This is a genomic window from Cryobacterium mannosilyticum (assembly GCF_004402705.1).
Classification (GTDB): domain Bacteria; phylum Actinomycetota; class Actinomycetes; order Actinomycetales; family Microbacteriaceae; genus Cryobacterium; species Cryobacterium mannosilyticum.
The window spans coordinates 1-41,562 of the sequence record NZ_SOFM01000036.1; the positions used below are offsets into that span (position 1 = coordinate 1).

General features: G+C 70.2%; 40 protein-coding genes. 20 read left to right on the forward strand and 20 right to left on the reverse strand.

The features are described 5' to 3' along the window. The first annotated feature begins 266 nt into the window (after positions 1 to 266). The 4 genes from E3O32_RS12020 to E3O32_RS12035 all read left to right on the forward strand — a co-directional run bounded on the left by E3O32_RS12020 (position 267) and on the right by E3O32_RS12035 (position 3,000). Positions 267 to 1,271 carry a TerC family protein gene (locus tag E3O32_RS12020; protein WP_134509819.1) on the forward strand — a complete coding sequence of 335 codons (1,005 nt, stop codon included), beginning with the start codon at positions 267 to 269 and terminating at the stop codon, positions 1,269 to 1,271. Between the two features lie 78 nt (positions 1,272 to 1,349). After that, the gene (locus E3O32_RS12025; protein WP_134509821.1) at positions 1,350 to 1,724 is read left to right on the forward strand and encodes a Fe-S oxidoreductase; all 375 of its coding nucleotides are present in this window, start codon (positions 1,350 to 1,352) and stop codon (positions 1,722 to 1,724) included. Continuing rightward, positions 1,721 to 2,563 carry an SDR family NAD(P)-dependent oxidoreductase gene (locus E3O32_RS12030; RefSeq protein WP_134509823.1) on the forward strand — a complete coding sequence of 281 codons (843 nt, stop codon included), beginning with the start codon at positions 1,721 to 1,723 and terminating at the stop codon, positions 2,561 to 2,563. The genes E3O32_RS12025 and E3O32_RS12030 overlap by 4 nt, the downstream gene beginning before the upstream one ends. A 23-nt stretch (positions 2,564 to 2,586) precedes the next feature. Next, positions 2,587 to 3,000 carry a DUF302 domain-containing protein gene (locus E3O32_RS12035; protein WP_134509825.1) on the forward strand — a complete coding sequence of 138 codons (414 nt, stop codon included), beginning with the start codon at positions 2,587 to 2,589 and terminating at the stop codon, positions 2,998 to 3,000. 101 nt (positions 3,001 to 3,101) lie between these two features. Here E3O32_RS12035 and E3O32_RS12040 read toward each other — a convergent pair whose 3' ends face one another. The 3 genes from E3O32_RS12040 to E3O32_RS12050 form a co-directional block, all read right to left on the reverse strand. After that, entirely contained in the window at positions 3,102 to 4,598 is a 1,497-nt protein-coding gene (locus E3O32_RS12040; RefSeq protein ID WP_134509827.1) for a catalase, read from the reverse strand. After that, the gene (locus E3O32_RS12045) at positions 4,595 to 5,137 is read right to left on the reverse strand and encodes a Fur family transcriptional regulator (protein ID WP_134509829.1); all 543 of its coding nucleotides are present in this window, start codon (positions 5,135 to 5,137) and stop codon (positions 4,595 to 4,597) included. Before E3O32_RS12045 ends, E3O32_RS12040 begins: the two co-directional genes overlap by 4 nt. A 104-nt stretch (positions 5,138 to 5,241) precedes the next feature. Continuing rightward, positions 5,242 to 5,811: a MarR family winged helix-turn-helix transcriptional regulator gene (locus tag E3O32_RS12050; RefSeq protein ID WP_241974879.1), complete on the reverse strand. Its 570-nt coding sequence runs from the start codon at positions 5,809 to 5,811 to the stop codon at positions 5,242 to 5,244. A 62-nt stretch (positions 5,812 to 5,873) separates the two neighbouring features. Here E3O32_RS12050 and E3O32_RS12055 point away from each other — a divergent pair, with 62 nt between their 5' ends. Further along, a complete protein-coding gene (locus E3O32_RS12055) occupies positions 5,874 to 7,937 on the forward strand; it encodes an MMPL family transporter (protein ID WP_134509831.1) in 2,064 nt (687 codons plus the stop codon). Between the two features lie 57 nt (positions 7,938 to 7,994). Here the strand turns inward: E3O32_RS12055 and E3O32_RS12060 are convergent, their stop codons facing one another. After that, a complete protein-coding gene (locus tag E3O32_RS12060) occupies positions 7,995 to 9,422 on the reverse strand; it encodes an amidase (RefSeq protein WP_134509833.1) in 1,428 nt (475 codons plus the stop codon). A gap of 5 nt (positions 9,423 to 9,427) precedes the next feature. Continuing rightward, positions 9,428 to 9,784, reverse strand: coding sequence for a hypothetical protein (locus E3O32_RS12065; RefSeq protein ID WP_134509835.1), 357 nt, complete (start codon positions 9,782 to 9,784; stop codon positions 9,428 to 9,430). A 39-nt stretch (positions 9,785 to 9,823) separates the two neighbouring features. Here E3O32_RS12065 and E3O32_RS12070 point away from each other — a divergent pair, with 39 nt between their 5' ends. Then, positions 9,824 to 10,648, forward strand: coding sequence for an SDR family NAD(P)-dependent oxidoreductase (locus E3O32_RS12070; RefSeq protein ID WP_134509837.1), 825 nt, complete (start codon positions 9,824 to 9,826; stop codon positions 10,646 to 10,648). A 12-nt stretch (positions 10,649 to 10,660) separates the two neighbouring features. Here the strand turns inward: E3O32_RS12070 and E3O32_RS12075 are convergent, their stop codons facing one another. The 8 genes from E3O32_RS12075 to E3O32_RS12110 are packed head-to-tail and all read right to left on the reverse strand — an operon-like array spanning position 10,661 to position 17,590. Beyond that, a complete protein-coding gene (locus E3O32_RS12075) occupies positions 10,661 to 11,239 on the reverse strand; it encodes a GNAT family N-acetyltransferase (RefSeq protein ID WP_174776511.1) in 579 nt (192 codons plus the stop codon). Positions 11,240 to 11,269: 30 nt separating this feature from the next. Then, positions 11,270 to 11,959: a uracil-DNA glycosylase gene (locus tag E3O32_RS12080; RefSeq protein WP_134509839.1), complete on the reverse strand. Its 690-nt coding sequence runs from the start codon at positions 11,957 to 11,959 to the stop codon at positions 11,270 to 11,272. An 11-nt stretch (positions 11,960 to 11,970) separates the two neighbouring features. Further along, positions 11,971 to 12,690: a Type 1 glutamine amidotransferase-like domain-containing protein gene (locus tag E3O32_RS12085; protein WP_134509841.1), complete on the reverse strand. Its 720-nt coding sequence runs from the start codon at positions 12,688 to 12,690 to the stop codon at positions 11,971 to 11,973. Then, a complete protein-coding gene (locus E3O32_RS12090; RefSeq protein ID WP_134509843.1) occupies positions 12,687 to 13,256 on the reverse strand; it encodes a phosphoribosyltransferase in 570 nt (189 codons plus the stop codon). The genes E3O32_RS12085 and E3O32_RS12090 overlap by 4 nt, the downstream gene beginning before the upstream one ends. 25 nt (positions 13,257 to 13,281) lie before the next feature. Beyond that, the gene (locus E3O32_RS12095; protein WP_134509845.1) at positions 13,282 to 14,412 is read right to left on the reverse strand and encodes a bifunctional 2-methylcitrate synthase/citrate synthase; all 1,131 of its coding nucleotides are present in this window, start codon (positions 14,410 to 14,412) and stop codon (positions 13,282 to 13,284) included. Between the two features lie 17 nt (positions 14,413 to 14,429). Continuing rightward, complete coding sequence (prpB, locus tag E3O32_RS12100; RefSeq protein ID WP_134509846.1) at positions 14,430 to 15,341, reverse strand: methylisocitrate lyase; 912 nt, start codon at positions 15,339 to 15,341, stop codon at positions 14,430 to 14,432. Next, a complete protein-coding gene (locus E3O32_RS12105; RefSeq protein WP_134509848.1) occupies positions 15,341 to 16,876 on the reverse strand; it encodes an MmgE/PrpD family protein in 1,536 nt (511 codons plus the stop codon). The genes prpB and E3O32_RS12105 overlap by 1 nt, the downstream gene beginning before the upstream one ends. 15 nt (positions 16,877 to 16,891) lie before the next feature. After that, the gene (locus tag E3O32_RS12110) at positions 16,892 to 17,590 is read right to left on the reverse strand and encodes a GntR family transcriptional regulator (protein ID WP_241974881.1); all 699 of its coding nucleotides are present in this window, start codon (positions 17,588 to 17,590) and stop codon (positions 16,892 to 16,894) included. A gap of 88 nt (positions 17,591 to 17,678) precedes the next feature. On the opposite strand from E3O32_RS12110, the gene E3O32_RS12115 reads away from it, so the two are divergent. The 4 genes from E3O32_RS12115 (at position 17,679) to E3O32_RS12130 (ending at position 22,854) form a co-directional block, all read left to right on the forward strand. Continuing rightward, positions 17,679 to 19,625, forward strand: coding sequence for an AMP-binding protein (locus E3O32_RS12115; protein ID WP_174776512.1), 1,947 nt, complete (start codon positions 17,679 to 17,681; stop codon positions 19,623 to 19,625). Between the two features lie 36 nt (positions 19,626 to 19,661). Next, the gene (locus E3O32_RS12120; RefSeq protein ID WP_134509854.1) at positions 19,662 to 20,021 is read left to right on the forward strand and encodes a DUF485 domain-containing protein; all 360 of its coding nucleotides are present in this window, start codon (positions 19,662 to 19,664) and stop codon (positions 20,019 to 20,021) included. Further along, complete coding sequence (locus tag E3O32_RS12125) at positions 20,018 to 21,661, forward strand: solute symporter family protein (RefSeq protein WP_134509856.1); 1,644 nt, start codon at positions 20,018 to 20,020, stop codon at positions 21,659 to 21,661. The genes E3O32_RS12120 and E3O32_RS12125 overlap by 4 nt, the downstream gene beginning before the upstream one ends. Positions 21,662 to 21,798: 137 nt before the next feature. After that, positions 21,799 to 22,854 carry a 2,3-butanediol dehydrogenase gene (locus tag E3O32_RS12130; RefSeq protein WP_134509858.1) on the forward strand — a complete coding sequence of 352 codons (1,056 nt, stop codon included), beginning with the start codon at positions 21,799 to 21,801 and terminating at the stop codon, positions 22,852 to 22,854. A gap of 62 nt (positions 22,855 to 22,916) precedes the next feature. Here E3O32_RS12130 and E3O32_RS12135 read toward each other — a convergent pair whose 3' ends face one another. Next, positions 22,917 to 23,696, reverse strand: a complete 780-nt coding sequence (locus tag E3O32_RS12135; RefSeq protein ID WP_134509860.1) for an SDR family NAD(P)-dependent oxidoreductase — start codon at positions 23,694 to 23,696, stop codon at positions 22,917 to 22,919. Between the two features lie 29 nt (positions 23,697 to 23,725). On the opposite strand from E3O32_RS12135, the gene E3O32_RS12140 reads away from it, so the two are divergent. The 8 genes from E3O32_RS12140 to E3O32_RS12175 all read left to right on the forward strand — a co-directional run bounded on the left by E3O32_RS12140 (position 23,726) and on the right by E3O32_RS12175 (position 33,274). Continuing rightward, positions 23,726 to 24,841 carry an acyltransferase family protein gene (locus E3O32_RS12140; RefSeq protein WP_241974883.1) on the forward strand — a complete coding sequence of 372 codons (1,116 nt, stop codon included), beginning with the start codon at positions 23,726 to 23,728 and terminating at the stop codon, positions 24,839 to 24,841. Between the two features lie 140 nt (positions 24,842 to 24,981). Continuing rightward, positions 24,982 to 26,313, forward strand: coding sequence for a bifunctional o-acetylhomoserine/o-acetylserine sulfhydrylase (locus tag E3O32_RS12145; protein ID WP_134509864.1), 1,332 nt, complete (start codon positions 24,982 to 24,984; stop codon positions 26,311 to 26,313). A 194-nt stretch (positions 26,314 to 26,507) separates the two neighbouring features. Beyond that, the gene (gene metX, locus E3O32_RS12150) at positions 26,508 to 27,710 is read left to right on the forward strand and encodes a homoserine O-acetyltransferase MetX (protein ID WP_134509866.1); all 1,203 of its coding nucleotides are present in this window, start codon (positions 26,508 to 26,510) and stop codon (positions 27,708 to 27,710) included. Between the two features lie 106 nt (positions 27,711 to 27,816). Beyond that, positions 27,817 to 29,289: a DUF4389 domain-containing protein gene (locus E3O32_RS12155; protein WP_134509868.1), complete on the forward strand. Its 1,473-nt coding sequence runs from the start codon at positions 27,817 to 27,819 to the stop codon at positions 29,287 to 29,289. After that, on the forward strand, positions 29,289 to 29,969 hold the full coding sequence (locus E3O32_RS12160; RefSeq protein ID WP_198417564.1) for a hypothetical protein: 681 nt from the start codon (positions 29,289 to 29,291) through the stop codon (positions 29,967 to 29,969). The genes E3O32_RS12155 and E3O32_RS12160 overlap by 1 nt, the downstream gene beginning before the upstream one ends. Positions 29,970 to 30,068: 99 nt before the next feature. After that, positions 30,069 to 31,238: a sensor histidine kinase gene (locus tag E3O32_RS12165; RefSeq protein WP_134509870.1), complete on the forward strand. Its 1,170-nt coding sequence runs from the start codon at positions 30,069 to 30,071 to the stop codon at positions 31,236 to 31,238. Beyond that, positions 31,235 to 32,527, forward strand: a complete 1,293-nt coding sequence (locus E3O32_RS12170; protein ID WP_134509872.1) for a hypothetical protein — start codon at positions 31,235 to 31,237, stop codon at positions 32,525 to 32,527. Before E3O32_RS12165 ends, E3O32_RS12170 begins: the two co-directional genes overlap by 4 nt. Positions 32,528 to 32,596: 69 nt before the next feature. After that, positions 32,597 to 33,274 (forward strand): response regulator transcription factor, encoded by a 678-nt coding sequence (locus tag E3O32_RS12175; protein WP_231383351.1) that lies wholly within the window; start codon positions 32,597 to 32,599, stop codon positions 33,272 to 33,274. A 123-nt stretch (positions 33,275 to 33,397) separates the two neighbouring features. On the opposite strand, the gene E3O32_RS12180 is transcribed toward E3O32_RS12175, so the two are convergent. Genes E3O32_RS12180 through E3O32_RS12190 form a run of 3 tightly spaced genes read right to left on the reverse strand, consistent with a single transcriptional unit; the run spans position 33,398 to position 35,992 of the window. Then, complete coding sequence (locus E3O32_RS12180) at positions 33,398 to 33,733, reverse strand: thiamine-binding protein (protein ID WP_134509874.1); 336 nt, start codon at positions 33,731 to 33,733, stop codon at positions 33,398 to 33,400. Positions 33,734 to 33,760: 27 nt separating this feature from the next. Next, positions 33,761 to 35,062: a glycosyltransferase 87 family protein gene (locus E3O32_RS12185; RefSeq protein ID WP_198417565.1), complete on the reverse strand. Its 1,302-nt coding sequence runs from the start codon at positions 35,060 to 35,062 to the stop codon at positions 33,761 to 33,763. Positions 35,063 to 35,113: 51 nt separating this feature from the next. Then, positions 35,114 to 35,992: an ADP-dependent NAD(P)H-hydrate dehydratase gene (locus E3O32_RS12190; protein ID WP_134509876.1), complete on the reverse strand. Its 879-nt coding sequence runs from the start codon at positions 35,990 to 35,992 to the stop codon at positions 35,114 to 35,116. Positions 35,993 to 36,065: 73 nt separating this feature from the next. On the opposite strand from E3O32_RS12190, the gene E3O32_RS12195 reads away from it, so the two are divergent. Further along, complete coding sequence (locus tag E3O32_RS12195) at positions 36,066 to 37,157, forward strand: NADH:flavin oxidoreductase/NADH oxidase (RefSeq protein ID WP_134509878.1); 1,092 nt, start codon at positions 36,066 to 36,068, stop codon at positions 37,155 to 37,157. 5 nt (positions 37,158 to 37,162) lie between these two features. Here E3O32_RS12195 and E3O32_RS12200 read toward each other — a convergent pair whose 3' ends face one another. The 3 genes from E3O32_RS12200 to guaB1 form a co-directional block, all read right to left on the reverse strand. Next, entirely contained in the window at positions 37,163 to 38,233 is a 1,071-nt protein-coding gene (locus E3O32_RS12200) for a hemolysin family protein (RefSeq protein WP_134509880.1), read from the reverse strand. After that, on the reverse strand, positions 38,226 to 39,551 hold the full coding sequence (locus E3O32_RS12205) for a hemolysin family protein (protein WP_134509896.1): 1,326 nt from the start codon (positions 39,549 to 39,551) through the stop codon (positions 38,226 to 38,228). Before E3O32_RS12205 ends, E3O32_RS12200 begins: the two co-directional genes overlap by 8 nt. A gap of 148 nt (positions 39,552 to 39,699) precedes the next feature. Continuing rightward, complete coding sequence (gene guaB1, locus E3O32_RS12210) at positions 39,700 to 41,139, reverse strand: GMP reductase (protein WP_134509882.1); 1,440 nt, start codon at positions 41,137 to 41,139, stop codon at positions 39,700 to 39,702. A 131-nt stretch (positions 41,140 to 41,270) separates the two neighbouring features. On the opposite strand from guaB1, the gene E3O32_RS12215 reads away from it, so the two are divergent. Further along, positions 41,271 to 41,562: 2-oxoglutarate dehydrogenase E1 subunit family protein (locus E3O32_RS12215; protein ID WP_134509884.1), on the forward strand; the 292-nt coding region annotated here is incomplete at its 3' end.

Consider the following 41,562-nt stretch of genomic DNA (forward strand, 5'->3'; position numbering starts at 1 on the left):
ACAGCGCCCGATCGCCCGCGCCGACACCAGCCCATCGACATCCGACATGGGACTGAGCGCTGGCCTCGGATCGCCAGCCTCCAATAATCAACAGGCTCTGTACCGCCCGCCCGCTTCTCAAACCTGCGCCACGAGGCGCAGGAAGAGTATCGGCACAGATCCGGACGGTGGACACGGGAGCGCGTGGTTGCCGTCCCAGCCCTATATTCTGGGTGGACGATTCCCGGTGGACGCCGGACTCGTCTCAATCAACGGGAAGGCCACCCATGCTCGAAGTGACCACGCTCCGCTGGGCGCTCACCATCGCCGTCATACTGGGGCTGCTCGCCCTGGACCTGGGTCTCGCTGCTGCACGGCCGCACGAGGTCAAGTTCCGCGAAGCAGTGATCTCGTCGATTCTCTACATTGCCGTGGCCATCGGCTTCGGCCTGGTCTTCGCCGCGCAGGTGGGGTGGGAATTCGGTGCGGAATACTTCGCCGGTTACATCGTGGAGAAAAGCCTCTCCATCGACAACCTTTTCGTCTTCGTAATCATCATGACGACCTTCGCCGTGCCGGCCAAGTACCAGCAGAAGGTACTCATCTTCGGCATCGCGCTGGCCCTGGTCATGCGAGCGATCTTCATCGCGCTCGGTGCCGCATTGCTCTCGCTCTTCTCCTTCATGTTCCTGATCTTCGGTCTGGTGCTGATCTTCACGGCCGTCCAGCTCTACCGGCACCGCGATGTGGACCCGGATGTGCAGGACAACGTACTGGTGCGCGTGGCCCGTCGCGGCCTGACGGTCACCGAAGAGTACGACGGCGGCCGCTTGTTCTCACGCCTGGACGGCCGCCGAGCGGTGACGCCGCTCTTCATCGTGCTGCTGGCCATCGGCAGCACGGACCTCCTGTTTGCGCTTGACTCGATCCCGGCGATCTTCGGGATCACCGACGAACCGTACATCGTCTTCACCGCGAACGCCTTCGCCCTTCTCGGGCTCCGCGCACTCTACTTCCTCGTCAAGGGGCTCCTGGACCGCCTCGTCTACCTCTCCACCGGTCTGGCAATCATCCTGGCCTTCATCGGCGTCAAGCTCGTGCTGCACTGGGGGCATGGCCTCGACGACCGAGTACCGGAGGTCAGCACCAACCTCAGCCTCATCGTCATCGGCGTCGTCCTGACCGTGACGACCGTTGCCAGCCTGGTCAAGGTGCGCCGAGACCCAACCGCACGCGCCCACGCCGGTTCGCTCACGGCGGAGGAACCGAACGATTCCGGCCACTCGAGATGACCGTCTGATCAGCTGGGTCGGGCCGGGCCGCGGGTGATCCCGCGGGCCTCGGTCGCCGATAGCGCCTACGCTGGGGAGGTGCGCAGCATCCTCTTCGATTCCCCCGTCAGCCGGGCCGGCTACCTGTACGCCACCCTGGTCGGCCTGGTCTGGGGCTCCGTCTGGAGCACCGGCCGGGTCGAACGCCGCGGCGGCCTCGTGGTCTTCCGCGGGATGCCGGCCTGGGCCTTCGGTCGCGGCGGTTCCTGCGTGGGCGGCTGCTACCTGACCGACCAGAACGTCACCGACCGGATCCTGAAACACGAGGCCGTGCACAAACGCCAGTGGCAGCGGTACGGGATGGTCTTCCCGCTGCTCTACCTGGTGGCCGGCCGCAATCCGCTCCGGAACCGGTTCGAAATCGAAGCCGGACTCGACAGGGGCGGCTACCTCGCCCAGGGGGAACACAGATGAGTAAGCGAACGATCATCATCACCGGCGCCAGCGACGGCATCGGGGCCGCCGCCGCCCGCAAACTCAGCGCGGACGGCGAGCACGTCGTGATCGTGGGGCGCTCCCCCGCCAAGACGGCGTCGATCGCCGATAACCTCGGCGTGGACTACTTCGTGGCCGACTTCGCCCGGCTGGACGAGGTGCGCACCCTCGCCGCCGAACTGCGGGAGCGCTACCCGCGGATCGATGTCCTGGCCAACAACGCCGGCGGCATCATGGGCACCCGCGAGCTCACCGTGGACGGCCATGAGAAGACCTTCCAGATCAATCACCTCGCCCCGTTCCTGTTGACGACGCTCCTGATCGACCGGCTCAGCGAGAGTTCGGCCACCGTGGTCAACACCTCCAGCGCCGCGAACAGCGTCTTCGGCAAGTTCGACCTCGACGACCTCGACGCGGAGCGTTCCTACTCGCCGAACCGGGCCTACGGGAACGCCAAGCTGGCCAACATCCTCTTCACCCGGGAGCTGCACCACCGCTACCACGACCAGGGCATCTCCGCCGCCGCGTTCCACCCCGGCGTGGTCGCGACCGGTTTCGCCGCCGGCTCGACGAGCGTCATGCGCCTGATCTACCGCACCCCGCTGAAGCGCTTCCTGATGCCGCCGGAGCAGGGCGCCGACACGCTGACCTGGCTGGCCACGGCGACGCCGGGCACCGACTGGATCTCGGGTGAGTACTACGAGAAGCGCGTGGTGCAGAAGGCGAACCCGCAGGCGTACGACCCGGCCCTGGCCGCCGCCCTCTGGGCTCGCAGCGAGGCCATGACCCACGAATCGGCCGCGCCGGTACCGGAGTAACCAACCAGCAGAGGAGAAGGACAATGAGCTACGCACACACCATCACCGTGGATGCTTCATTCGACGAGGCCGTTCGCCTGATCAGGGCCGCCCTGGCCGACCAGGGGTTCGGGGTGCTGTCCGAGATCGACGTGCACGCCACCTTCACCGCGAAACTCGGTGCGGAACAAGCGGATGCGGTGGGTGACTATTTCATCCTCGGCGCCTGCAACCCGCAGCTCGCCAGCCGGGCGATCGCCGCCGACCCGAGCATCGGGGCGCTGCTGCCCTGCAACGTGGTGGTGCGGCGCGCGCCGGGCGCCGCCCAGACCACGGTGCAGGCGATCAACCCGGCCATCATGGTGGAGCTGAGCCACGCGCCGGAGATCAAGGACGTCGCGGCCGAGGCCGACGCCCGCCTGCGGGCTGCGCTCACCACCCTGCTCCCGCCCGTGTGACGCTGGGGCCGCGGGCGTCGAGGCCCTTCGGCAGAACCGGGAACGCCCGGCCTCCGCGAGGAGGCCGGGCGTTCCCGTCAGTGCTACCCGGCGGCTTTGGACTACTCGGCGGCGTAGCCCGCTGATGCCTCGGCCAGCAGGTCTGCCTCGGCCCAGGCCGCGAGGTTCGCCCGGAGCTTCGCACCGAGGTCGGCGTCCACGCTGGTCCAGTAGCCGATGGCCCGCTCGGTGACCTCGGGGCGCTCGACGCCGCTGATGGCGCCGGTGATGGTGTCCAGGAACCGAGCCTTGGCCGCATCGTCGTAGACGTCGCGGTAGAGCGTGCCGGCCTGGCCGAAGTCGCTGTCCTCAGTGCGCAGCCGCGCGGCGGCACGGAGCAGTTCGCCGTCGTTCTCCCAGCCGCCTTCCGCCGCGAGGAGCGGGTCGGCGACGGGGCCGCCGAGCGAGTTCGGAGCGTAGTTCGGCGCCTCCGGGGCGTTGTAGTGGTGGCGCGCCGCGCCATCCTGCGAGTAGTTGTTCACCGGCGCCTTCGGCGCGTTCACCGGCAGCTCGGCGAAGTTGGTACCGACGCGGTAGCGCTGCGCGTCGGGGTAGGAGAAGATGCGCGCCATCAGCATCTTGTCGGGGCTCGCCGCGATGCCGGGCACGAAGTTGGCCGGCGAGAACGCGGCCTGCTCGATCTCGGCGAAGAAGTTCTGCGGGTTGCGGTTGAGGGTGTGCGTGCCGATCTTGACCAGCGGGTAGTCGGCGTGCGGCCACACCTTGGTGATGTCGAACGGGTTGAAGCGGTAGGTCTTGCCGTCTTCGTAGGGCATGATCTGCACCGAGACGTCCCAGGACGGGAAGTCGCCGGCCTCGATGGCGTCGTGCAGGTCGCGGCGGTAGTAGTCGGCGTCGGCGCCGGCGATGAGCTCGGCCTCCGAGCCCTCCATCTCGATGTTGCCCTGGTTGGAGGTGAAGTGGTACTTCACCCAGAAGCGCTCGCCCTCGGCGTTGATCCACTGGTAGGTGTGCGAGCCGAAGCCGGGCATCTCGCGCCAGGAACGCGGCAGGCCGCGGTCGCCCATCAGGTAGGTCACCTGGTGCGCGGACTCGGGAGAGAGGGTCCAGAAGTCCCACTGCATCGTGGCGTCGCGGAGACCGGAACCCGGCAGGCGCTTCTGGGAGTGGATGAAGTCGGGGAACTTGATGCCGTCGCGGATGAAGAAGACGGGGGTGTTGTTGCCGACGATGTCGTAGTTGCCCTCGGTCGTGTAGAACTTCACCGAGAAGCCGCGCACGTCGCGCCAGGTGTCGGGGCTGCCCTGCTCGCCGGCGACGCTGGAGAAGCGCTGGAGCGTGTCGGTGGTGGTGCCGGGCTGGAAGACCGCGGCGCGGGTGTATGCGGAGACGTCACCGGTGACCTCGAACGTGCCGTGCGCCCCGCCGCCCTTGGCGTGGACGATGCGCTCCGGGATGCGCTCGCGGTTGAACTGGGCGAGCTTCTCGACCAGGTAGCGGTCGTGCAGGGCTGTGACTCCGTCGGTTCCAACGGTCAGGGAGTGCTCGTCGCTGGCGACGGGCGTTCCCGTCTGGGTGGTGGTGGGCTTGATAGTCATCGTGCTCCTTTGTTCGACAGCAGTGGTGGTCCGGTAAGAGTGGTGGCCAGTTCGACCTGGCAGGCGGGGCACAGGCCCCAATAGGTCACCTCGGCGGCACGCACTGCGAAGCCGGCGGCGTCGTCGGGCGTCAGGCAGGGTGCCTCGCCGACGGCGCAGTCGACGTCGCGTACGGTGCCGCAGCGGGTGCAGACGATGTGGTGGTGGTTGTCGCCGACCCGGCGTTCGAACAGGGCCGCGGAGCCTGACGGTTCGATCTTGCGGGTGAGCCCGGCGTCGGTGAACGCGGCGAGCACCCCGTAGACGGCCTGGAGCGAGGTGCCCGGGAGTTCGGCGCGCACGACGGTGAACAACCGGTCGGCGCTCGAATGCGGCGCGTCGGCCAGCGCGCGCAGCACGGCCAGGCGCGGCGCGGTGACCTTGAGTCCGGCCGCGCGGATGCTCTCGACGAGCGCGTCCGCGGCGGGAACCGGCGCGGGGCCGGAGGCCTCGGCGCTCGGCTGCGTCACCTCGGTCTGCGTCACCTCGGTCGCCGTCATGTCCCCCACGCTAGCCGTTGTTTTGAATTGCTCAAAATAAGGGCACCCTGCATGAACCCGTGGCTGCATGAACCCATGACAGGGCTCGGAACTCCGGGCTCCGGTTACGCGGCGGAAGGCCCGCCGGCATCGAGCGCCCGGTCGGGGGCGAGCGCGGACTCGTAGACACCCACCACCCGGGTGAGGAAGGCCTCGATGACGACCCGCTCCTCGGGCGAGAGCTCCTGGGTGAGCGAGGCGACTCCGCCGATGACGGGCATCAGCTCGTCCACGGCCTTCGCCACGGAGGCCGCGGCGGGGACGACGACGACCTTCCGCCGGTCGGAGGCGTGCGGATGCCGCTGGGCGTGACCCAGCGTGACCAGGCGGTCCACGACCAGGGTCGTCGCCGCCGTGGAGATGTCCAGGCGCCGGGAGAGCTCGCTCGGGGTGAGCGACCCGGAGACCATCAGGTGCTCCATCGCGGACAGGTCGGTCTGGTTCACCGTGAGCGCGGCGCCGACGTGGCGCTCGAAGTCCCGGGAGAGCGTCACGATCTTGCGCAGTTGATTGCCGATCCCGCCGGAGCGGGGCAGGCCGATGTCATTGACGCCGGAGTCGTTGACGCCGGTCTCGCCTGTTGCGTCTCCGACGCCTCGCGCGGCGTCGGGAGCTGAGTTGCGGCGCTGATCCATAACGGTCATACTAGTGCAAACATAGCTAGGATGCTTAGCAATAAGGCTCATTGGAGGAAAAAGTGATCGCAATCCTGCGGTTCATCACCGGTCGACGCACGGCCTGGCTCGTTCTCGCCGGGACCGCGGTCGCCGTCGGGCTGCTGTTCAGCCTGCTGCCGCAGGACAAGTCAGAGGACTTCCCGACCTCCGGGCTGCCGAGTTCGAGCCAGGCCGCCCAGGTCGACAAGCTCCTCGCGGACTTCCCCTCGGCCAAGCAGACCTCCGCGATCGTGGTGTGGAGCCGGACGGGCGCCGACCTCTCCGCCGCCGACGTCACGGCGATCACCGACCGGGCTGCCGCGCTCGGCGAGCAGTCCACCGCCCCCCGGGCGACGACGCCGAGGTTCAGCGATGACAAGCGGGCCGCCATCAGCGTGGTGCCGCTCGAGGCGAAGAAGGCGACCGCCGACATCGGGAAGACCGCGACGGACATCCGCTCGGCGGCCTCGTCCGACCTCCCGACGGGGCTCACCGCCTACGTCACCGGTCCGGTCGGCTTCCAGTCCGACATCACCAACGCGTTCGCCGGCGCCGACCTCCGGCTCCTCCTCGTCACCGTGATCGTCGTCGCGGTGCTCCTGATCGTCACCTACCGCAGCCCCGTGCTCTGGATCGTGCCCCTAGTCGTGGTCGGCCTGGCCGACGGCCTGTCCACGGTCGTGGTCGGCGCCCTTGCCGGACCGTTCGGCATCGTGCTCGACCCGTCGGTGTCCGGCATCCAGTCCGTCCTGGTCTTCGGGGCCGGCACGAACTATGCCCTGCTGCTGGTCGCCCGCTACCGGGAGGAACTGCTCCGGGCGGAGAACCGCAACGCGGCCATGCTCACCGCCGTGCGCAGCGCCGGACCGGCGATCGCCGCCAGCGGCGGCACGGTGGCGCTCAGCCTGCTCACCCTGCTCTTCGCCGAGCTCTCCGGCAACCGGGCGCTGGGCTTCGCCTGCGCCATCGGCGTCGTCGTGGCCATCCTCTTCGCCCTGATCGTGCTGCCCGCCGCGCTCGTGGTCTGCGGCCGCGGCCTGTTCTGGCCATTCGTCCCCCGCTTCCAGGCCGGCCTCGAGCCGGCCCGCGAGGGCTTCTGGACCCGGCTCGGCCGCGGCGTCGCCCGCCGGCCCGCCCTGATCGTGGTCACCTCGATCGCCGGTATCGGGGCGCTCAGCCTCGGCCTGCTCGGGGCATCCGTCGGCCTCTCCCAGGCCGACCAGCTGCTCGGCAACCCGGAGTCGGTGCAGGCGCAGAAGATCGTCGACCGGTCCTTCTCGGCCGGCCTGACCAGCCAGACCGTCGTCCTGGCCCCGGATGCCGCGGCCGCCGAGGCCGCGGACCTCGCTTCCGCCACGACCGGGGTCGAGGCCGTGCAGCCGGGCGAGAGCGCGAATGGCCGCACCCGGCTGAACCTCTCGCTGGCGAGCGAGCCGGGCAGTGAAGCGACCTTCGGCACCCTCGCCGCGCTGCGCGCCGGCTACGCGGATGCCTCCGGTGCGGTCTCCGAGTCGCTGGTCGGCGGCAGCGATGCCACCGCGCTCGACAACCGCACGAGCGCGCAGGCCGACCAGGACCTGATCATCCCGATGATCCTCGCCATCGTCTTCGGCATCCTGGCCATCCTGCTCCGTTCGCTGGTCGCGCCGGTGCTCCTGATCGTGAGCGTGCTCGCGACGTTCTTCGCCAGCCTGGGCGCCTCCAACGCGATCTTCCAGAACCTGATGGGCTTCCCCGCCTTCAACACCAACGTCGTGCTGTTCGCGTTCCTGTTCCTGGTGGCGCTCGGGGTGGACTACAACATCTTCCTGACCACTCGGGCCAGGGAGGAGGCCCAGCATCACGGCACGAAGGAGGGAATGGTGCGCGCCCTCTCCTCCACCGGCGCCGTCATCACCAGCGCCGGCATCCTGATCGCCGCGGTGTTCGCCGTCCTCGGCGTCCTGCCCGTGGTCGCCCTCACCCAGATCGGCGTGATCGTCTGCATCGGCGTGCTGCTGGACACCCTCGTCGTGCGCACGCTGGTGGTGCCCGCCCTGGTCTTCCTCACCGGCGACCGCTTCTGGTTCCCGTCCCGCCCGGCAGCGCGGGCCCCGCGGAGCTGACCTGGTCGGCCGGAACGTTCGGGCGTCCGGCCGGCCGGCCCCCTGGCCGCACCATCCTCACCGCTCGGGCGGCACCCGATGCTGCCAGCGCAGGCGCCGCTCGAGCTGGGCGCCGAGGGCCAGCAGGGTGGCCTCGCCGCCCGGCCGGCCGATCAGCTGCACGCCCATCGGCAGGCCGTCCCCGGTCTGCAGCACCGGCAGCACGATGGCCGGGAGCCCGGCCACGTTCACCATCGACGTGAACGGGGTGTACCGCACCTGCTGGGCGAAGTTCGCCTCGCCGTCCTCCCGGTCGTACCAGCCCACCGGGCGCGGGGTCATCGCCAGCGCCGGAGTGAGCACGGCGTCGAAGCGGGACAGCTGGCCGATGAACGACCGTTCGTAGGCGGCGAGCGCGGCGAGCGCCTCGGCCAGGGTGCGCGCCGAGAGGGCGCGGCCCCGGCCGACGAGCCACCGGGTGAGCGGCTCGAGCAGCAGCAGCTCTTCCTCGGTCTCGGCCGGGATGCTCGCGGCCCCGGCCTGCCAGATCGTGCGGAAGGCCGGGGCGTAGCTCTCGTCCGGGGTGAGCGCCGTCTCCTCCAGGCCGTGCCCGATGGCGGCGAACTCGGCGACGGCGAGGTCAAGGGCCGCCATCGCCTCGGGTGCGAGGTCGATCGGGTAGTCACCGTCCCAGGCCGAGGTGGTCATCACCCCGAGCTGGAACCGGCCTTCCCCGCGCAAGGCCGCCGCCAGCAGTGGGGCCTCCTCGCCGGGGGCGCGGAGGGCGAACGGGTGCGACGGATGCCCGCCCCGGGGAGTGATCATCGCGTCCAGCAGCAGCGCGGCATCCGCCACGGTCCTCGCCAGCGGCCCGCCGACGCTGAGGCCGCCGAGCGTGTCGATCCCGGACGCGGCCGGCACCCGGCCGCGGGACGGCTTGAGCCCGACCAGGCCGCATGCCGCGGCCGGAATGCGAATCGATCCGCCGCCGTCGGAGCCGGGGGCGAACGGGAGCAGGCGTGCCGCGACGGCGACCGCCGCCCCGCCGCTCGATCCCCCGGCGCCGAGGTCGGGATTCCAGGGGTTGCGGGCAGGGGCGGCCGCCAGGCTCTCGGTGTAGGCGGGCAGGCCGAACTCCGGAGTGTTGGTCTTGCCGAGGCTCACCCCGCCGGCCGCGTCGAGCGCGGCCACGAGGTCGTCGGACTCCGCGGGAACGAAGTCCCGCATCAGCCGGGATCCGAACCGGGCCGGCACCCCGGCGCGGAGCTGGAGGTCCTTGTCGGCGAATGGGAGTCCCCAGAGCGGCGCCGTCTGCGGCACGTGCTCTTCGATGTGACGGGCCCGCGCCTGCGCGGCCTCCGCGGTGACGGTGACGAACGCGCCGAGGGCGGGGTTGGCCGCCTCGATCCGGGCCAGGTAGTGCCGGGTCAGCTCGGAGGGGCTGAACTCGCCGCGCTGCAGGGCCTGCCATTGCTCAAGGGCGGTCAGTTCGTGTGGCTCGGTCATGCCGGTCAGGCGCCGATTCCGGTCAGGAGGGCCTGGAACGCCCGGGGCGCAGCGGTGAGCACCGAACGCGCCGCCCAGGTGCCGGCCCAGTGTGCGACCTGAGCCACGTTGATGATCTCGTACTGCACGACGGAGCCGGAATCCTCCTCGAGCACCCGGTACTCGCCGCGGTACCACCAGCTGCCCTGCACCACGATCAGTCGCTGCGCCGGGTCGGAGAGGAACCGGCCGCCGGCCCCGGCGCGGGGCTCGAGTGCCCGCAGCAGACGCGGGTAGACAACGGTCGGGGCGGCGTCGAGGTGGCCGGCGAAGGAACGCAGTACCGTGTGCCGCTCGGGCAGGTCGAGGGGGGCATCGGTCATCCCTCGACTGTACGCGGGCCGACTCGCTAGCCTGAAACCATGAGAAACAGAGTGTTCAACCCGATCGGAACCGTCGCCCTCGTCACGGGGGCCTCGAGCGGGCTGGGTGCCGGTTTCGCGCGCGAGCTTGCCGAGCGCGGGGCCGACCTCGTGCTCACCGCCCGGCGCCAGGACCGTCTCGAAGGCCTGGCCGTCGAACTGGCCGAGAAGTACGGCACGGTGTCGACGGTGATCCCGCTCGACCTCGCCGCGCCGGGCGCCGTCGCCGAGCTGGTCGCCGACCTGCACACCCGCGGCATCACCGTCGGCACGCTCGTCAACAACGCGGGTTTCGCCACCTACGGCACCCTGGCCGACTCCGACCCGGTGCGGCTCTCCGAGGAGGTTTCGCTCAACGTCACGGCGCTCACCGCGCTCACCCGGGCGTTGCTGCCCGACCTGCTCCAGGCCAGCCGGGCCCACCCGGCCGGCGCCGCCCTGGTGAATCTGGCGAGCACCGCGGCGTTCCAGCCGGTGCCGAAGATGGCCGTCTACGCTGCGACGAAGGCCTATGTGCTCAGCTTCACGGAGGCGCTCTGGTACGAGACCAGGCAGTCGGGCCTCAAGGTCACGGCGATCTGCCCCGGCCCGGTGGACACCGAGTTCTTCGAGGTCGCCGGGCGCAGCGCCGACTCCTACCGGGACCTGCTCACGGTGGCCGACGTCATGCGCACCACGTTCACGGCCCTCGACCGGGCGTCCACCCCGCCGCACGCGGTGAGCGGCCTGCGCAACTCCGTGTTCGCCCAGGTTGCCGGCCGGCTCCCCCATCGCACGGTCGTCACCGTGGTGGGCCGGATGAACCGCTCGGGTCCGACCGCCTGACCCGCGCCGGTCCTACTTGAGGCTCTTCTGCATCAGCACGGTGCCGAGCCAGCGGTCGAACTTGTAGCCGACCTTGCCCATCCGGCCGATCTCCTCGAAGCCGTAGTCGCGGTGCAGCGTGATCGAGGCGTCGGCGCCCTGGTCGGCGATCACCGCGATGATCTCCTTGAGGCCGGCCGTCTTCGACCGGGTGATCAGTTCACCCAGCAGCACCCGGCCGAGGCCCTTGCCGGTGGAGGCCGCGCCGAGGTAGATCGAGTTCTCGACCGTGAACCGGTAGGCCCGCTTCTCTTTCCAGGGGCTGACGAGCGCGTAGCCGAGGATCTGCCCGGCCGGCGACACGGCCACGATGAACGGCATCCCGAGTTTGCCGAGGTAGTAGAACTTGCTCCGCCACGCGGCGAGGGTCATCGGGTCGACGTCGAAGGTCACCGTGCTGTTGGCGACGTAGTAGTTGTAGATCTCGCGGATGTACGGCAGGTCCGTGATCTGGGCGTCGCGCATCGTGTATTCGAACGGGGCCTCGGCCGCCGGCCGCGGCCGGAGGTGCCGGGGCAGCTGTCGGCGCGGCTGGTATTCCTCTTCAAGCACGTACTACTCCTCACCCCGGAAGATTCCAGATTACCCGAGCGACCAGTCCACCGGGGCCGCCCCGGCCGCCACGAGGCAGTCGTTCGCCCGGCTGAACGGCCGGGACCCGAAGAACCCGCGGCGCGCCGACAGCGGGCTCGGGTGCGCGGACTCGATCACGGGCGTGTCGCCGAGAAACGGCCGGGCCTGGCCGGCATCCCTGCCCCAGAGGATCGCGACCAGAGGGCGCCTCCTCGCGACGAGCGCCCGGATGGCCTGCTCGGTGATCCCCTCCCAGCCGCGCCGCCGGTGCGACCCCGAGATCCCCGCCTGCACGGTGAGCACCCGGTTGAGCAGCAGCACGCCCTGGTCGGCCCAGGGCGAGAGGTCGCCGTTGGCGGCCGTGACGCCCACGTCGTCGCGCAGCTCCGCGGCGATGTTCCGGAGGCTCGGCGGCAGCGGGCGCACGTGTCGCTCCACCGCGAAGGCGAGGCCGATCGGATGCCCCGGGCTCGGATACGGGTCCTGGCCGAGGATGAGCACCGACACGGCGTCGAACGGGTCCCGGAACGCCCGGAAGACCGTGCCGGCCGGCGGCAGCCACGGGCGCCCGGCCGCGGTCTCGGCGCTGAGGAACCCGTCCATCGCCGCGACCTCGTCCGACACCGGCTCGAGCGCGCGCGCCCAGCCGGGATCGATCGCGCCGGAGCGGGCGAGCGTCTCCAGCGTTGTCGACGGCACCGGGGAGCGGCTCAGGCGCCGAAGGTGCTGACGAGCACGCCGCCGTCGGCCTGGCTGACCCGCCAGACGCTGCCGGCCCCGACGACGCTGAGGGCGCCGACGCCCACGATCAGGGCCGTGCTCTCGTCGATGGCCAGTCCCCCGTCGATCAGGCCGGCCTCGGTGGCCGCGACGAGCCGGGAGAGCGTTCCCCACTGCGCCGCGTGCACCTCGACCGTGACGTCGAGCAGCCCGATGCCGGGCTCGATGGTGACCTCGTCGAGGCCTTCGGCGGCATCCTGAGCGGTCACCTCGACCCCGCCCATCCGCCAGCCGCCGATCAGGGCACGCTCGGCCGCGATCATGGCGCCCGCGGAGAACCCGAGGTACGGGATGCCGGCGGCCACCTGGCGGCGGATCTCGCCCGCGATCGGGGCGACCGCCGCGAGGTAGGCCGGGGTGAGCCCGCCGCCGATGAGGATGCCGTCGACCTCTGAGACGGCGAGCAGGCCGGCGAGGGCGCCGTGGGCGAGGCTGGTGATCTTCGGTTCGAGCTCGCCCGCGGCGCCGACCGCGGCCACGAGGTTCGCCGCGTGTTCGGCGCCGTCGCCATCGCGCACCGCGATGATCGCGATCCGCGGCGCGGTACGGCCCAGGGCGGCTCCCCGCGCCGCGGCCTCGACCAGGAACGGCCCGTAGACGGCCGCGTCGTGTTCGGGCGTCCAGCCGCCACCGACCAGGTGCACGCTCACGCGAGGACTCCCTCGACTGCGACGAGGGCGGCGGCGACGGGGACGGTCACGGAGGCGTCCGGGGCCACCACGGGCAGCGACGACCACGGGAAGACGATCCAGCGGTCCGTCTCCCGCCAGGTGTAGTCGGGGACGAGCACCGTCCGCGGCTTCGTGTAGAGGGTGGCCGTGCGCACCTCGGCCGCGCATTCGCGCAGCAGATCCACGACGAGCGCGAGGGTGTGCCCGGAGTCGGACACGTCGTCGACCAGCAGCACGCGCAGCCCGGCGAGCGCCGGGGCGTCGAGCATCGGGCCGGACAGGACCGGCTCCGGCAGCCGCTCGTCCACGCCGGTGTAGAACTGCACGTTGATGCTGCCGCAGTTCTTGGTGCCGAGGGCGTAGGACATCGCGCCCGCGAGCAGCAGGCCGCCGCGGGCAATGGCGATCACGACATCCGTCTGGTAACCGCTGGCCAGAACCTCCGCGGCCAGCGTGCGGGCCGCGTCGGCGAAGACGTTCCAGTCGAGGACTTCTCGTTGAATCCCGGTCAGGTCTGTGCCTGCGTCATGCGCGTCGAATGCCATCTGCCAATGCTAGGTCACGAGCAGGTCACGGGAGGTGCCGCTCCTCATGGCCGTTGTAGAGCGACAGGGGCCGGATGAGCGCGTTCGCGGCGGTCTGCTCGATGATGTGGGCGGTCCAGCCGGTGAGCCTCGCCGCCACGAAGATCGGCGTGAAGGTGAGGGTGTCGAAGCCCATCAGGTGGTACGCCGGGCCCGACGGGTAGTCGAGGTTGGGCAGGATGCCCGTGCGGGCCTCCATCGCCGCGGCGAGGGATCCGTAGAGCTCGAGCAGGTCGGGCCGGCCGAAGTGCTCGATCAGGGTGAGCAGGGCCGTGTACATGGTCGGCACCCGGGAGTCGCCGTGCTTGTAGACCCGGTGCCCGAAGCCCATCACCTTGTGCTTGGCGTCGAGGGTTCGGTTCAGCCAGGCCTCGGCCCGCTCCCCCGCGCCGGGGCCGGCACCGATCTCGTCGAAGATGTGCATGACGGCCTCGTTCGCGCCGCCGTGCAAGGGGCCCTTGAGCGCGCCGATCGCGCCGGTGATCGCGGAGTGCAGGTCGGACATCGTCGAGGTGATCACGCGGGCGGTGAACGTGGAGGCGTTGAACGAGTGCTCGGCGTACATGATCATCGACACGTCGAAGGCCTCGACGACGATGAGCTCCGGCACCTCGCCGAACGCCATGAACAGGAAGTTCGCCGAATAGCCGAGGTCGTCGCGCGGCTCGATCAGGTCCAGTCCGTGCCGGCGGCGCTGGTCGTAGGCGACGATCGACGGCATCTGCGCCCACAGGCGCAACCCCTTCGCCCGGTTGGCCTCCGGCGACGAGTCGTCGACCTGGGGGTCGCCCGCGCCGATCAGGCTCACCGCGGTGCGCACGACGTCCATCGGGTGCGCGGTCACCGGCAGTTCGTCGATGACCCTGCGCACGGCGGGCGCCAGGTGCCGCAGCGACCGCTCCTGCTCTTCGAAGTCGGCCAGTTCGTGCTCGGTGGGCAGTTCCCCGTTCCAGAGCAGGTAGGCAACCTCCTCGAAGCTGCGCTGTGCGGCCAGCTCCTGCACGGGGTAGCCGCGGTAGAGCAGTGAGTTGGAGTCCGGATTCACCTTGGACACGGCGGTCCTGTCGACGACAACCCCCGCGAGGCCCTTGAAAACCGTTGGTTCGTTCTGAGTCATGACGCTCCTTTGCGTTTCTACGAGGGAAGGTTCGGGTTGAGGGTGAAGTTGAACACCCCGGAGTCGAAGTGGTTGTAGGCCGGGTAGTCGAGCAGTTCGTAGAGTTCCGCCCGGTGCTGCATCTGCGGCAGGAGCGAGGTCAGCGATCCCTCCGCCTCGATGGTATCGAGACCGCGCTCCGCCGCGCCCATGGCCAGGCGCAGGAGCGAGACGGGGAAGATGACGATGTTCATCCCCACGTCGGCAAGCTGCTTCACGGTGAACAGCTCGCCTTTGCCGAACTCGGTCATGTTCGCCAGGATCGGCACGTCGACCGCGGCTCGGATCGCGGCGAACTCGGCCAGCGACGCCATCGCCTCGGGGAAGATCGCGTCCGCGCCGGCGTCGACGAGCTTCTTCGCCCGGTCGACGGCGGCGGCCAGGCCGTCGACGGCACGGATGTCGGTGCGCGCCATGACCAGGAAGTTCGGGTCCCGCCGCGCGTCGACCGCCGCGCGGATGCGCTTGGCGGCCGTTGCGTCGTCGACGACCTGCTTGCCGTCGAGGTGCCCGCACCGCTTCGGGTTCACCTGGTCCTCGATGTGCATCCCGGCCAGTCCCGCGTCTTCGAGGGTCTGGATCGTGCGCGCCACGTTCATCGGCTCGCCGAAGCCGGTGTCGGCGTCCACGATGGTGGGAAGGTCGGTCATCCGGCTGATCTGCTGGCTGCGCCCGGCGACCTCGGTGAGGGTGGTCAGGCCGATGTCGGGCAGGCCGAGGTCGGCCGACAGCACCGCCCCGGAGATGTACACGCCCTCGAACCCCTTGGCCGCGATCAGCCGGGCCGAGAGCGGGTTGAACGCGCCGGGGAAACGGAGCAGCCGGCCGGAGGCGAGCGCCGCCCGGAAGTCGGCGCGCTTCTGGGTGGGGGTGACGGCGGAGTAGAGCATCAGAAGATTCCGTTCGGGGTGGGGAGGGAGGTGAGCAGGCCGTTGGCGGCCACGATGGTGAGCTCGCCGAGTTCGTCGGCGGTCAGGCTCGGCAGTCGTTCGGCGGCGCTGAGGAAGCGCACGATCTCGCCCTCCTCCAGCACGCCGGCGGCGAGCACACGGAACTTGTCGACGTACTCGGCGCGGCCGAACGGCCGGGCGCCGAGCGGGTGCGCGTCGGCGACCGCGAGCTCGTCGACGATGCGGCTGCCGTCGCTGAGCCGGATCTCGACCCGGCCGCCGAAGGCCTTCTCGGCCGGGTCGAGGGAGTGGTACCGGCGGGTCCATTCCGCGTCTTCGGTGGTGGTGACCCGGTTCCAGAGGGCGACGGTGTCGGCGCGGCCGGCGCGCTCGGGCCGGTAGGAATCCCCGTGGTGCCAGCTGCCGTCCTGGAGGGCCACCGTGAAGATGTACGGGATCGAGTGGTCCAGGGTCTCCCGGCTGGCGGTCGGGTCGTATTTCTGGGGGTCGTTCGCCCCGGAGCCGATCACGTTGTGGGTGTGGTGGCTGGTGTGGATGACGATGGATTCCACATTGGCCGGGTCGGCCAGTTCGGGGTGCTCGCGGTGGAGCTTGCGGGCCAGGTCGATCAGGGCCTGGGCCTGGTATTCGGCCGAGTGCTCCTTGGTATAACTGTCCAGGATCGCCCGCTTCGCCTCGCCCGCGCCGGGCAGGGACACCTCATACGCGGCATCCGGCCCGTCGAGCAGCCAGGCGATCACGCCGTCCTCGCCCTCGTAGATCGGCGTCGGGCTGGTTTCGCCCCGCATCGCGCGGTCGACGGCTTCGACCGCCATCTTGCCGGCGAAGGCCGGCGCGTAGGCCTTCCAGCTGGAGATCTCCCCCTTGCGGGACTGCCTGGTCGCGGTCGTCGTGTGCAGGGCCTGGCCGACCGCCTGGAAGATCGTCGCCGGGTCGAGGCCGAGCAGCGTGCCGATTCCGGCCGCGGCCGACGGGCCGAGGTGGGCGACGTGGTCGATCTTGTGGGCGTGCAGGCTGATCGCCTTGACCAGGTCGATCTGCACCTCGTAGCCGGTCGCGATCCCGCGCACGAGGTCGCGCCCGGTCAGTCCGCGGGCGGTGGCGAGGTGCTGGGCCACGGCGACGACCGGCGGGATGTTGTCACCGGGGTGCGAGTACTCGGCGGCGAGGAACGTGTCGTGGTAGTCCAGTTCGCGCACGGCCACGCCGTTCGCCCAGGCCGCCCACTCCGGGGACACCCGGCGCGAGCGCTGTTCGCCGAACACGGTCGACCCCACCCCGTTGAACGACCGCGGATGGGCCAGCGCCTGCGAGCGGGCGGCGACCACGGGCCGCCGGGTCAGGGAGGCTGCGGCGACGGCGGCGTTGTCGATGACCCGGTTGATGATCATCTCGGTCACCTCCTCGGAGACCGGCACCGGGTCGGCGGCGCACTCGGCGATCTTCCAGGCGAGCTGATCGGTGCGGGCCAGGTTCTCATCGCTGCGGTGAACACGAACGTGGTGCTGTTGCACGGTGGTTCCTTTCGGTTAGGCGACCGGGCCGGTCGGCTGCCCCTGGATCGCCGCGAGGACGTTCGTGAGGCTCTGCTGGAGGTGGACGTGGGTGGCGTGGGCCGCCAGCGAGGTGTCGCCGGCGATGATCGCGTCGATGATGAGCAGGTGCTCGGCCGCCGCGGCGCGAAGCCGGGCCGGGTTTCCCCTGGCCAGGCGGCGGATGCGGGCCAGGTGGGTGCGCACGTTGGCGAGCGCGCCGACCAGGAACGGGTTGGCGACGGCCTCGTCGACGGCATCGTCGAACTCGTCGATCAGGTCGTAGTAGCGGTGCAGGCCGGTCTCGCCCTGGGCCAGCAGCTCGGGGGCGGCGAGGAACTGGTCCCGCAGCGCCAGGAAGACGGCAGGGTCGCGGCGGTCGGCGGCGATCCGGGCGGCGTGCTCCTCGAGGGCCCGGCGCACCTCGTACAGTTCGCGGATGCTGTCCACCGACATCTCGGTGACCATGAAGCCCCGGCCGGGCCGGCCGGCGACGAGGCCGTCGGCGATCAGCCGGGCGATGGCGGCGCGCAACGGCGTGCGCGACACTCCGATCCGGGCCGATTGCTCGATCTCGAGCAGCCCGGTGCCCGCGGGCAGGATCCCGTCCAGGATCTCCCCCCGCAGCTGCCGGTAGGCGCGCTCGCTGGCGCGTACTGGTGCGGTGGTCCCCGCCGTTGGGGTTTCTGTATACACAAACCACATGTTATTCCCTTTGAGGGGGTTTTATGCAAGACTTCGAGCATTCTATGTATACATAGGAGCTTCAATGGGGAGGTTCACAATGACACGCGACTCAACCGTCGGTTATCACGAGACGTGGCAGCGGAGCATCGACGCCGACACCCGCGCCGAATTCTGGCTCGAGGCCGCGCAGGCCGTCGACTGGATCACGCCGCCGCGGATCGCCCTCGAGGAGCGCTCCCCCGGAACCTGGCGCTGGTTCCCGGACGGCGAGCTGAACACGAGCTATAACGCCCTCGACCGCCATGTCCTCGCCGGGCGGGGCGCCCAGACCGCCGTGATCTACGACTCCGCGATGTCGGGCACCCGGATCCGGATCAGCTACCTCGACCTCCTCTGCCGGGTGTCCCGCTTCGCCGGCGTACTCAGGGAGAACGGCGTCGGCCGGGGCGACCGGGTGATCGTCTACCTGCCGATGATCCCGGAGGCCATCGTCGCGATGCTGGCCTGCGCGCGAATCGGCGCCGTGCACTCCATCGTCTTCGGCGGCTTCGCCGCGAGCGAGCTGGCCGTGCGCATCGACGACGCCCGGCCGACCGTGATCGTGACGGCATCCGGCGGCCTGGAGCCCGGCCGCGCGGTCGAATACCTGCCCCTGGTGCAGCGAGCCCTGGCCCAGAGCGCCGGTTCGGTGCGCACGGTGATCGTGCGCGACCGGGAGATGATCCCCGGCAGTGCGGCCGACTACGCCGGCGCCGACGGCGTCGCCTGGCTGGACTGGGCGACCGAGGAGGCCAAGGCCACGCCGGCCGACCCGGTGGCCCTCCGCTCCGAGGACCCGCTGTACATCCTCTACACGTCCGGGACGACGGGCAACCCGAAGGGCATCGTGCGCGACAACGGCGGCCACGCCGTCGCGCTGGCCTGGTCGATGCGCAACATCTACGCGGCCGGGGCCGGCGACGTGTTCTGGGCCGCCTCCGACGTGGGCTGGGTGGTCGGCCACTCGTACATCGTCTACGCCCCGCTGCTGGTCGGGGCGACCACCGTGATCTACGAGGGCAAGCCGATCGGGACCCCGGACGCCGGCGCGTTCTGGCGCGTGGTCGAGGACTACAGGGTGAAGGTCCTGTTCACCGCGCCCACCGCGATCCGCGCCATCCGCCGGGTCGACCCGGAGCTGCGCGAACTCGAGAAGTACGACGTGTCCAGCCTGCACGGCCTGTTCCTGGCCGGTGAGCGCCTCGACCCGGAGACCTACCACTGGGCGAACGACGGCCTGCACTGTCCCGTCGTCGACCACTGGTGGCAGACCGAGACCGGCTGGGCGATCTGCGCGAACCCGCGCGGCATCGCCGAGCTGGAGACGAAGCCGGGTTCGGCCACCTTCCCGGTGCCCGGTTACGACGTCGTCATCCTCGATTCGAAGGGCAGACCGGTCAGCCGGGTCGGCAAGGACGGCAACATCGCCATCCGGCTGCCGCTGCCGCCGGGCAACCTGCTCGGCATCTGGGGCAGCGAGGAACGCTTCGCCAGCGCCTACCTCTCCGCCTTCCCCGGTTTCTACGCCACCGGGGACTCCGGCCACTTCGACGACGACGGCTACCTCTACGTGATGGGCCGAACCGATGATGTGATCAACGTGGCCGGCCACCGGCTCTCCACCGGCTCGCTCGAGGAGGTGCTCACCCTGCATCCGGCGGTCGCCGAATGCGCGGTGCTCGGTGTGCACGACCCGCTCAAGGGCCAGCGCGCCGCCGGTTTCGTCACGCTGAAGGCCGGCGCGACGATCGACCATGACACCCTCGCCACGGAGCTCGTCGCCCTCGTGCGCGAGCATGTCGGCCCGGTCGCCGCGTTCCGGGACGTGACCATTCTCGACCGACTGCCGAAGACCCGATCGGGCAAGATCCTGCGCAAGACCATCCGGCAGATCGTCGACGGCGAGCCGTACACGGTGCCGCCCACCATCGAGGACCCGGCCACCCTCGACGCCCTCACGCTGGCCGTGCACGGCGCGGCCGGCGCCCCCCAGGCCACCCCGTAGCATCCGTCACCAGCCTCACTGGAGCAAAGGAGCCCCATGCAGGAAACAACGAAAGACGCCCTCCCGGATGGTTCGTCGCCGACGACCATCGACTACGTCGCGTTCGAGCAGACAGCGGGCTTCCGCAACCTGAGGCACAAGCGGCGCAGCTTCGTTCTGCCGCTCGCGGCGATCTTCCTCATCTGGTACTTCGCGTTCGTGCTCGTCGCCGCCTACCTGCCCGACGTGATGGCCATCCCGGTCTTCGGCCGGATCAACCTCGGCCTCGTCCTCGGCCTCGGCCAGTTCGTCACGACCTTCGCCATCACGATGTGGTACGTCTCCTACTCGAACCGCGTCCTGGATCCCCTCGGCCAGTCTCTCCGCACCGAACTCGAAGGGCTGGACCGGAAATGAGCTCCACCATCATCGCGCAGTCGCTCGCCGCGCAGGCGGCCCTCGCCGTCAAACCGGTCGAGAACAACCCCGTCCTGAACATCTCGATCTTCCTGGCCTTCGTGGCGGTGACCCTGATCGTGGTCATCCGCGCCGGGCGCAACAACAAGACCGCGGCCGACTATTACACCGGCGGCCGCTCCTTCACCGGACCGCAGAACGGCTTCGCGATCGCCGGCGACTACCTCTCCGCCGCCTCGTTCCTCGGCATCGTCGGGGCGATCGCGGTCAGCGGGTACGACGGGTTCCTCTACTCGATCGGCTTCCTCGTCGCCTGGCTCGTCGCACTGCTGCTGGTGGCCGAACTGATGCGCAACACCGGCAAGTACACGATGGCGGATGTGCTCTCCTTCCGGCTGAAGCAGGGCCCGGTGCGAGTGGCGGCGGCCACGACCACCCTGGCCGTGTGCTTCTTCTACCTTCTCGCCCAGATGGCCGGCGCCGGCGGCCTGGTCTCGCTGCTGCTCGGCATCAACGACAAGCTCGGGCAGTCCGTCGTCGTCACCGTCGTCGGCGGCCTGATGATCCTCTACGTGCTGATCGGCGGGATGAAGGGCACCACCTGGGTGCAGATCATCAAGGCGTTCCTGCTCATCATCGGCGCCTTCGCGATGACGATCTGGGTGCTCGCGATCAACGGCTTCAGCTTCTCCGCGCTGCTCGACACGGCCGTCGCCGCCTCCACGAGCACCCCCGGCACGGCCATCCTGGTCCCCGGGCTGAAGTACGGCACCAACCCGCTGGACTTCATCTCCCTGGCCATCGCCCTCGTGCTCGGCACGGCGGGACTGCCGCACGTGCTGATGCGCTTCTACACGGTCCCGACCGCCAAGGAGGCCCGTCGCTCCGTGGTCTGGGCGATCTGGCTGATCGGCGCGTTCTACCTGTTCACCCTGGTGCTCGGGTTCGGTGCGGCCGCGCTCGTCGGAGCCGACACCATCCTCGCCGCCCCCGGCGGCGTGAACTCGGCGGCGCCGCTGCTCTCGCTCGCACTCGGCGGGCCGATCCTTCTCGGCTTCATCTCGGCGATCGCGTTCGCGACGATCCTGGCCGTCGTGGCCGGGATCACGATCACGGCCGCCACCTCGTTCGCGCATGACATCTACATGAGCGTCATCCGGAAGGGCAAGGGAGACCCCGACAGCGAGGTCAAGGTGGCCCGTCGCACGGTGGTCGTCATCGGCATCCTCGCGATCGCCGGCGGAATCGGCGTGCAGGGGCAGAACATCGCCTTCCTGGTCGCCCTCGCCTTCGCGGTCGCGGCGAGCGCGAACCTGCCGACCATCCTCTACTCGCTGTTCTGGCGCGGCTTCACCACCCGCGGCGCGGTCTGGAGCATGTACGGCGGCCTCGGCGCCACCGTGGTCCTGATCGTGTTCTCGCCGGTCTTCTCCGGCACGCCGACCTCGATGTTCGGCGACGCGGTCAACTTCGCCTGGTTCCCGCTGAGCAACCCCGGCATCGTGTCGATCCCGCTCGGCTTCTTCCTCGGCTGGCTCGGGTCGGTCACGAGCGATACGAAGGAAAACCCGCTCCTCGCCTCCGAGATGGCGGTGCGCTCGCTCACCGGCCACGGCGCCGAGAAGGCGGTCGAGCACTAACCGCGCCGGCACGCCTCACCCGCACCGCTGCTCCCCTCGGCTGGCCCCCAGTCGGGGGGAGTACTGTCGTCCCCGGGTTAGAGGGCCAGGTCATTCGCCTGCGCCGAGCCCACGATGAAACACTGGAGAAGATCCCCATGAAAGCTGCGCGCTTCTACGGCCGGGAAGACGTCCGAATCGAGAACATCGAGGAACCGTCGACCCGCAGCGGGACGGTGAAGATCGCCGTCGCCTGGTGCGGCATCTGCGGCACCGACCTGCACGAGTACCTCGAAGGCCCGATCTTCATCTCCGCCCCGGGCCACCCGCATCCGCTCTCGCACGAATCCCTCCCGGTCACCATGGGCCACGAGTTCTCCGGCACCATCGAAGAGGTCGGCGAGGGTGTCACGGGACTCGCCGTCGGCGACAACGTCGTCGTGGAGCCGTACTTCGTCTGCGACGAATGTCCCCCCTGCACGGCCGGCAACTACCACCTGTGCGAGAAGATGGGCTTCATCGGCCTCGCCGGCGGCGGCGGAGGCCTGAGCGAGAAGGTCGTCGTCGACCAGCGCTGGGTGCACCCGATCGGCGACATCCCACTGGACGAGGCCGCCCTGATCGAGCCTCTCTCGGTCGCCCACCACGCCGTGATCCGCAGCGGCGCGAAGGCCGGAGACGTCGCCATCGTCGGCGGCGCCGGGCCGATCGGCCTGCTGACGGCCGCCATCCTCAAGGGCATCGGCGTGACCACGATCATCTCCGAGCTCAGTGCCGCCCGCAAGGCGAAGGCGCTCTCGAGCGGCGTCGCCGACTACGTGATCGACCCGACCGTCGAGGACCTCAAGGCTCGCGTGCTGGAGATCACCGGCGGCATCGGCACCGATGTGGCGTTCGAGTGTGCGGGCGTCAACGCCGTTCTCGACACCATGCTCGACGCCCTGCGCCCGGCCGGAGTGCTCGTCAACGTCTCGATCTGGGGCCACCCCGCCACCGTGGACATGCAGAAGATCGTCCTGAAGGAGATCGACCTGCGCGGCACCATTGCCTACGTGCGCGACCACGAGGAGACCGTTGCCCTGGTGCAGTCGGGCACGATCGACCTGAAGCCGTTCATCACGGGCCGGATCGCCCTGGACGATCTGATTTCGCAGGGCTTCGACACCCTCGTCAACCACAACGACACCGCGGTGAAGATCATCGTCCACCCGTAGTCGCACACCCGTAGTCGCACACCGGTAGTCGCACACCGGCGGCCGGCCCCCTGCCGGAGGACTCAGCCCTTCGGCAGGAGCGGCCCCCGAGCGACCCGGGTCGGCGCAGCCTGGGCGACCGGCTTGATCGTGATCAGGTCCAGGTTGACGTGGGCCGGGCGTTCGACGCTCGACACGATCGTCTCCGCGATGTCCTCCGCGACGAGCGGATTCGGAACCCCGGTATACGCCGCAGCGGCCTTCTCCACGTCGCCGCCGAACCGCACGAGTCCGAATTCGTCGGTCTTGACCATCCCGGGGGCAACCTCGATCACCCTGATCGGTTCGCCGTTGAGTTCGAGTCGCAGCACCTCCATCAGCGCGTGCGCGGCGAATTTCGCCGCGTTGTAGCCGCCCCCGCCGAGGTAGGCGACGTGCCCGGCGATCGAGGTGACCGTGACGATGTCGGCCGAACCGGCATCCGCGCGGATCGCGTCCCGGAGCAGCGGCAGCAGCGCGCTCGTGACCCGTTTGACCGCGAGCACGTTGATCTCGAACATCCAGGCCCAGTCGTCGATCGACGAGTTCTCGACACTGTCCAGCCCGAGCGCGCCGCCCGCGTTGTTGACGAGCGCGTGCACCGGCCCGGATGCCGCGAGGAAGTCGCGCAGGGCGTCGACGTCCGCCTGGCTGGTCAGGTCGGCCGTGAACACCGCCGCCCCGGTCTCCGCGGCGAGCACGGCGAGGCGGTCGGTCCGGCGGGCGACACCGACGACATCCCATCCTCGTTCACGGAACAGGCGCACCGTGGCGGCCCCGATTCCCGAGCTGGCACCGGTGACAACGACTCTTCTTGTACCCATTCCCCCATTCTGCTGGGACAATGGCTCTAATGAGTGCACGAGTCGCCGGCAGGCCCCATGTCAAGAAGCGGCGGGTTCCCCTCTGGGACAACGCTCGCTGGATCGCCATCACCCTGGTCGTGATGGGGCACGCGATCCTCAAACTCATCCACGGGTCGGACGTCGCCTACGAGGCCTACCTGTTCATCTACGCCTTCCACGTGCCCCTCTTCGTCGCCGTCAGCGGCTACTTCGCCCGCTCGGGTCCCCCGGGCACGCGGCAGCTGCACCGGCTGATCACCGACGTGGTCTTCCCGTACGTGGTGTTCGAGACGATCTGGACTCTCGTGCGGTGGCTGCTCGGCGGCGAGTTCAACCTTGACTACTCCAGCGCCTCGTGGACGCTGTGGTTCCTGATCGCCCTGCTGGTCTGGCGGCTCATGCTGCCGTTCATGGTGCTGCTGCGCTATCCGCTGCTGGTCGGCATCCTGATCTCGATCGGTGCCGGCTACATACCCTCGATCGACGGCACCTTCGCGCTCTCCCGCACCCTCGGACTGCTGCCCTTCTTCGTCTTCGGCTGGAAGCTGCGCCAGTGGAAGCTCACCGCCCGCTGGCTCGAGCTCGGCGTCGGCGAGGTGTGGCGCTGGCGCGTCGGCGCCCTCACCCTGTTCTCGGCCCTGCTCGGCGTGATCACCCTGAACATCGACGCCCTCCGCACCCTGCAGGTCCGCCAGTTCCTGCTCTACAGCGAGGCCTACCCGACGTTCGGCTACGACCAGCTCTGGGCCGGCGGCATCCGCCTGGGGCTAATCCTCCTCGCCTTCGCCCTGATCATTGCGTTCCTCCTGCTCGTGCCGCGCCGCACCACCTGGTTCACGGCGTTCGGTTCGGCCACGATGTACATCTACATGCTGCACAGTTTCGTGCTCTTCCCGCTCCGCGAATCCGGCGTGCTCGGCGGACCGCAGCCGGTGTGGGTGCTGCCGGCCCTGCTGCTGCTCAGCGTGGGGATCAGCGTGCTGCTGTCCCTCCCGATCGTGAAGCGGCTCTTCCGGCCGATCATCGAGCCGCGGGCACGCTGGCTGTTCCGCAAGCACGAGTCGACGCACACCGGAACGATCGTGCTGCCGCCGATGGATCCGCCGCCCGCCGAACAGTCCTGATCCGGCCGGTTCGATGGGGGCGCCTCGCGTGTGACGCCGTGTTTCACGGGTCGTTGCCACCCCTCCGGGCGGATGCCTAAACTCGCACCCAGAGCGATGGACGGTCCACGCTCGTCGAGGATTATCAGGGAGACCACCTCATGAGCGACAACGCACAGGCCTGGAAGTTCGAAACCAAGCAGGTTCACTCCGGCGCCCGGCCCGACCCCACCACGAACGCCCGCAACACCCCGATCTACCAGACCACGTCCTATGTGTTCAACAACGCGCAGCACGCGCAGAACCTGTTCGCGCTGGCCGAATTCGGCAACATCTACACCCGCATCATGAACCCGACCCAGGCCGTCGTCGAGGAGCGCGTCGCCGCCCTCGAAGGCGGAACCGCGGCGCTGCTGCTCGCGTCCGGCCAGGCCGCGTCGACCTTCGCCGTGCTGAACATCGCCGAGGCCGGCGACCACATCGTCTCGTCCAGCTCGATCTACGGCGGCACCTACAACCTCTTCAAGTACACGCTCGCCAAGCTCGGCATCGAGACCACGTTCGTCGAGAACCAGGACGACGCGGCCGAGTGGGCCCGCGCCGTGCGCCCGAACACCAAGCTCTTCTTCGCGGAGACCATCGGCAACCCGAAGATCAACGTGCTCGACATCTCCCTCGTCGCCGGCGTGGCCCATGAGGCAGGCGTTCCGCTGATCGTCGACAACACGATCGCCACCCCCTACCTGATCCGTCCGTTCGAGCACGGCGCCGACATCGTCATCCACTCGGCCACCAAGTTCCTCGGCGGCCACGGCGCGGTCATCGGCGGCGTCATCGTCGACGGCGGCAGCTTCGAATGGTCCAAGAACGTCGCGAAGTTCCCCGGCCTGACCGAGCCCGACCCGTCCTACCACGGGGTCAGCTACACCGGCGCCGTCGGCGACCCCATCGCCTACATCATCAAGGCCCGGGTGCAGCTGCTCCGCGACCTGGGTGCCGCGATCGCCCCGGCGAGCGCCTGGCAGCTCATCCAGGGCATCGAAACCCTGAGCCTGCGGATCGAACGTCACGTGCAGAACGCCCAGGAGATCGCCGAGTGGCTCGAGAACCACCCGGACATCGCCTCGGTCAACTACGCCGGCCTGCCGACGAGCCCCTGGTACGCCGCCGCCAACAAGTACGCCCCGCAGGGTGTCGGCGCGGTGCTCTCGTTCGAGCTCAAGGGCGGGGTGGATGCCGGCCGCGCCCTGGTCGACAACCTCGAGCTGTTCAGCCACCTGGCCAACATCGGCGACGTGCGCTCGCTCGTGATCCACCCGGCCTCGACCACCCACGCACAGCTCACCCCCGAGCAGCAGCTCACGGCCGGAGTCACACCCGGCCTCGTGCGCCTCTCCGTCGGCATCGAGAACATCGCCGACCTCAAGGCCGACCTTGAGCTCGGCCTGGCCGCGGCGCGCGCGGTCGTGGTGGCATCCCGCGCCAACGCCTAGCCCCTGGGTGTCGAATTCGACGGAGATTTTCCGTGATCCGAGGCTGAAACACGGTTTTCCGGGTCAATTCGGCAAAATCTCCGTCGAATTCGACGAGGCTCGGGCCAAGAAAGGTGCGGGACATCGGATGCTGCGCGCGAGTTCGCGCGTAACAATCAGACGGAGGTCCTCGAGGTTCGCCAGAATGGGGGCGTATGGAATGGCAATTCTCGGCAGACACGGTCCCGTCCAGCTTCGTCACTGAAGCCCAGGCGCGCTCGCTCCTCGGCAAGCCCCCGGCGACCGGCGCCTGGCGCGACGGCGACCCCATCGGCTCCCGCCGCTTCCTCGACGTCGGCCCGCTCCGTTTCGAGGCAGGCGGCAGCCTGGGCGCCGTGCGCCTCGCCTTCGAGACCTGGGGCGAGCTCTCCCCCTCCGGCGACAACGCCGTGCTCGTGCTGCACGCGCTCACCGGCGACAGCCACCTGGTCGGCGCCGCTGGCGACGGCCACGTCACGGCAGGCTGGTGGGGCGGCATCGTCGGCCCGGGGCTCGCCATCGACACCGACCGCTGGTTCGTGGTGGCGCCGAACATGCTGGGCGGCTGCCAGGGCAGCACCGGCCCCGCGTCTCTGGCGCCCGACGGCAGCGAATGGGGTACCCGTTTCCCGTACCTCACCATCCGCGATCAGGTGGCCGCGCAGCGTGCCTTGAGCGACCGCCTCGGCATCGACCGCTGGGCCGCCGTCATCGGCGGTTCGATGGGAGGGATGCACGCCCTCGAGTGGGCGATCGGGGCCCCCGAGCGCGTGGCGCGCCTCGCCATCCTCGCCGCGCCGCCGGTGACGACGGCCGACCAGATCGCCTTGAACTCGGTGCAGATCGAGGCGATCCGCTCCGACCCCCTGTTCCGGTCGGGGGACTACTACGACGCCGACGACGGCGACGGTCCCACCCGCGGCCTGGCCCTCGCCCGCCGGATGGCCCTGCTCAACTACCGCAGCCCCGCCGAGCTCAACCTCAGGTTCGACCGCGGCTGGCAGAGCGAGATCAGCCCGCTGGGGGCCGGCGGCCGGTTCGCGGTCGAATCCTATCTCGACTTCCACGGCAACAAGTTCACCCGCCGGTTCGACGCCAACAGCTACGTCACACTCGTACAGGCCATGGACTCGCACGACGTCGGCCGCGGTCGCGGCGGTGTCCCCGCAGCCCTCAGCCGGGTGACGGCCCGCACCGTGGTGGTCGGCATCGACAGCGACCGGCTGTTCCCCGTGGAGGGCCAGCGGCGGATCGCCGAGCACCTTCGGCACAACATCGACGGCGCCGACCCGGTCGTGCTGGAGTCGGGGTACGGCCACGACGGGTTCCTGATCGAGACCGCGGCGATCGGCGCCCAGCTGGGCCGGCTCCTCGACTGACCTCGACGGGGCCGTGACGGGGCCGTGACGGCTGCCGAGGGGTTGACAGCCGCGGCGTTCAGGGAAAGGTTGAAAATCGGGTGATTCCCCCGAGAGGATGGCCGCCATGAAACCCGCCTACGTCGTCATGCTGGTGCTCGGAACGGTGTTCTCGCTGATCGGATTGGGCATGCTGACCGGGGGCGTTGCTGCCACGGTGGCGAGTTCGCAGCAGGCGGACAACGGTTTCTTCAGCGCGCCGGCCGCCTCATTCTCCGCCGACTCCTACGCGCTCACCTCGCCGAGACTGGACGTCGCCGGCACGTCCGGGATCCCGGCCGGTGTCGCCAGCATCCGCCTGGAGGCCACGAGCACCGGCGGCGACGTGTTCATCGGCATCGCACCGCAGGCCGAGGTGGACCGCTACCTCACGGCGGTGCACCACACCGAACTCGTGGACGTGAGCTTCTCCCCGTTCCGCACGGAGTACCGCGATGTCCCCGGCACGGCGCGGCCCGTCCTCCCCGGCGACCAGGGCTGGTGGACGGTGTCGGCTTCCGGGCCGGGAACGCAACAGGTGGTCTGGGACGTGCAGCCCGGCACCTGGGCCGTCGTCGTGATGAACGCCGATGCGAGCCCCCGCGTGGCCGTGCAGCTGCGCGCCGGCGCCCGGCTGGGCCTGCTCGGGCCGCTCGCGATCGGGCTGGTGATCGCCGGCATCCTGCTGCTGCTGCTCGGGATCGCGCTGGTCGTGCTCGGGGCCATCGGGCTCGGCCGGGGTACCCCGGTGCCACCCGGTGCTGCGCCGGCCGGCACCCCATTGGCCACCCCGCCGCCCGCACCGCCGGCGTTCGCGTCTGGGCCCGCGCCGCCGGGCCCGATGCCGCCGGCCGTCCCCCCGGTCGACGAATGGCGCACCTACCCGGCCCGGCTGACCGGGGAACCCGATCCGGTGCTGTCGCGGTGGCTGTGGCTGGTGAAGTGGTTCCTGGTCATTCCGCACGTGATCGTGCTGTTCTTCCTCTGGTGCGCCTTCTTCGTCACCACCGTCGTGGCCGGCTTCGCGATCCTGTTCACCGGACGGTACCCCGCGTCGCTGTTCACCTTCAACGTCGGGGTCCTGCGCTGGAGCTGGCGGGTGGCGTTCTACTCCTACTCGGCCCTCGGAACCGACCGGTATCCCCCGTTCACGCTCGCCGCGACGGACTACCCGGCCGATCTCCAGGTCGACTATCCCGTGCGGCTGTCCAACGGACTGGTCCTCGTCAAGTGGTGGCTGCTGGCGTTGCCGCACCTCCTGATCGTTGCGGTCATCACCGGCAGCGCCTGGTCCTGGCGCACCCAACCGGCGGACTGGCCGGCGGGCGCCGGAACCGCTGCCGTCACCGGGCCGTCCCTGATCGGGCTGCTCGTGCTGCTCTCCGGGCTGATCCTGCTCTTCACCGGTCGGCTGCGACGCACCCTGTTCGACCTGGTCCTCGGCCTGGACCGCTGGGTCTTCCGGGTCATGGTGTACACGGCGCTCTTGCGGGACGACTACCCACCCTTCCGACTCGACCAGGGCCCCGACGACCCGCCGCTCCCCGTGGCGCGGCCCTGATGAACGGCCATCGGCACCCGGCCCTCACCCGCCCACCGTTGTTCCGCCGTTGGCTGCTCTGTGTCGGCCTGGGCGAGAGCGTTGGATTCCTGGCCCCGACGCTGGCCGAGTTCGTCACGAGCGACCTGCCCGCGGCCAATGTCCCGGCCCTGGTCGCCGCCGGCGCCGTCGAGGGCGCCGTGCTCGGCTGGGCGCAGGCGCACGTGCTCCGCGACGCGATCCCGGCCCTGTCCCGTGCCGCCTGGGTCGGCGGGACGGCCGTCGCCGCCGCGTTCGCCTGGTTCATCGGTCTGTTGCCGAGCACGTGGGCCCCCGTCTGGTCGGCCTGGCCGACCGGGCTGGTCCTCGGCGCCGCGGCCGTCGCCGGGACGCTCCTGTTGGCGTCGATCGGCTTCGCGCAGTGGCTCGAACTGCGCCGCCACCTCGCGCGCAGCGGCTGGTGGATCCTCGGCAACGCCGCGGCCTGGTGCGTGGGCCTCGGCGTCTTCTTCGCGGTCGCGACGCCGCTGTGGCAGCCGGGCCAGCCCCTGCCGCTGATCGTGGCGATCGGCGTGCTCGCCGGGATCCTGATGGCGGCGAGCATGGCCGCGGTGTCCGGGCTCGTGCTGGTGCGGCTGCTCGGTTCCCAGCCCGCGGACCGCACCAGGACCGACCCGGAGCAGGTCGAGTCGGCCCGATGACCCACAATCGCAGGAACCAGTGTCTCCCGGATCGCGAGAAAACGGGTTCGAGCCGGATATGGTGCTTCATAGGGCATTACGAGGGGTAATCCAGGCGACATGCATCGAATCTTCAAAGAGCGCGACCGCCTCCTGCGGAGAGCCGCCCGGCTGACCGGCCTGGCCGGTTCGGTGGCGGTGCTGGTCGTGATGCTCGTCCCGGGCGGCCTCAGCCTGGACCTGCTCGGCCGCTGCCTGCCGGTGCTCCTCCTCATGGTCGCCGGCCAGTACCTGCTCGGCCGGTCCGGCCGGATACGCTGGGTCATCCTGATCGTGCTCTCCGGAATCGGAATCATTCTCCTGATCGGCTTCTCCGGGCAGGGACCGCCCGGCTTGAACCTGGTCGAGGAGACCGTCATCGGCACCGTGGCGGCGACCGCGACGAGCGCCGTCGCGCTCGTGCTGGTCGTCAGCACCCGCCGGCTGATCCTGCTGTTCGCGTCGTTCGCGGCCACCCTGGCCAGCGTCCTCGCCACCACGATCACCTCCGCCGGGGCGATCGTGCCGCTGGCCATCACGATCTGCGGCTGGTTCGCGATTGCCCTCGCGGGCTGGTGGGTTGCCCAAAGCGTGCCCCGGGTGATGCAGCGCATCGCAGCGATCGGCCGGGCCCACCTGGCCGAACGGCACGCCAGCGAACTGGAGGCCCAGCGCCGCCAGGACGCCAGGCTCCTGCACGACACCGTGCTGGCCACCCTCACCCTGCTCGCCCACTCCGGTGTCGGCGTCAGCCCCGCCGCGCTCCGCCAGCAGGCCGGGGACGATGCCCGGCTGTTGCGGCAGTTGCGCCTGGGCGGCCTGCCGACGCCGCGTCGCTCCGGCGTGTACACCCTCGAGCCGGCCACGGAGTCGACCCTGGGCAGCACCCTGGAATCGGTGAAGCAGCGCTTCGGCAGAATGGGACTGGAGGTGGACTGGCACGGCAGCGGGCAGGTGCTGCTGCCCAGCGATGTCCTCGACTCGTTCCTGCTCGCGCTCGGCGAGTGCCTGGAGAACGTGCGCCGCCATGCCGGGGTCGACCGGGCCGACGTCACGATCTCGGATGACGACACCACCGTGCGCGCCATGGTCACCGACGCCGGGGTCGGCTTCGATCTGCTCGGAGTGAGCGCCGAACGACTCGGCTTCGCCGAATCCGTCGTGGCCCGGCTGCGAGATGTCGGCGGCAACGCCAGGCTGTTCTCCTCCCCCGGTTCCGGCACGACCGTGGTGCTGGAGGTGCCGAAGTGATCGGTCCCGACCTCGTCGACGTCCCGCTGGGCGACCTCCGGGCCGCCGGGGCGAGCCGGAAGGACCTCCGCCTCAAGGAGGTCCAGGAACGCCAGGATCGCCGGCGCACCTTCCGCCGGCCGGAGCGCACCGTCAAGACGACCCGCGCGAACCAGAGCGGCCTGGGTGGCCGCCACCTGGGCATCGGGCTGTCCTTCAGCGGCGGGTTCATCGCACTGTTCCTGTTCTGGCGCTTCATGATCCAATGGTTCGACTACCCGAACCCCCTGCCGAGCCTGGCGGCCTGGACACTGCTGATGGCGACGACGGCGCTCGCGCTGGTCACCGTGCAACAACTGTCGGCGCGGATGCCCGACTGGCTGTTCGCCGCGGCCCTGGCCAGCGGCAGCGTCGTGGTCGTGCTCGATCTGGCCGGTTCTCGAGGACAGGGCGGGTCCGAGGTGTACCCGACGGCGGCCGCGGCGGTCGGTTCGCTGCTGATCGCCCTCGTCACGGTGCGTCGCGGCCGCGACGTCGTCACCTCGGCCGTCGTGCTGGCCGGTGTCCTGTTCGTCGGCGCCGTCACCGAGTCCCGCCCCGACCCGTTCACCCTCGCACCGGAACTGCTGGCTATAGTCCTGGCCATCATGCCTCCGCTGCTCGGAGTCGCGATCGTGCGCTCATTCCGCCGGATGGCCCAGCGTGAACTCGACCTGGTGCTCGTGCAGAGCACGGTCTCCCAACCGCAATTCGCGGTGGGCATGCTCGCCTCCGAGGAACTCGCGCGGATCGACCTCGACGCGGAAACCCTGCTCGACGACGTCGCCCAGGGCCGGACCACTCTTCCGCTCGGCGCCGACAAGTCTACGACGGCCTCCACCCTCGCCACCCAGCTGCGCCTGCACCTGATCCAGGGCCGGCGTGAGACCTGGCTCCACCATGCGATTACCGAGTCGGAGTTCCTCGGCCCCTCCGTGAACCTGCACGATCCCGCGGGCCTGGCCGGGCTGCTCGACCCGGCCCAGCGCGACGCGTTGCTCCGCACGATTTGGCTCCTGATCAGCGACACGACTCGCGCCGAGGCCGCAGTGTCGCTCTCACTGGGCCCGATCAGGCCCACCCACGGCGTGCGCGCCCGCCAGAAGTTACGATTTCCAATCGAATTGACCACCACGGGTGTGCCCCGGCGGCGCGTGGACCCCGAGACGTGGCAAGCTATCCGAGTAGTCGGTCCTCACATCGATTCGACCCGGGACGGAAGTCTCCGGGTGGAGATCGAGTGCAGTATCGACAATCCCGCGGATGCTTGAGGTCTGCGACGGAGAGCCGTCGAGCTTTTTGGTCGGATGCAAAGGCAGTAGGAGGCAGCAATGACGAACATGACAATGACGAATATCGCAGTGCCGAGCAGGGAGCATCCCATTCGGTTGGCCCTGGTCGACGATCATCGGATGCTCCTCGGTGCCCTGACCGAGTGGATCAGGGGGGCTGCGGACGACATCAACATGGTCGCCGCCGTCACGACCTGGCCGGAGCTGCTGACCCACCCCGAGTTCCCCGTCGACGTCGTTCTCCTCGACCTCGACCTCAAGGACAACATCCCCGTCTCCCTGAAGATCTCCACCCTCAAGACCGCCGGCGTCAAGACGGTGCTGATGAGCACCTATTCCGAGCCCGGCCTCGTGCGCGAGGCGCTGGCGGCCGGCGCGCTCGGCTACCTCGTCAAGAGCGAGGAAGCGAACATGATCGTCGAGGCGATCCGCGCGGCCTACGACGGTGAGTCCTACATCTCGGCCGAGCTGGACGAGGCGCTGAGCGCCGGCACCAGCGGCGGCTCCCCTCGGCTGAGCGCCCAGGAGCGCCGGGTGATGGCCCTGTACGGCGCGGGCGAGCCGGTCAAGGCCGTGGCCCACCAGCTCGGCATCTCCGAGGAGACCGCGAAGTCCTACCTCAAACGGATCCGCGAGAAGTACCGCCTCGCGGGGTTCGACGTCGGCACGAAGGTGGCCCTGCGCAAGCGCGCCATCCACGACGGCATCCTCCTGCAGACCGACTAGACCTGCCTGCGATCACTGGCCCTGCCTGCGATCACTGGCCGGCCGGGCCGATCACGGCGTCCGGACATCCGACGACGGTGATCGCCTCGGTGCCGGAGGGCACGTGCAGCCCGCCGAACCAGGCTACCGGCCGGTGGCGCCGTCCGGCGGCGCGGCGGCCGCTTCCAGTGCCGCCTCGAGCCGCTCGACCTTGCTCGTCAGCTCGCCGGTCCGGCCCGGCCGGATGTCCGCCTTCAGCACCAGGGACACCCGCGGCCCCCAGGCGCCGACGGCCTCGGTCGCCGCCTTGACCACGGCGAACACCTCGTCCCAGTCGCCCTCGATGGTCGTGAACATGGAGTCGGTGTGGTTGGGCAGGCCGGAGTCGCGCACGACCCGCACCGCTGCGGCGACGGCGTTGTGCACCGAGCCGTCCGGGTCGTGGCCGCCGGATGGTGCGACCGAGAATGCGACGAGCATGGGTTCTCCTTGTGATTGTGGTGCGGGTCAGTGCGGGGCGGCCGAGCGCCGCACCTGCCTCAGCGCCCAGCCGAGCAGCACGACCTCGAGCAGGTTGCGCGCCGTCAGCACCAGCACCATGACCGGATCGGCGACGAGCAGCCCCCCGTACAGATAAGGGTAGACGAGCTGGGTGAGCCCGGCGATGACCAGGACGAGCACGGCTGGCAGCCGCCACGCGCGTCCCCGCACGAGCAACCCGAGGATGACCGGCGCGGCGAGCCAGCAGACGAACTGCGGCGACCCGACCTTGTTCGCCAGGATCAGGGTCAGCACCAGCGCCAGCACCAACGAAGGGTACAGCCGGTCCCAGGCCGCTCCCCGGCGAGCGGCCTGCCAGCCGAGCAGGAGCACGCCGGCCACCGCGATCACGAGCAGGGGGGTCATCAGGGCGATCGCGACGTCGGTGCCCGGGCCGATGACCTGGTAGGTCAGGATCTGCCGGTCGTAGTAGACGAAGGTTCCCGGCAGGCGCAGGGCCGCCTGCCACATCCAGATCCCGCCGACCGGGGATTCGATCTGGATTCCCCGGTTGGTCTGCTCGGTCACGAAGCTGAACACGTTCGAGCCGCTGCCGAGGCTCAGCGCAGCGCCGACGATGACCACACTGGTGCCGGCCATCGCCAGGGCCACCTGCCGGCGCCGTCTCGACACCACCACGAGCGCCGCGACCAGGGCAATCGGCCAGATCTTCACCCAGGTGGCAACGGCGAGCAGAACCGTGGCCGCGAGCGGGCGCGCGCGCACCCAGAGCACAGCGACGATCACCAGCGAGGCGGTGACGGCGTCGATCCGGGCCAGGGCGATCGGGCCGAGCAGCACCAGGAACGCCAGCCACCAGCCGGCGGCCCGGAGCGCGCGACAGTCCCGGCCGCGCCCGAGCAGGAACGCGAACGCGACCCCGTCGAGCAGGGTCACGACGCCCAGCCAGGTTGCCACGTAGAGCGCCGGACCGAACGCGAGGGAGGCGAAGATCGGCACGACCGCGAGGATCGGATAGACGAAGCCGGTGTCGATGCCGACGACCGAGGTGCCGCCCGCGGCGTCGGTGGCCCAACCGAAGTAGACCTTCTGCACGTCACCGAGCGGCCAGCCCGGAGCGAGAACGCAGAGCAGCGCCAGCGCGAGGTGCACGAGGACGAAACCGGCCCAGAGCATCGCCCGCGGCACGGCCCCGAGCCGCGCGGCGAGCGTCACCCCTCGCCGTTCCGCCGTCGGCGCAGGCTGCGGCGCAGGCTGCGGCTCGGGCATCGGCTCGGGCATCGGCTCGCGGGCGGCGGGATCAGGCACGGTCAACTTTCCCACAACGGAGTACCCCGACGGGTGATGTTCGCTCCCCGGTCAGGCGGGCGCGGCCGCGCGCCGGCCGCCGGAGGTCGGCGCCAGGAGGGCCGCGATCGTGGCGGGGACGGCCTCGGCCACGTCGAGGGCGGTGATCGGACCACCCTCCGACGCTCGACCGGCGGCGAGCGCGTGCACCAGGGCCGCGGTCGCGGCGAGGGCGACGAGGGCGTCGGCATCCGTGTCGATGGCGGCGGAGTGCGTGGCCAGCAGTGCGCCGAGGATGCCGGCCAGCACGTCCCCTGAACCGGCCGTCGCCAGCCAGGCCGGCGCCCCGGTGACGCGGAGGCGGGCACCGGCCGGCGAGGCGACGAAGGTGACGGAGCCCTTGAGCAGCACCGTGACGCCGAGGTCGGTCGCGGCACGGCCGGCCCACTCCCCCGGTGCGGCGGCGATCTCCGCCGCGGTCACCGGCTTTCCGCGCCGGCTGAGCAGCCCCGCCAGTTCCCGGAAGTGCGGGGTGACCACGGTGGGGCCGGTGGTGTGCGCGACCAGGTCGAGCACGCCGGCGTCGCACACCGTCGGCAGCCCGGCCGCGAGGGCCTCGACCAGGGCGGTGGCGGTCGTGTCGTCGCGGGCGGCGGCATCCATGCCGGAACCGAGCAGCCACGCCTGCACCCGGCCGGGAACGGTGACGACCTCCGGCCGGCGCTGGAGCACGAGGTTCGTTGCCCGGCGCGGCCCCAGGTAGCGCACCATGCCCACGCCGGTGCGCGCGGCAGCCTCGACCCCGAGCACCGCGGCGCCCGGGTACTGCTTCGACCCGGTGCGCACGCCGAGGACGCCCCGGCTGTACTTGTCGTCGACCGGCTGGGGAACATCGATCCAGGCCCGCGCGTGCCGCTCGTCCCATTCCAGCCAGTCCAGCGGTTCGCCCATGCACTCACGATAGGTTGTTTCGGACAGATCCGGGCCGTCAGATCGGGCGGCCGCACCGATACTGGGGGACCCCGTGGCCACTGCCGCACTGTTCGAACCGCTCACTCTGCGCGGCGTCACGTTTCGCAATCGGGTCTGGGCGGCCCCGATGTGCCAGTACTCGATCCGCGCGAAGGACGGGGTTCCCCGGGACTGGCACCTCATGCACCTGGGCCAGCTGGCGGCGGGCGGTGCGGGCCTCGTCGTCGCCGAGGCGAGCGCGGTCAGCCCCGAGGGCCGGATCACCGACGCGGACACCGGGATCTGGAACGACGCCCAGGCCGCGGCGTGGGCGCGGATCGTGGACTTCATCCATTCGCAGGGCGCCGCGGCCGGCATCCAGCTCGCGCACGCGGGACGCAAGGCCTCGACCTGGCCGGCCTGGGGACATGACGAGCACGGCACCGTGCCCGCGGATGCCGGCGGTTGGCAGACCGTGTCGGCGTCGGCGGTCCCGTTCCCCGGCTATGACCCTCCCGTCGCGCTCGACGCCGCCGGCATCGGGGACATCGTCGACGACTTCGCTGCGGCCGCCGCTCGCGCGATCGGCGCGGGCTTCGACCTGGTCGAAATCCATGCGGCCCACGGCTACCTTCTGCACCAGTTCCTCTCCCCGCTGAGCAACCGGCGCACCGACGAGTACGGCGGCTCGCTGGAGAACCGCGCCCGGTTGCTGCTCGCCGTGGTGAGGGCCGTCCGCGACGCGATCGGCCCCGGCCATCCCTTGTTCGTGCGCTTCTCCGCCACCGACTACGCGCCGGGCGGCTGGAATGAGGACGACACCGCCACTGTCGCCGGCTGGGCGGCCGCGGCCGGGGCGGATCTCTTCGACATCTCCTCCGGCGGCAACGTCACCGGGGTGAGCATCCCGCTCGGGCCCGGCTACCAGGTTCCGCTGGCCCAGCATGTGAAGACCGAGGCGGATGTCCCGGTCAGCGCGGTCGGACTGATCACCACCCCCGCGCAGGCCGAACAGATCGTCGCGTCCGGCCAGGCCGACGCGATCATGCTGGGCCGGGAGCTGCTGCGAGATCCGCACTTCCCGCTTCGCGCCGCGCACGAGCTCGGGGTCAGCCTGGACTACTGGCCGCCGCAGTACCTCCGGGCCCGGTGGCCGGAGGACTGATTCAGTCAGAGCCGCCGGGTCGCGTCCTGCACTTCGCCGACGAGCTCCTCGATGATGTCCTCGAGGAACAGGACGCCCGCGGTCGCGCCGACCGCGGTGAACGACCGGGCCAGGTGCGCGCCGGAGCGGCGCATCGTGGCCAGGGCGTCCTCGAGGTCGGTGTCCTCGAAGATCGAGACGAGCCGGCGGATGCGTTTGGCCGGGATCGGCTCGGCGTAGCTGCCCGCCGCGTGACCGCCCGCACCGGCGCGGTCGTCGCCGTCCAGGTCCAGGACATCCTTCAGGTGGACGTAGCCGGTCGGTTCGCCCCCATCGGTGACGAGCACATAGCGGGAGAACCCGTGCTTGGTCACCGCCTTCTCGACGTCGGCCGGGGTGGCCGATTCGGGCAGGCTGATCAGGTCGGCGAGGTTCACCGCGACATCCTTCACCTTGCGGGTGGTGAACTCGAAGGTGGCGCTGAGCGCGCCCGTGCCGTCGCGCAGCACGCCCTCCCTGGTCGACTGGGACACGATCGTGGCGACCTCGTCCAGCGTGTAGGTGCTGTTCGCCTCCTCCTTGGGCTGCACCCGGAACAGCCGCAGTACCAGGTTGGCCGTGGCGTTGAGCACCACGATCACGGGCCTGACCGTTCGGCCGAAGAAGACCAGCGGCGGGGCGAGTAGGAGCACGGCCCGGTCGGGGATGGAGAACGACAGGTTCTTCGGCACCATCTCACCGAACACGACGTGCAGGTACGAGACGAGGAGCAGCGTGATCACGAAGGCGATCGCGGTGATCGCCTCGCCGGGCAGGCCGGTCAGTCCGAGCGGGTACTCGAGCAGGTGGTGGATCGCCGGCTCCGACACGTTCAGGATGAGCAGCGAACAGACGGTGATACCCAGCTGGGTGGTCGCCAGCATCAGGGTGGCGTGCTCCATCGCCCAGAGCGCGGTCCGGGCGCTCCCCTTCCCGGCCTCGGCCAGAGGCTCGATCTGCGACCGGCGGGCCGAGATGACCGCGAACTCGGCCGCGACGAAGAAGGCGTTGGCCGCGAGCAGCACGACCAGCCAGACGATCCCGGCCCAGTCACTCATTCGGGCTCCCTTCGCCACTGCCCGGTTCGCCACTGCCGGGTTCGATGGCCGGCGTGAACCGCAACCGGTCGATCCGCCGGCCGTCGAGGCGTTCCACCGTGAACAAGCCCTCATCGATGGTGACGGTGTCGCCGACAACGGGGAGGCGTCCGAGTTCGCTCATCACGAACCCGGCGACGGTCTCGTACGGTCCGTCGTCCGGCACGGAGATGCCCGTGCGTTCGAGGAGCTCGTCGGGCCGGAGCATGCCGGGGAAGGTGAGGGAGTCCGTCGAGAGCACGACGCCCGCGCGGGCGCGGTCGTGTTCGTCGGCCACCTCGCCGACGAGCTCCTCGACGAGGTCTTCGAGGGTCGCCACGCCGGCCGTCCCGCCGTACTCATCGACGACGATGGCCATCTGGTAGCCGCGGCCGCGCAGTTCGACCAGCAGCCCGTCGAGCTTCATCGTCTCCGGCACGCGCACGGCCTCCGATTGCAGGGCCGACACGGGGACATCCGCGCGGCGCTGCCGGGGCACGGCCACGGCCTGCTTGACGTGCACGATCCCGACGATGTCGTCGACGCCCTCGTCGACGACGGGGAAGCGGGAGTAGCCTGTCTGCCGGGCGAGGTCGATGACGGCCTGGGCGGAGTCGGTGCGCTGGATGCTCGCCACCCGCGGCCGCGGCGTCATCACGTCGGAGGCGGTGTGGCCGGAGAAGAGCAGGGTGCGGTGCAGCAGGGTCGCGGTGTCCTTCTCGAGCAGGCCGGCGCTGGCCGAGCGGCGCACCAGCGAGGACAGCTCCTCGGCCGTGCGCGCCCCGGAGAGTTCCTCCTTGGGCTCGATCCCGATCGAGCGGAGCACCCCGTTGGCGCTGCCGTTGAGCACCAGCACGGCCGGCTTGAACACGGTCGTGAACAGGGTCTGGAACGGGATGACGAGCTTCGCCGTCTGAATCGGCAGGGCGAGGGCGAAGTTCTTGGGCACGAGTTCCCCGATGATCATCGACGCCAGCGTGGCGATGACCACGGCGAGCGTCGTCGCCAGGACGGGCACGACACCCGCCGGAAGCCCCAGCCCCGTCAGCGGGCCGGTGAGCAGGGAGCTGAGCGCCGGCTCCATCGCGTACCCGGTGAGGAGGGTGGTCAGGGTGATCCCGAGCTGCGCGCTGGACAGGTGCGTCGAGGTGATCCGGAGCGCGGCGATGGTCAGGGCGAGGCGGGTCTCACCGCGGTCGCGGCGCGCCTCGAGGTCGGAGCGGTCGAGGTTGACCAGGGCGAACTCGCTGGCCACGAACAGGCCGGTGCCGACGGTCAGGATCAACCCGACGCCGAGCATCAGCCACTCAAACACGCGGTTCACCGCCCCTGTTCACGGACGAGTGTCCGTTGGGGCGGCGGGAATGGTGGCCGGGCGATTTCGCAGAAGGGGGGTCGTCCATTATTCCCTCAACTATACCGGCACGCCCGGTTTCACCGGCGCCCGGCTACCAGGAGACGGGCAGCGCCTTGCCCTCCTCGTAGCCGGCGGCGGATTGGATTCCGACCAGCGAGCGGGTGTGGAACTCCGCCACGCTCGTCGCGCCGGCGTAGGTGAACGAGCTGCGCACCCCGGAGGTGATCATGTCCAGCAGGTCCTCGAGCGAGGGGCGCAGCGGGTCCAGGTAGATCTTCGAGCTCGAGATGCCCTCGGCGAAGAGGGTCTTGCGGGCCAGCTCGTACGGGTCTAGCCGATCGAAGCGCTCCTGGACGGCCTTGGTGGAGGCCATCCCCCAGCTCTCCTTGTAGAGGGCGCCCGCGGCATCCGTTGCCAGCGTGCCCGGCGCCTCGATCGTGCCGGCGAACCAGGAGCCGATCATGACGGATGCCGCGCCCGCGGCGAGCGCGAGGGCCACGTCCCTCGGGTAACGCACCCCGCCATCGGCCCAGACGTGCGCGCCGAGCTCCCTCGCGGCAGCGGCGGTCTCCAGCACCGCGGAGAACTGCGGACGCCCGACCGCCGTCATCATCCGGGTCGTGCACATGGCGCCGGGACCCACGCCGACCTTCACGATGGTGGCGCCGGCTCCGACGAGGTCGCCGACGGCGTCTGCGGTGACGACGTTGCCGGCCACGATCGGGATGCCGAGGTCGAGGTCTGCGACGGTCTTCAGGGCGCGCAGCATGCCGTCCTGGTGCCCGTGGGCGGTGTCCAGGACGAGCACGTCGACCCCGGCGGCCGCGAGGGCGCGCGCCTTGGCGGCCACATCGCCGTTGATCCCGATCGCTGCGGCCACGCTGAGCCGCCCCTGCGCGTCGAGGGCCGGCTGGTACAGGGTGGAGCGCAGGGCGCTCTTGCGGCTGAGCGTGCCCACGATGGCGCCGTGGTGCAGGACCGGCGCGAAGTCGAGCTCGGCCGCGGTCATCAGGTCGAAGGCGCGGCGCGGACCCTCGATGTCGTCGGCGTCGAGGGAGGTGAGCGGGCCGTGCAGCAGGTCCCCGAGCCGGGCGTCGGACAACGCCGTGGCCAGGCGGGCGGCGTCGATGCAGCCCAGGTAGGTGCCGTGCTCGTCGTTGATCACAAGCCCCTGGCCGGCCACCGGCGGAACCTGCCGCAGGGCCAGCGCCACGGTGTCCTCCGGGCCGAACACGAACGGGGTGTCGAATCTGGTCGACTGGTCCTTCACCCAGCGGATCGCGGCATCCAGCTCCTGCAGGTGCATGTCCTGCGGCAGCACGCCGAGCCCGCCGCGCCGGGCGAGCGCCGCGGCCAGGCGCGGACCGGTCACGGAGTTCATGTTCGCCGAGACCACGGGGATGGTGGCGCCGGTTCCGTCGCCGGGCGCGAGCGAGACGTCGAGACGGCTCCGGATGCCTGATTGGCTGGGCACCAGGAAGACATCCGAGTAGGTGAGATCGTGGCTGGGTACCGCTCCATAGAACTGCATGGAAATAACGCTAGCCCCCCGCGCGGATGCCCGCAGCCATGCCCGAGGGGATTAGGCTAGACGGGCAGACCGAACCGGCGATTTTTCATCGTCTGGACATTCAGAATCAACGCAGAGAGTGGGAACCGGCTGTGTCAAGCCAGTTGACCGGTAGTGGATCCGATGAGACCACGTCGGGTGAATTCGGAGCGAACGAGTGGCTCGTCGACGAGCTGTACGAACGGTACCTCGTCGACAAGAACCAGGTAGACGAGTCCTGGTGGCCCGTCCTCGAGAGCTACCACCAGACCGCGAGCGGCCAGGCGGCCGCCGGGGCGACGGATGCCGCGGCGCCGGCCACCGAGGCCGCCCCCGCTGACGCGGCAGCAGCCGCTGCAGCCCCCGCCGAAGCCCCGGCCGCCGCAGCCCCCGCCGAAGCCCCGG

Coding starts and splice junctions, on each gene's coding strand:
- E3O32_RS12020 (WP_134509819.1), top strand. CDS start 267: ATGCTCGAAGTGACCACGCTCCGCTGGGCGCTCACCATCGCCGTCATA.
- E3O32_RS12030 (WP_134509823.1), top strand. CDS start 1,721: ATGAGTAAGCGAACGATCATCATCACCGGCGCCAGCGACGGCATCGGG.
- E3O32_RS12035 (WP_134509825.1), top strand. CDS start 2,587: ATGAGCTACGCACACACCATCACCGTGGATGCTTCATTCGACGAGGCC.
- E3O32_RS12040 (WP_134509827.1), bottom strand. CDS start 4,598: ATGACTATCAAGCCCACCACCACCCAGACGGGAACGCCCGTCGCCAGC.
- E3O32_RS12045 (WP_134509829.1), bottom strand. CDS start 5,137: ATGACGGCGACCGAGGTGACGCAGACCGAGGTGACGCAGCCGAGCGCC.
- E3O32_RS12050 (WP_241974879.1), bottom strand. CDS start 5,811: ATGGATCAGCGCCGCAACTCAGCTCCCGACGCCGCGCGAGGCGTCGGA.
- E3O32_RS12060 (WP_134509833.1), bottom strand. CDS start 9,422: ATGACCGAGCCACACGAACTGACCGCCCTTGAGCAATGGCAGGCCCTG.
- E3O32_RS12065 (WP_134509835.1), bottom strand. CDS start 9,784: ATGACCGATGCCCCCCTCGACCTGCCCGAGCGGCACACGGTACTGCGT.
- E3O32_RS12070 (WP_134509837.1), top strand. CDS start 9,824: ATGAGAAACAGAGTGTTCAACCCGATCGGAACCGTCGCCCTCGTCACG.
- E3O32_RS12090 (WP_134509843.1), bottom strand. CDS start 13,256: ATGGCATTCGACGCGCATGACGCAGGCACAGACCTGACCGGGATTCAA.
- E3O32_RS12095 (WP_134509845.1), bottom strand. CDS start 14,412: ATGACTCAGAACGAACCAACGGTTTTCAAGGGCCTCGCGGGGGTTGTC.
- prpB (WP_134509846.1), bottom strand. CDS start 15,341: ATGCTCTACTCCGCCGTCACCCCCACCCAGAAGCGCGCCGACTTCCGG.
- E3O32_RS12115 (WP_174776512.1), top strand. CDS start 17,679: ATGACACGCGACTCAACCGTCGGTTATCACGAGACGTGGCAGCGGAGC.
- E3O32_RS12120 (WP_134509854.1), top strand. CDS start 19,662: ATGCAGGAAACAACGAAAGACGCCCTCCCGGATGGTTCGTCGCCGACG.
- E3O32_RS12125 (WP_134509856.1), top strand. CDS start 20,018: ATGAGCTCCACCATCATCGCGCAGTCGCTCGCCGCGCAGGCGGCCCTC.
- E3O32_RS12130 (WP_134509858.1), top strand. CDS start 21,799: ATGAAAGCTGCGCGCTTCTACGGCCGGGAAGACGTCCGAATCGAGAAC.
- E3O32_RS12135 (WP_134509860.1), bottom strand. CDS start 23,696: ATGGGTACAAGAAGAGTCGTTGTCACCGGTGCCAGCTCGGGAATCGGG.
- E3O32_RS12140 (WP_241974883.1), top strand. CDS start 23,726: ATGAGTGCACGAGTCGCCGGCAGGCCCCATGTCAAGAAGCGGCGGGTT.
- E3O32_RS12145 (WP_134509864.1), top strand. CDS start 24,982: ATGAGCGACAACGCACAGGCCTGGAAGTTCGAAACCAAGCAGGTTCAC.
- metX (WP_134509866.1), top strand. CDS start 26,508: ATGGAATGGCAATTCTCGGCAGACACGGTCCCGTCCAGCTTCGTCACT.
- E3O32_RS12155 (WP_134509868.1), top strand. CDS start 27,817: ATGAAACCCGCCTACGTCGTCATGCTGGTGCTCGGAACGGTGTTCTCG.
- E3O32_RS12160 (WP_198417564.1), top strand. CDS start 29,289: ATGAACGGCCATCGGCACCCGGCCCTCACCCGCCCACCGTTGTTCCGC.
- E3O32_RS12165 (WP_134509870.1), top strand. CDS start 30,069: ATGCATCGAATCTTCAAAGAGCGCGACCGCCTCCTGCGGAGAGCCGCC.
- E3O32_RS12175 (WP_231383351.1), top strand. CDS start 32,597: ATGACAATGACGAATATCGCAGTGCCGAGCAGGGAGCATCCCATTCGG.
- E3O32_RS12180 (WP_134509874.1), bottom strand. CDS start 33,733: ATGCTCGTCGCATTCTCGGTCGCACCATCCGGCGGCCACGACCCGGAC.
- E3O32_RS12190 (WP_134509876.1), bottom strand. CDS start 35,992: ATGGGCGAACCGCTGGACTGGCTGGAATGGGACGAGCGGCACGCGCGG.
- E3O32_RS12200 (WP_134509880.1), bottom strand. CDS start 38,233: ATGAGTGACTGGGCCGGGATCGTCTGGCTGGTCGTGCTGCTCGCGGCC.
- E3O32_RS12205 (WP_134509896.1), bottom strand. CDS start 39,551: ATGCTCGGCGTCGGGTTGATCCTGACCGTCGGCACCGGCCTGTTCGTG.
- guaB1 (WP_134509882.1), bottom strand. CDS start 41,139: ATGCAGTTCTATGGAGCGGTACCCAGCCACGATCTCACCTACTCGGAT.